Below are 55,391 nucleotides of genomic sequence, written 5' to 3'. Positions count from 1 at the left end.
CCGCGCCCGATGCGGCGACCGTCGCGCGCGCACTGGCCGCGATCGACCCGCTGAACGCGACGCTCGGCCTGCCGCCGGGCACGGCGCCGGCCCGCTACGCGCCCGACTTCCGCGTGCAGCTCGATGCGCTCGTCGCGCTGCGCGTGCCGGTCGCGAGCTTCACGTTCGGCGTGCTCGACGCGGCCGACGTCGCGCGCCTGAAGGCGGCCGGCACCTACGTGATCGGCACCGCGACGCACGTGGCCGAAGGGCTCGCGTGGCAGGCAGCCGGCGCCGATGCGCTGTCCGCGCAGGGTGCCGAGGCGGGCGGCCATCGCGGCACGTTCATCGGTTCCGCCGACGATGCGCTGATCGGCACGCTCGCGCTCGTGCCGCAGCTCGTCGACGCGACCGGCCTGCCCGTGCTCGCCGCGGGCGGCATCATGGATGGCCGCGGGGTCGCGGCCGCGCTCGCGCTCGGCGCACAGGGCGCGCAGCTCGGCACCGCGTTCCTCACCTGTACGGAAAGCGCGATCGCGGCGGACTGGAAGGCGCGCCTGCTCGCGAGCACCGATACGTCGACGCAAGTCACGCGCGCGATCACCGGCCGCCACGCGCGCGGGTTGCGCAACACGCTGATGGCGCGGCTCGGCGAACACGAGGCCGACGTCGCGCCGTACCCGGTGCAGAACGCGCTGACGCAGCCGCTGCGCCAGGCCGCCGCGCGTGCGAACGACGGCGACTACCTGTCGCTGTGGGCCGGGCAGGGCGCGCCGCTCGCGCGGCGGCGCGGCGAGGCGCTGACGACGTCGCAGCTCGTCGCGGCGCTCGACGCGGAATGGCGTGCGTCGTTCGCCTGAACGCTGCTTCGACCGTCCGAACCATTGATATCGGACGACGAAACGCGCGTGTTGTCACGCGCGTTTCATTCAACGATGCCGGGCACAAAATACTGAATCGAAATGCCCCGGGAATGCTTTGAAACGACCTTTCAGCAGATCGCCCGGAATTAGCGGAAACCCTTATCCGGCGGGGCTTGCGACGATATTCGAGTCTTCATTCCAAAGCGTGCATATCAGTAGTGTTACCACTAGCCCAAAAAAGTCCCACAAATTAATTTGATCACCTACACTTGCGCGCAAGTACGGGGGGCGGTTGCTAAAAGCGGCTGTTTCCCCACGTGCTTGAGGCCAAGTGCATGAAGGATGCAACCGGCGAATCGTCCAGTGATTGCAAACACAGGGATGGCAGCGGGGCACCGGGCGATGGCGTTTATTGGGACCGAACTGGAGACTTACATGAATATCAAGATGCAAAAGCTGTTGCCGATCACCGCAGCGGCGATGCTGTGTGCTGCAGCTGCAAGCAACGCGTCCGCCGATCAAGTCGTCAAGATCGGCCACGTCGCGCCGTTGACGGGCGGCATTGCACACCTGGGCAAGGACAACGAAAACGGCGCACGTCTCGCAGTCGAAGAGATCAACGCGAAGGGCCTCACGGTCGGCGGCCAGAAAATCACGCTGCAACTGGACCCGCAGGATGACGCGGCCGACCCGCGGCAGGCCACGCAGGTTGCGCAGAAGCTCGTCGACGACAAGGTCGTCGCCGTGGTCGGCCACCTGAACTCGGGCACGTCGATCCCGGCCTCGAAGATCTACAGCGATGCGGGCATCGTGCAGATCTCGCCGTCGGCGACCAACCCGGCCTACACGCAGCAAGGCTTCAAGACCACGTATCGCGTGGTCGCGACCGATGCGCAGCAAGGTCCGGCACTGGCGAACTACGCGCACTCCAAGGGTGTCAAGAGCGTGGCGGTGGTCGACGATTCGACCGCATACGGCCAGGGTCTCGCGAACGAGTTCGAGAAGAAGGCGAAGGCGCTCGGCCTGAAGGTGCTGTCGCACGACGCGACGAACGACAAGGCAGTCGACTTCCGCGCGATTCTGACCAAGATCAAGGGCGAGAACCCGGACGCGATCATGTACGGCGGCATGGACGCCACCGGCGGCCCGTTCGCGAAGCAGGCGAAGCAGCTCGGCCTGCGCGCGAAGATCTTCGCGGGCGACGGCGTGTGCACGGAAAAGCTGGCCGACCTGGCCGGCGACGCGACCGACAACATCGTGTGCTCGGAAGCCGGTGCTTCGCTCGAGAAGATGCCGGGCGGCGGCGCGTTCAAGGCGAAGTACGAGAAGCGCTTCGGCCAGCCGATCCAGATCTACGCACCGTTCACGTATGACGCCGTGTACATCATCGCCGACGCGATGAAGCGCGCGGACTCGACGGATCCGGCGAAGATCCTCGCGGCAATGCCGGCGACGAAGTACACGGGCGTGATCGGCACGACGACCTTCGACTCGAAGGGCGACCTGCAGCACGGCGTGATCTCGCTGTACAACTACAAGAGCGGCAAGAAGTCGCTGCTCGACGAAGTGAAGATGTAACGCGACGAGCGGTCAACAGAAGGGGTGAAAGCGCGCATGCGGCAACGCATGCGCGCTTTCTTTTTGGCCGTTCGGCCCGGCGGGTGCCGTGCCGTCAGATCTTCAGGTGCGCGAGCACCTTCGGCGCGATGATCGCGACGAGCGCCGCGCACAGCGCGACGACCGACAGGCCGATCGTCAGGTTCGCGGCCTGTGCGACCGCACCGATCACGACCGGACCGAACAGCAGTCCGAAATACGCGAGCCCGGCCACGTGCGCGAGCCCTTCGGCCGCGTGGATGCCCTTCACGCGCGCGGCGGCGGCGAACAGCACGGGCATCATGTTCGCGAGGCCGAGGCCCATCAGCGTGAAACCGGTCAGCACCACGACCGGATTCGGCAGCAGCAGCGCGCCGATCATCCCCGCGCACGCGAGCGACGCGCTCGCGAACACGAGCTGCGGCGCGCCGAAGCGCGCACGCACGGCGTCGCCCGCGAAGCGGGCGATGGCCATCCCGCCCGAGAACGCCGCATACGCGGCACTCGCGAGCGCGGGGCTCGCGGCGACCACGTCACGCATGTAGACCGTCGCCCAGTCGTACATCGCGCCTTCGGCGACCAGTGCGATCAGCGCGATGCCGCCGAGCATCCACAACGCGGCCGAGCGCCAGCGATTGCCGCCGCCGTGCGCGTGTTCGTGGTGCGGCACCTGCGGCAGCACGGCCGGGCTGGCGGCCACGAGCACCGCGGCGCTCACGGCCGCCGCGAGCGCGAGATGCACGGCCGGCGCCATGCCGGCCGACAGCAGCGCGCCGCCGGCGGCCGCGCCGGACATCCCGCCGATGCTGAACATCCCGTGCAGCGACGACATGATCGGCTTGCCGAGCGCGATCTCGACCGCGCTGGCCTCGGCGTTCATCGCGACGTCGAGCGTGGCCATCGAGAAGCCGAACAGCGCGAGCACCGCGAGCAGCATCCCGTAGTCGGGCACGACGAGAATCAGCGCCGCGCACGCGGACATCACGAGCCCGCCGGCGAGGCACGCGGTGCGCGAGCCGACGCGGGTGATCCAGCGTGCGACGGTCAGCATCGCGGCGATCGAGCCGCCGGCGACCGCGAACAGCGCGATCGACAGCAGGCCGGGGCTCAGCGCGAACTTGTCGCGCACGGTCGGCACGTGCACGCCCCATGACGCGTACATCATGCCGGCGACGAAGAACAGCGCCATCGACGCCGTGCGCGCGCGCTGGCGGGCCGCCAGCGGCAGCACGCGATGCGCGTCGGGCGGCGCGGCGAACGGGGACGACGACTGCGGAGAAGAGGATTCGGACACGGGAAGGCTCGTCGGGAAATGTACGGACGCACGTGGCGTCCGTCGGAATTGTCCGATTCTATCGAACCGCTTACGATCCTGCCGGGCGCTGCCCGTTCCGCCGACGATCGGCTGAACGGGCTGCATCGGCCGTCTGGCCGACGCGCGGCGCGCCGCATCGGCGGGTAACATCGAAGTGCATGCGGCATGAACGATGCGCCGCCCTTCGACCGCAGGAGTCCTCTTGAACATCGATCCCGCCCTCGCGTTGCATTTGCTGCACCGTTGCGCGCTCGGCACGCTCGCCACCCATACGCGCGAACCGCAGGGTTTCCCGTATCCGACGGTCGTCCCGTTTGCGCCCGATGCAAGCCATCGGCCCGTGATCCTCGTCAGCGGCCTGGCCGAGCACACGCGCAATCTCGCCGCCGATCCGCGGTCGGGCTTCCTGGTCGTCGACGCGCCGGATGGCGACGTGCTGAATGCCGAGCGCGCGACGCTGCTCGGCCGGTTCGTGCCGCTCGGCGACGATCCGCATGCCGCTGCGCGCTACCTGCGCTACGAGCCGGACGCCGCGCGCTATCTCGCACTCGGCGATTTCTCGTTCTGGGCGCTCGATATCGAGCGGCTGCGCTATATCGGCGGGTTCGGGCGGATGGGCTGGGTCGAGGGCACGCATCTCGGCGCATCGCCGCCGCTCGCGTTCGACGACGAGCAGGCGCTGTGGAACGCCTACGACGCCGGCGACGCACGGCGCGACGGGCTCGACCTGCTCGGCGTCGATCGTCACGGTGCCGACTGGCGATACGACGGCCGCCGCGTGCGCACGCCATTCGATGCGCCGTCGGCCGATATCGGCGCGCTGCGCGACCGGCTGATTGCATGCGCGCGCGATGTGACGTGACGTCGCGGGTCAGTGACTTGTCCGTTTAGCAAACCACGTCATGTGATTTTTAGCAAAACTGTCGTCCGATGAAAGCTTCTATTTTTCCGAATACAGGGTAATTGCGTATGTTGATAGACCTAATAGACAATCGCTAATGTCCTAATCTCTGTACACGGACGTAAAAATTTGAGAAAAGGCCGCGGCCGGTCAAATTGACATGTGCGAATTACAATTGGTCTCGGGATTTTCGTGAATCTCGCTTCTATCAAATCTTTTTTGTGCTAATCTCTGCCTTCGAAAATCCGAGGCACATATATTTCATGAATGGTGAGCTGGCTGCAGACCGGCGCCATTAGTCAGATAGAAAGGGAAACTATGTCTTCTTACAAGGACCTGCTGGCCCAGCGGGAGAAGCTGGAGAAGCAAATCGAAGAAGCGAAGTCGCGTGAATACGCTGAAGTGCTGAATGACGTGAAGCAGAAAATTGCCGACTACGGCTTTTCGCTCGCCGAACTCGGTCTCAGCCGCGCGAAGGCAGGCAAGGTTGGCCGTCCGCGCGCAGGCGTGGCCGCGAAGTACCGCGATCCGGAAACGGGCGCGACGTGGTCGGGCCGTGGCAAGCCGCCGCGCTGGATTGCCGGCAAGAACCGCGAGCAGTTTGCGATTTAAGCGTTTGTTTAAGTCGCCTGCGCTTCAAAAGAGCCGCGTGTCCGTTCAGGAGCGCGGCTTTTTTGTTTCCGGGCACCGCCGGTGTGCAAGCAGTGTCATGAAAATGTAATGATTCAATGTGAATGAAAATGCGACACGTTCGCATAAGCGATTGATTTAAATAAGAAATTTGTGGGTATTGGGCGGGTTCGCGAGGCGCGTTTGATAGAATTGCGCATCGCTCACCGATATCTCATATTTCATGTCCACGTTTTCCGGCGACGCGCAGAGCGCAGATAAGCACGCCGTTGCGCGCAAGAGCACGCTCGTCAGTATTGTGCTGAATGTCGTGCTTGCGACATTTCAGATCGTCGTCGGTACGATTGCGCATTCGCAGGCATTGATTGCCGACGGCGTGCATTCGATATCCGATTTGATCTCGGATTTTGTCGTGCTGGTTGCGAATCGCCACAGCGGTGCATCGCCGGATGCCGACCACAATTACGGCCATAGCCGCTACGAGACGGTCGCGTCGCTGTTTCTCGGCGCGATCCTGATTGCAGTCGGGATCGGCATGCTCTGGCGCGCCGGCGATCGCCTCGTTAATCTCGAAAACATTCCGGCCGTCCATTTCTCCGCGCTGATCGTCGCGCTGACGGTGCTCGTGTCGAAAGAGGCGCTGTTTCGCTACATGCTGCGCGAGGCGCGGCGCGTGCGTTCGGCGATGCTCGTCGCGAACGCGTGGCATGCACGTTCGGATGCCGCGTCGTCGCTGGTCGTCGCCATCGGCATCGTCGGCAGCCTGGCCGGCGTGAAACTGCTCGACCCGATCGCGGCCGCGATCGTCGGCTTCATGGTCGCGCGGATGGGCTGGACGTTCGGCTATGACGCGCTGCAGGACCTGTCCGACCGCGCGCTCGACACGGCCGACACGGCCGAGATCCGCGCGCTGCTCGCGGCGACGCCGGGCGTGCGCGACGTGCACGACCTGCGTACGCGCAAGATGGGCGATGCCGCGCTCGTCGACGCGCACATCCTCGTCGATCCGAAGATCTCCGTCTCCGAAGGGCACTACATTGCCGAAACCGCGCGTGCGCGCGTGCTGACCGACCCGCGCGTGCTCGATGCGCTGATTCACGTCGACCCGGAGAACGACGCGGCGCGCCGCCCGGCGCTCGCGCTGCCGCCGCGCGGCGAGATCGCGGCACGGCTCGAGGCCGCGCTCGCGCAGCGCGGCCTGCAGGCGACGGCGATCAACCTGCATTACCTGAGTACGGGGCTCGAGATCGACGTGACGCTCGCCAGCGATCCGCGCGAACCCGATGCGGCGCTGGCCGGCCGGATCGACGTCGGCGCGCTGGAGCGCGAGTTCGGTGCGCGCCGGATCGGCTTCACGCGCGCGATGCCCGTGCAGGCGTGACCGGCGGCCGGCAATCGCGCTCGCCGAGCGCCAGCCGGGCCGGCCTGCGCGTTACAGCGGCAGTTGCGTGTCGAACTTGATTTCGCGCAGCACGACGCTCGTGCGCACCTGCGACACGGCCGGGATCTTGAAGATGCGTTCGTGCAGGAACACGTCGTAGGCCTTGATGTCCGGCGCGACGATCTTGAGGATGTAATCGGCTTCGCCCGTCGTGCTGTAGCACTCGGTGACTTCCGGGCAGGTTGCGATCTCGCGCTCGAACTGCTCGACGCCGCCTTCGTTGTGGCGCGTGAGGTGCACGTGCGCGAGCGCGCAGACGTGCAGGCCGAGCTTCTCGCGATCGAGCAGCGCCGTGTAGCGCTGGATCACGCCTGATTGTTCCATGTCCTTGATGCGGCGCCAGCACGGCGTGCTCGACAGGCCGACCTGGTCGGAAATTTCCTGTACGGAACGGCGCGCGTCGAGCTGCAACAGGCGAAGGATTTTTTGCGAAAAGGAATCGAGCGTCACCTGCGCCTCCATGCGGCAGCAACAACATGCTGAATGTTAGAGGGCCGGAAAAGGAAAGGCAATCTGGTGTGGCGCTGGTGAGCGAGATTCGCTAATTTGCTCGCGGATCCGTGGGGTTTTGTCCCGCCCCCGCCTTGTCCGACCGATCGGTGTCCGACACGGCGAGGCCTGCCAGCGCGGCCTGCTGCCGGCGCAGGTCGGCGAGCATGTTGCAGAACAGCGCGCCTTGCTCGATCGCGTCGTCGAGCGCGACGTGCGTATGCGGATGGTCGTCGAACCAGTGCTTCGGAAAGCGCGGCTTGATCGCCTTGCGGTACGGCAGGCCCGTCATCGCGAACGCGAGCGTCTTGATGTCGAGCGCGGACCACGAGAACGGGCAGCGCCCCGCGAAGCGCATCATGTACCAGAACATGAACGTGAAATCGAAGCCGGCCGGCATCGCGACGAACACGGGCTTGCCGGGCAGCGCCTCGACCCAGTCGACGTACGCGACCAGCGCCGCCTCGGGCGCCTGCAGGTCGCGCCGGCACGCGGCCCACGCGTCGGGTTCGGTCTTCCACCACGCTTCCTGCACCGGGTGCGCCTGCGCGCCGGGCAGCGTCTCGAGGTTGGCCGAGAATGTCGCGATCAGCTGCTTGTCCTCGGTGTAGGCGGCCGACGCGAAGCTGAGCATCGAGTGCGGGCCGGGAATCGGGCCGTCGGCCTCGACGTCGGTGCTGACGTAGATTTCCGGGATGGCGGTCTGGTTCATCCGAATACCTTGTCGGACACGAACGGGTTCGTGCGGCGCTCGTCGCCGAACGTCGACACCGGGCCGTGGCCCGGCACGAACGTGACGTCGTCGCCGAGCGGCCACAGCTTTTCCTTGATCGAACGGACGAGATCCTCGTGGTTGCCGCGCGGAAAATCGGTCCGGCCGATCGAGCCGGCGAACAGCACGTCGCCGACGATCGCGACGCGATGCGCGCGGCTGAAGAACACGACATGGCCGGGCGTGTGGCCCGGGCAGTGATAGACCTCGAGCGTCTCGTCGCCGAACTGCACGGTGTCGCCGTCGTTCAGCCAATGGTCGGGCTCGAAGATGTCGGCGGCCGGGAAGCCGAAGCGTTCGCTCTGCATCGGCAACTTCTCGATCCAGAAGCGTTCTTCTTCCTGCGGCCCTTCGATCGGTACGCCGTAGTGCGTCGCGAGCGTCTTCGCGCCCGCGCAGTGATCGATGTGCCCGTGCGTGAGCAGCACTTTCTCGACCTGAACGTTTTGCCGCGCGACTTCCTGCTGGATCCGATCGAGATCGCCGCCCGGATCGACGACGGCGGCACGGCCCGTTTTCTCGCAGACGAGCAGCGAGCAGTTCTGCTGGAACGGCGTGACCGGAATGAGCGTGACTTTCATGGAGGCACCGGCGGCTAAAAGGAGCGATTGTACCGGTCGCACGCGCCGCCTGCCGTTCGTGCGGCGCATGTAGCGACGCGCGGATACGGGCATTCCCTGAGCATGTCGATTGTTACACCCATAGTGAGAATCAATGGTCCGCCGGGGGTGCATTTCGAGACAAGGTTTTGATTTATGTATAATGCGCTCCATTGCGCGTGAATTTCATGCCATTCGCTGGTGTTTCGGCCCCGTTAAAAGAGGCGTCCGATTCACCGTCAAGCATCAGCCGCCGGGGAGTCCGGCGGTGTATCCAGCACCGATATTCGGTGCTCACGTCTTGTCCGGCCGGGTGCTGCGCGCCCGCCTTGCGGCCCAGCTGCCGCGCCGCCGGATGAGGCCTGTGCCGCCGTTCCCGTGCGTTGGTCGTATCGACGCGCGCGAACGTGAAACCATGTTCGATGGCGGCATGTGGGGTCTGGTCAGGCTGTTGGGGACAGGTTGCGCCAGACGTGAAAACTAATCAGGACGGTTGCGGCCTAGACGAAAGCCGCGCCCATGCTAGCCGCCTGCTCGCATCCGAGCGGGGCGTGCACGCATTTGCCGTCCGGGCCGCGCGCCTGCGTCGTGACGCAGCGTCGTGAAGGAGCGGCCCGAACCAGAAGGCGACACGTCGATGAATTTACGTTTTCCGAGTCGATTCGGGACCATTGCATTATTTTTTGCGCTGACGGGCTGCGCGGTGCCACCCAGCCAGACCACCAGCAGCGCGAACCAGAAGAACGCAGTCGACAAGACGGCCGCTGCCGCGAAGGCGGATGCCGACAAGCAACTCAATTTCGATTCCGCGCTGGCATCGATGCCGGCTACAGACAGCAAGGACGCGAAGAAGTCGTCGCTGGCCGACGCCGAGCCGATCGACGGCAAGGATGTGTCCGACTTCCGCCAGACGGGCCGCGCTTCGTGGTACGGGCGGGATTTCCACGGCCGCCGCACCGCGAACGGCGAGCGCTTCAACATGAACGCGTTCACCGCCGCCCACCGCACGCTGCCGCTGTCGTCGTACATCAAGGTGACGAACTCGTCGACCGGCAAGTGGGTCGTCGTGAAGGTCAACGATCGCGGGCCGTTCAAGCGCGGCCGTGTGCTCGACCTGTCGTATGCCGCTGCCAAGGTGATCGGCCTCGTGCACGCCGGCACGGGCCGCGTGAAGATCGAAGGACTGTCGCCGCAGGAAGCGCGCGAGGCACGCGACGAAATGTTGGCGTCGATCTCGGCGAAGTAACGCGGCGGATCGTCCGCTCACGCATTCAGGGATCACGCATCAAGTACAAAGGGCTGCCTTCCGGCAGCCCTTTGTCGTTTCGGCGCGGCAATGTCGCGCGTCAGCCTTCCTTCAGCGCGAGCGCACGCGCATACAGCGTGTTGCGCGACGCGCCCGTCAGCGCGGCCGCGAGCTTGGCCGCGCTCTTCACCGGCACTTCTTCCAGCAGCAGTTTGAGCAGCGCATCGTGCGCGGTGTCGTCGGCTTCGCCGCTCGCCGCCGGCGCGCCTTCGACGACCAGCACGAACTCGCCGCGCTGCCGGTTCGCATCGCCGGCAAGCCAGGTCTGTCCTTCGGCCAGGGTGCCCTGGAACAGCTGCTCGTGTAGCTTGGTGAGTTCGCGCGCAATCAGCAGCCGGCGCGCGGGGCCGAACGCATCGGCGAGCGCGGCGACGGTTTCGGCGATCCGGTGCGGCGCTTCGTAGAACACCAGCGCATACGGGTGCGACACCAGCGCCTGCAGCGCGGTTGCGCGCTGCCTGGCCTTCGGCGGCAGGAAGCCCGCGAACGTGAACGCGCCGGCCCAGTCGCCGGCCACGCTCAGCGCGGTCACGGCCGCGCTCGCGCCCGGCAGCGGGATTACCGCGAAGCCGGCCGCGCGCACCGCGTCGACGAGCCGCGCGCCGGGGTCCGAGATGCCGGGCGTGCCGGCGTCCGATACGTAGGCCACGCGTTCACCGCCGCGCAGCAGTTCGATCACGCGCTGTGCGGCTTCGCGTTCGTTGTGCTCGTGCACGGCCAGGAGCGGCTTCGAGATCCCGTAGCGGGCGAGCAGCTGGCCCGTGTTGCGGGTGTCTTCGGCCGCGATGCGGTCGGCGAGGCCGAGCACGTGCAGCGCGCGCAGCGTGATGTCGGCCGTATTGCCGATCGGCGTGGCGACAACGTAAAGCGCGGCGTCCGGGTAGTGCTGCGTATGCGCGAGTTCGAGGAGGGCAGTCATGGCAGGCAATGCACGCAATCGCGGCGCAAGCGGAACAAGGTCGGCATTGTGCCACGCGGCGCCGGCCGGCCCGGGCGACGGGCGCGGTTTGGCGCGCGCGGGCGACAACTTTTCCGGTGCGGTGCGATCCAAACCGGTCGGCGCCGCGTTCGAGCAGCGCGCGCGGCAGTTTCTCGAGCGGCGCGGCCTCGGGTTCGTCGCGGCGAACGTGACGCTGCGCGGCGGCGAGCTCGATCTCGTGATGCGTGAGCCCGACGGCATGCTGGTGTTCGTCGAGGTGCGCGCGCGGCGCAGTGTCCGGCACGGCGGCGCGGCCGCGAGCGTCGGCTGGCGCAAGCGGCGGCGTCTCGTCGCGGCGGCGCTGCAGTTCTGGGCGCGGCACGGTGCCGGTGCCGCGTGCCGGTTCGACGTCGTCGCGTTCGAGGCCGGCCGGCTTGCGTGGCTGCGCGACGCATTTCGTACCGACGATGCGTAGCCGCGACGTGTGACGAGATGTAAAGAGTTCTTGCCGGACCGCCGGAGAGGGTGCCGGAGTACGGTAAACTCGCCGCACCCACGATGTCGCGCGATATGTGCCACGCGCCCAGTTCACCAGGAATCGATGTCAGTCGAACGTATTCAGCAACAATTCCACGACAGCGCCGCGCTTCACGCCGAAGCGGCCGACGCGCTGTCGTTGCCGATCGCGGCCGCGGTCGACGCGATGTTCGCCGCGCTGGCGAACGGCAACAAGATCGTCGCATGCGGTGACGGCCCGTCGGCCGCCGCCGCGCAGTATCTCGCCGCGTCGCTCGTCGGCGGCTTCGAGCGCGAGCGTCCGGGCCTGCCCGCGATCGCGCTGGCCACCGATGCGTCGCAGGCCGGCCTCATGGGTGCGGTGGCCGCCGAGCAGCTGTTCGCGCAGCAGGTGCGCGTGCTCGGCCAGACCGGCGACATCCTGCTGGTGCTCGATTCGGGCGGCGCGTCGCCGCGCGTGCTGGCGGCGATCGACGAGGCGCACGAGCGCGAGATGACCGTCGTCGCGCTGACGGGCGGCAACGGCCACGCAGTCGCGGCCGCGCTGTCCGATACCGATATTCCGATCAGCGTGCACGCCGTTCGCGCGGCACGCATCCAAGAAGTCCATCTGCTGACCATCCACTGCCTGTGCGACGGCATCGACGCGATGCTGCTGGGTGAGGATTGAACGAAGGAGAGCCGTCGATGAATCAAAGCCGCGTCAAACAGACGCTCGTCAGAACCACGCTGCTCGCCGCAATGACGGCGGGCCTTGCCGTGTCGCTGCAGGGTTGTGTGCTCGGAGTCGTGGGCGCAGCGGCCGGCGGCGGCGCGCTGATCGCGACCGATCGCCGGACGCTCGGCGCGCAGACGGAAGACCGCGAGATCCAGGTCAAGTCGCTCTCGCAGATCAACAACGGGCTGCCGGACCAGTCGCACGTGAACGTGACGGTGTTCAACCGCCGCGTGCTGCTGACGGGTGAAGTGCCGAACGACGCGTCGAAGCAGCGCGCCGAGGAAATCGTGCGCGGCATCAACAACGTGAACGGCATCGTCAACGAGCTGTCGGTCGAGCCGGCGTCGTCGCTGTCGTCGCGCGCGAACGACTCGTATCTCGAAGGGCGCGTGAAGTCCGAGCTGATCGCGACGAAGGGTATCTCGGCGAACTACTACAAGGTCGTCAGCGAACGCGGCAACCTTTACCTGATGGGCCTCGTGACGGTGGACGAAGGCAATCGCGGCGCGGAAGCCGCGAGCCAGGTGCCGGGTGTCGAGAAGGTCGTGAAGGTGTTCCAGTACGTGAAGCCGCAGGACGCGCAGGCGCTGCAGGATGCGTCGCCGGCGAGCGGCGCGTCCGGCGTGCCGGCTGCTGCCGCGCCGGCGGACGCCGCGACGGTCGGCGCCGTGCCCGACGCGTCGGTGCAGTCCGCGCCGCTGCAGTCGCCGGCCCCGATCTCGAATTCGTCGAACGTGCATCCGGGCAACCCGAAGGCGCCGAAGCAATGACGAGCGTGCCGATGAAGCAGATGAAGCGCTGGATGGTGCAGGGTGCCGCGGCCGCTGCACTCGTGGCCGGTACGCTCGGCGCCGCGCACGCGGACGTCGGCGACGGCCTGAAGGTGGCGCGCAGCAACGCCTGCATGGGCTGCCACGCGGTGGACCGCAAGCTCGTCGGCCCGTCGTTCAAGGATATCGCCGCGCGCTACAAGTCCGATCCGCAAGCCGTCGCGAAGCTGTCGAAGAAGGTGAAGGACGGCGGTTCGGGCGTCTGGGGCGCGATTCCGATGCCTGCGCATCCGCGCATGAGCGATGCGGACGTCCGTTCGGTGGTCGAATGGGTGCTGGCCGGCGCGCCGTCAAAGTGACGTTTCAGGGGTGACGTAACCCCTATTGCCAAGCGCAGAAATGCGTGTGTATGATGATTGACTGTTGGGGCGGTAGCTCAGCTGGGAGAGCGTCGCGTTCGCAATGCGAAGGTCGGGAGTTCGATCCTCCTCCGCTCCACCAACGAATCTGAAAGGCCTGATCGCAAGATCAGGCCTTTTTGTTTTTGGAATCTGCCGGCGTGCGCGGCGTTCGCAAACGCGTGGCCCGCTAGTTCAGCAGGTCATGGATTTCCTTGACCGTCGGCACTGCCAACACGGCGAACGCCACGGTGATGGCCGCGAGAATCACGATCCTCTTCCGCAGCAGCGCGCAGAGGGCGATCGACAGCCCGTAGAACACGCAGGTCAGAATGACGATCCACCACAGCGCCGCGTAGCCTGCACCGCCTTCGAAATTCGATACGTTCTGCGTGATCCGGGTCGCGGCATAACCGGCGACGGTCATGCTCGCGGGCAGACACAGCACCGAATACAGGACGAAGACGATGATCTGTCGCGGTGTCGGATCGGGAGACGTCATGACGAGCGCTTTTCCTTCGGGTGGACGGAGCCGCCGAGCCGCCCGCCACGCGGGCCGGTCTAGGCAGCCGGCAGGATGCGGCCGTTTCCCGCGTTTGGCAACCACGCCCGCCGCCAGCCGCTCGCTCACCCCCGCCCGAAACTCGGCCGTTTCGGATCGTACGTCCACCCCGGCACCAGATACCGCATCGCCACTGCATCATCGCGCGCAGTACCGCCCACCGCGTTGTACAGCGCATGCGCAGCCTCGACCTGCGCCATGTCGATCTCGATCCCCAGCCCCGGCCGCTCCGGCACGGCCACCTTGCCGCCGACGATCGCGAGTGGTTCGCGTGTGAGCCGCGCATCGCCTTCCTGCCAGATCCAGTGCGTGTCGATCGCGGTGATCGTGCCGGGCGCGGCGGCCGCCGCATGCGTGAACATCGCGAGCGACACGTCGAAGTGGTTGTTCGAGTGCGAGCCCCACGTGAGCCCCCAGTCGCGGCACAGCTGCGCGAGCCGCACCGAGCCCTGCATCGTCCAGAAATGCGGATCGGCAAGCGGGATGTCGACCGCCTGCAGCCGCACCGCGTGATCCATCTGCCGCCAGTCGGTCGCGATCATGTTGGTCGCCGTCGGGATCCCCGTCGCGCGGCGGAATTCGGCCATCACCTCGCGGCCCGAGTAGCCGCCTTCCGGCCCGCACGGATCTTCCGCATAGGCGAGCAGGTGGCCTTGCCCGCGGCACAGCGCGACGGCTTCGTCGAGCGACCACGCGCCGTTCGGGTCGAGCGTCGTGCGCGAATCGGGGAACCGTGCCTTGATCGCCGCGATCGCTTCCATCTCGTCGGCGCCGGCCATCACGCCGCCCTTCAGCTTGAAATCGGCGAAGCCGTAGCGCTCGACCGCGGCTTCGGCCTGCCGCGCGATCTCGGCCGGCGTGAGCGCTGCCTCGTTGCGCAACCGGAACCACGGGGCGCGCGCCTGCGTCTCGTCGCGATACGGCAGGTCGGTGCGGCGCCGGTCGCCGATGTAGAACAGGTACGCGAGCATCGGCACCGCGTCGCGCTGCTGGCCTTCACCGAGCAGCGCCGCGACCGGCACGTCGAGATGCTGGCCGAGCAGGTCGAGCAGCGCGGCCTCGATCGCGGTGATCACGTTGTCGAGCCGCAGGTTGATCTCGTGCGGCTGCCGCAGCACCGCCGCTTCGCCGGCCGACGTCACCTCGTGGCGGATCGTGCGGCCCGCACCGGCACCCGCACCGGACAGCGCCGCGCGTACCGCATTGAGCGTCGCCTGGTAGCGCCCGATCGGCTGGCCGACCACGAGATCGGTCATGCGCTCGAGCGCGTGGCGGATGCCTTCGCCGCCCGGCACTTCGCCGACACCCGTATGCCCGCTGCTGTCGTCGAGGATCACGAGGTTGCGAGTGAAGTAGGGCGCGTGCGCGCCGCACAGGTTGAGCAGCATGCCGTCGCGGCCGGCGACGGGGATCACCTGCATGCGCGTGACGCGCGGCGTGCCGGCACGGCTGGGTTCGGACATCGGTTCGCTCCTGGTTCCGGTGGCGCGCGGGCCGCCGGACAGGCCGGCGCGGCCCGCGCCGTTCATTGAAGCTCGACGCGGCGGATCTCGCCGACGACGAACAGGTAGCAGATCACGGCGACGAGCGCGTGCGCGACGACATAGACGAGCGCGCCGTTGAACGAGCCGCTGCGGTCGACGATATAGCCGATCGCGATCGGCGTCGTGATGCTGGAAAGGTTGCCGCACGTGTTGAGCAGCGCGCCGCTCAGCCCCGCGATCTGGCGCGGCGCGGTGTCGGCGTTGACGGCCCAGCCGAGCGCGCCGAGCCCCTTGCCGAAGAACGACAGCGCCATGAACAGCACGACGAGCACGTGCGAATCGGTGTAGTTGCAGACGATCATCGACATCGACAGCAGCATGCCGAACACGATCGGCACCTTGCGCGCGACGGACAGCGACCGGCCCTGCTTGAGCAGTGCGTCGGACACGACGCCGCCGAGGATCCCGCCGAGGAACCCGCATACGGCCGGGATCGACGCGACGAGCCCCGCGTTGAGGATCGACATCCCGCGTGCCTGCACGAGATAGACGGGAAACCACGTGATGAAGAAATAGGTGAGCGCGTTGATGCAGTACTGCGCGACGTACACGCCGATCAGCATCCGGCTCTTCAGCAGCGCTTTCACGTGACGCATCGACGGGCCGCCGTCGCGCCCGCCCGTCGCCTGGTCGATGTTGACGAGCGCGCCGCCCTCGGCGAGGTAGTCGAGTTCCGCGCGGTTGATGTTCGGGTGGTCCTTCGGGTCGTACATCGTGCGGTTCCACACGAGGACGAACGCGAAGCCGAGCACGCCCATCACCGCGAACACCGACTGCCAGCCGAACGCGTGCACGAGCCAGCCCATCAGCGGCGCGAACACGACGGTCGCCGCGTATTGCGCGGCGTTGAAGATCGCCGATGCGGTGCCGCGTTCGGCGGCGGGGAACCACGCGGACACGATCCGGCTGTTGGCCGGGAACGACGGCGCCTCGGCCGCACCGACCAGGAAGCGCAGCCCGAACAGCAGCGCGAACGCGGCCGCGCCGCCGAAGAAGCCGATCGAGCCCTGCAGCAGCGTGAACAGCGACCAGAAGAAGATGCTGAATGCGTAGACGATGCGCGATCCGTAGCGGTCGAGCAGCCAGCCGCCGGGCAGTTGCGCGGCCACGTAAGACCAGCCGAACGCGGAGAAGATGAAGCCGATCTGCACGTGGCTCAGGTGCAGCGCGCGGGCGAGGCTCGGGCCCGCGATCGCGATCGCCGCGCGGTCCGCGTAGTTGATCGTCGTGACCGCGAACAGGACGGTCAGCACGAGCCAGCGCACGCGCGTGCGCCGGGCCGTCGCCGACGCGGACGCCGGCAGCGCGTGAAGCGGATTCATGACTTGTCTCCTCCGAAGGGCGGAAGGTGCCGTCGTGCGGCGGCGCGTCGATGCGCGCGTGATGTGTGCGGATGCCGCCGGTTCGAGGGCAGGCACCGGACGCCGAAGCAGGCAGGGCGTCCGGGCCATTCTGTCATGTCGTCATTTGCGCTTTCATGCCAATTGCTGACTTGATCGATTCAGCATTTGAATCGATCGGATCCGCGATCGCTCAGGGGCGCGCGTCGTCCGCGCCGGTACCGTGATGGCGCGCCACATGCTGCGCGAGAAACTCGACGGCGGCGCGCACGCCGGGCAACTGGCCGCGGCGGTGCGGCATCAGCAGCGTCGTCGTGACGGTGCCCGTGCGCCAGCCCGGCAGCACGCGCACGAGTGCGCCGGACGCGAGCGCGGTGCCCGCGATCCAGTCGGGCAGGCACGCGATGCCGAGGCCGGCCGTCGCCGCCTGCAGCAGCAGCGTCGATTCGTCGGCCTGCAGGCGGATGCGCGGCGCCACGTCGACGGTGTCGCTGCCACGCTGCAGCCGCCAAGGCTGCTGGCCGGGGTGGAGGCCGTCGTGCCGCGCGAGATCGGCGGGCTCGTCCGGGATCCCGGCACGCGCGAGGTAGGCCGGCGATGCCACGGCGATGATCGGCGAGGCCGCGAGCGGACGCTGCACGAGCGCGGAATCGGGCAGCGGCGCGAAATGGCTGCGCACCGCGATGTCGAAGCCTTCCTGCGCGATGTCGACGAGGCGGTCGCTCGCGTGAACCTGCAACAGCAGCTTCGGGTGCGCGATCGCCAGCGCCGGCAGGCACGGCGCGAGGATGTGCTGCGCGACCGGCACCGAACTCGTGAGCCGCACGATGCCGGCCGGCTCGGCGGCCTGCCGCAGCACCGCGTCGCGCGCGCTGTCGGCCTCGATCACGGCCGCGCGTGCATGCTCGAAGAATTCGGTGCCGACCGGCGTCAGCCGGAAGCTGCGCGACGTGCGATGCACGAGCCGCGCGCCGAGCGTGCGCTCGAGTTCGGCCACGCGCTTGCTGACGGTCGATTTCGGCAGGTCGAGCCGGCGCGCCGCTGCCGACATGCTGCCCGCATCGACCGCCTGCACGAACAGGTAGAGATCGTTCAGATTCACTTTCAGCGTCCACGTGAAGAAACGATGGGTTTCAATTTTAGCGGCTACTGCGTCATCGTTCGCCGTGGGAGCATGATTGCTCGTTCAACTTCTGCGGAATCCTCCGATGTCTCCCATCCTTCTCTACGGCATTCCCGCCGGCTGCTCGTTCGGCTCGATCGTCGCGCTCGAATGGATCGGCCACCCGTACCGGCTGTCGCGCATCACGATGCCCGGCGCCGTGACGAGCGACGCGTACCTCGCGCTGAACCCCGTCGCCGAGACGCCGGCGTTCGTCACCGCGAACGGCGACGTGCTGACCGAAAGCCTCGCGATCCTCGGCCACATCGGCGCGCAGGCGCTCGACAGCGGCCTCGCGTTTCGCCAGGGCAGCGCGGATTTCGACCGGCTGAACCGGATGCTCGCATGGCTGAACACGACGTTCTTCAACGCGTTCGGCGCGCTCTGGTACGTATACGAACACGACACCGAGGGCGCGGAGAAAGCGGCGCTGCAGGCATACGGCCGCGGCAAGGTGCTGAAGGCGCACCGGCAGCTCGAAGCGCTGCTCGAACGCGGCGAGGGCCCGTGGCTGCTGGGCGCGCGGCGTACGCTGGCCGACGCTTACTTCGCCGGGATCGCGCGCTGGGCCGACTATCACGCGGTGTTCGAGCGCGATGCGTTCCCGCGTGTCGCCGCACTGCGCGCACGGCTCGCCGACGATGCAGGCGTGCAGTTCGCGCACGCAATCGAGGAAAACCTGCCGCTGCCGGCATCGCTGGCGTTCGAAGGGCATGTGTCGCTCGACGACGCGCTGGCAAGCGCACGCGGCGTCGCGGCTCCTGCTCGCGCGACCTGACCCGTACCGTGGCCGCCCGAATGAATCGAATGCGCGGTCGTCAATTTTTACCCGGGCAATATTGACATCCAATTAATACCCGGATAAAAATAGCGTCATTCTGATTCCTGCCCGCGGGCGACCACGATGACCACCTCCACGCTCCTTCCTTCGTACACGGCCTTCGACGGCCACCGGCGGCTCGCGTCGGGCCCGCTCGCGACGGTCGCGCTCGCGGTCCGGCAGGCTGCCGGCGCGGCGACGCCGGGCACGATCCTGATCTTCGACGATGCGACGGGCCGCTCGATCGACCTCGACCTGCGCGGCACCGACGACGACATCCGCGCGCGCTATGCACCGCCGTCAGGCGACCCGTCCGGCGCTGCCGGCGAGCTGTCCGGCGCCGGCGAACCGCGCGGCCGCGGCCGGCCGAAGCTCGGCGTCGTGTCGCGCGAGGTCACGCTGCTGCCGCGTCACTGGGAATGGCTCGGCGCGCAGCCGGGCGGCGCGTCGGTTGCACTGCGCAAGCTCGTCGAGGACGCGCGGCGCACGCATGCGGCGGCCGACCGGCACCGCGATGCGCAGGCGCGCGCCTACCACTTCATGTCGGCGATGGCGGGCGACCTGCCCGGTTTCGAGGAGGCCGCGCGGGCGCTGTATGCGAACGATCCGGCGCGTCTGGCGGAATTGGTTGCCGACTGGCCGGACGACGTGCGCGACCATGCGCTCGCCTTGGCGCGCGGCGACCTGCCGCCGTCCGCCGAAGATTGCTGACGGAGCGCCGACGCAATGACCGTATTCGACCTGAACCGCGGCGCGATCGCGCCGGTCGCCGACGAAGCCGATATCGTCGACCTGCGCGTGACGGGCGCCATTCCGCGCGAACTCGACGGCACGTTGCTGCGCAACGGCCCGAATCCGCCGGACGGCCGCTTCGAAGGCAGCGACATGCTGTCGTGGTGGCCGGAAGCCGCGATGCTGCACGCGATCGCGTTCGACGACGGCCGCGCGACCGGCTACCGGAACCGCTGGGCGCGCACGCAGCGCTGGGCGGCCGTGCATGCGCCCGCGCAGGCGCCGCAGCTGCCCGACACGAATCCGAACGTGAACGTGCTGCAGCATGCGGGCGAGCTGCTCGCGCTGGCCGAGGGCGGCGCGCCGCTCGCGATCACGGTCGCGCTCGATTCGCTCGGCGTGCCGGCGCGGCATGCGGTCTTCGGCGGCGGGATGACCGCGCATCCGAAGGTCGACCCGGTGACCGGCGAGCTGATGACGTTCCGTGCGGACTGGCGCGCGCCGTGGCTGCGCTACGGCGTGATCGATGCGCACGGCGTGCAGCGTGTCGACGTCGAGATCGACCTGGATGCGCCGTCGATGATGCACGACCTCGCGATCACCGAAACCCGCAGCCTGCTGCTCGACCTGAACGTCGGCTACGACTTCTCGCTGCTGAAACAGGGCCACCGGATGCCGCTGCGCTGGCACGACGACCGGCCCGCGCGCATCGGCGTGATGCCGCGCCACGGCGGCGCGGTGCGCTGGTTCGAGGTCGAGCCGTGCTTCATCCAGCACGTCGTGAACGCGTACGACTGCGACGCGTCGTGCATCGTGCTCGACGCGGTGCGCTATCCGTCGTTCCTGCGGCTCGACCCGCGCACGGGCCGCTTCGCCGACAACCCGGTCGGCGAGCTGTGGCGCTACGTGATCGATACGGCGAACGGGCTGGTCGACGAAGGGCCGCTCGCCGACGGCGGCATCGAGCTGCCGCGCATCAACGAAAGCCTGACGGGGCGCCGCTACCGCTACCTGTATGCGGTCGAGCAGCCGAACAACGCGGAAATGCGCGGCGTGATGCGCTTCGATCACCTGCGCGGCACGACGACGCACTACGCGGTGCCGGCCGGCGACCAGAACGGCGAGCCGGTGTTCGTGCCGCGCGCGGGCGGCACCGGCGAGGACGACGGCTGGCTGCTGGTGATGGTCTACCGCGCGGCGACCGATACGAGCGACGTCGTGATCCTCGATGCACGCGCGATCGACGCGGGGCCGGTCGCGACCGTGCACCTGCCGCGCCGCGTGCCGGCCGGGTTCCACGGCGCGTGGGTGCCGCGCTCAAGCTGATGAACGGCTGCGCGCGTCATTGCGTTACTGCGCGCGCAGCGCGTCGACGATCTTCAGCCGCGCGGCGCGCATCGCCGGCAGGAACCCGCCGACGAGCCCCATCACGAGCGAGAACAGCAGCGTCTTCACGACGATCGCGGGCGTCAGCACGAAGCGGAACGACAGGTCGGAGAAGGTCTGGAAGTTGGTGGTCGAGAACGACGCGAACTGCATCAGCGACGCGCACGCGAGCCCCGCGACGCCGCCGACGAAGCCGAGCAGCAGCGCTTCCAGCAGGAACGCGGCGAGCACGTTCCTGCGCTTGAAGCCGAGCGCGCGCAGCGTGCCGATCTCGGCCACGCGGTTCGCGACCGACGCGTACATCGTGATCATCGCGCCGATCATCGCGGCGATCGAGAAGATCGTCGACAGCGTGATGCCGAGGATGTTGATGAACGTCGACAGCGACTTCGACTGGTCGCCGTAGAACGTCTGCTCGCGCTTCGCCTCGTCGGTCAGCCGCGGGTCGACGTCGATGTCGGCCTTGAAGCGCGCGAAGCCGTCGGCGCTCGGGATGCGCAGCACCATCGACGAATAGCTGGTGCGCCGGAACGACTGCATCAACTGGTCGACGTCGCCCCAGATCTCCGAGTCGAAGCCGCTGCCGCCCGCGTCGAAGAGGCCGACGATGGTCCAGTCGCGCTGCGCGAAATGCAGGCGGTCGCCGAGCTGCGTGCCGCTGAAGCCTTTCGCGATCGCGCTGCCGACGATGATCTCCGACGAGCCGGGCGCGAACATCCGGCCGGCCGCGAGCGTCACGTGCGGGCGCAGCGCGAGCCCGGCCGGCGACACGCCGCGGATCACGACGTTCGACGGCTTGCCGGTCGACGTCTTCACGAGCGAGATCAGTACGACGGCTTCCTTCGACACGCGCGGCCGGCCGTCGGGGCCGAGCGCGACGGCCGGGTGCATCTCGAGCGCGTTGGCCTGCGCGTGGTCGATCGAACTCTGGATCTCGGTCTCGGCGCCCTTGCGGATCACCACCGCGTTGTCGGGTTCGCCGGTCGACACGAGCGTCTGCGTGAGCCCCGCGTCGAGCATCTGCACGGTCGCGAACACGAAGATCACGAGCGCCATCCCGCCCGCCGTGAGCGCGGTGGTGAGGCGCCGGGTCCACAGGTTGCGCGCGATGTAGCTGAGCGGGATCGCCATGCGCGTCGTTACCCGATCGCCCGCAGGCCTTCGACGACACGCACGCGTGCGGCCTGCCACGCCGGCACGATCGCGGCCGCGAAGCCGACCGCGACCGAGCATGCGGCCTGCAGCGCGACCGTCTCGGCCGACACCTTGAACACCGGGAAGATGCCGCCGGCCGCCTGCTTGAACAGGCTCGCGGCGGGCGGTGTCGCGAGGATCCCGAGCGCGCCGCCGGCCACGGCGATCACGACCGATTCGCCGAACACGATCAGCGCGAGAAAGCCGGGGCCGAAGCCGAGCGCCTTCAGCGTCGCGTACTCGGCCGTGCGTTCGCGCGCGCTCATCGCCATCGCGTTCGCCATCACGGCCATGATGATCAGGATCACCACATACGACACCAGGCGGATCGCCGCGATGATCTGGTTCGACATCGCGACGAAGCCGAGCTGGAACGCCTGCTCGGTCTCGGTCAGCGTCTCGGCGAGCGAGTTCTTGAACACGGTGTCGACGTTGCGCGCGATCGATGCGCCGTCGTCGGGGTTCGCGACGCCGAGCACGAACACGCCGACCTGGTCGGCCTGCTTCGGCGTGCGCTTGCGCACCGTCTCGTTCAGGTAGTCCCAGTGGAACACCAGCTGGCGCGTGATCGTCGAGTCGTCGCGCCCGTCGAGGATCCCGCGCACGACGAAATCCCACGTGCCCGGGTAGATCGTGCCCTTCAACGGGATCACGTCGCCGACCTTGAAGCCGAACTGCGCCGCGAGCTGGCGGCCGACGAGGCAGCCGCGGCGGTCGCGGTCGTAGTCGGCGCGCTGCTGCGCCGGGATGATGAATTCCGGATACAGGTCGAGATAGTTCTCCGACACCGCGAAGCTCGCGAAGAAGTTCTTCGGGTCGCGGTAGATGCCGCCGAACCAGTTCGAGCGGACGACGGCCGTCACGCCGTCGACGCCGCGGATCCGGTTCTCGTAGCTGACGGGCAGCGGAAACACGAGCGAGATCGCGTTGCGCGTGACGAGCCGCCCGCTGGACGCGGCGGCCGCACCCGCGTACCACGCGTCGACCACGGTATGCAGCAGCCCGAACGCGAGCACGGCGATGGTCAGCCCGAGCACGGTCAGCAGCGTGCGCAGCCGGTGGCGCAGCGCGTTGCGCGCGATCAGCTTCAGCACATGCATCGCGCGCGCTCCCGCCGCCGCTCAGCCGGCGTGCCCATCGATCAGCTCCCCTTTTTCCAGATGCACGAGCGAGCGCGCGGCGCCGGCCGCGTGCGCGTCGTGCGTCACCATGATGATCGTCTTGCCGAGCTCGGCGTTCATCCGCTGCAGCATCGCGAGCACGTCGGTGGCCGACGCGCGGTCGAGGTCGCCGGTCGGCTCGTCGGCGACGATCACCACGGGGTCGGTGATCAGCGCGCGTGCGATCGCGACGCGCTGCTGCTGGCCGCCCGACAGCTCGGACGGGTAGTGGCTGGTGCGGTCGCCGAGGTTCACCATGTCGAGCACGAGCTCGACGCGTTCGCGCCGCTCGCGGCGCGACAGGTGCGTGAGCATCAGCGGCAGCTCGACGTTCTCGAACGCGGTGAGCACGGGCATCAGGTTGTAGAACTGGAAGATGAAGCCGACGTTCGCCGCGCGCCATTCGGCCAGCTGCGCCTCCGCGAGCCGCGAGATGTCGAGGCCGCCCACGCGCAGCTCGCCGCTGTCGGGCCGGTCGATGCCGGCCACCAGGTTCAGCAGCGTGCTCTTGCCGGAGCCCGACGGCCCCATCAGCGCGACGAAGTCGCCTTCGCCGATGTCGAGCGTGATGTCGGTCAGCACGGGCACGATCTGGTTGCCGCGCCGGTACGACTTCGCGACGTGGCTGATCTCGACGAGGGGCGGCGGTGCGTCGTTCACGCGCGCGCTACTTCTTCGCGACGGTCACTTTCGCGCCGTCCTTCAGCTTCACGCCCGGCGCGAGCACGACCGTGTCGCCGGGTTTCACGCCGCGGATCGCCACCAGTTCGCCGATCCGCATGCCGCGCGTCACGGCTGCCGCGCGCACGGTGTCGTCCTTCACGACGAACACGACCGGCCGGCCGTCGCGCTCGACCACCGCGCTCGCCTGCACGGCCGTCACGGGCTGGCGGTCCTGCGCCGACACGGGTTTCGACAGGAACGCGATCTTCGCGCTCATGTCGGGCAGCACGCGCTCGTCACGGTCGACGAAGCGCACCTTCACGAGCACGGTGGCCTTCGAGCGGTCGACGGTCGGCACGATGCGCGACACGCGGCCCGCGAAGCGCAGGTCCGGCAGCGCGTCGAGCTGGATCTCGCACGGCTGCTCGGCGCGGATCTTCGCGATGTTCGATTCGGCGACGTCGGCCTCGACTTCGAGCGTGTCCATGTCGGCGATCGTCACGACCGCGCCCTTGCTGTCCGACGCGGACGAGAACGGCGTGATGTTGTCGCCGACGTTCGCATGCTTCGCGAGCACGATGCCGTCGAACGGCGCACGGATCACCGTCTGGTCGACCGCGACCTGGGCGGCTTGCGCGTTCGCTTCGGCCGACGCGATCGCGGCCTGGTCGCTGCCGACCGACGCGCGCGCCTTGTTCACGCGGGCCGTGTCGATGTCGAGCTGCGCGGCCGGCACGGCGCCCTTCGGCGCGAGCGCGGCGGTGCGGCGCAGCGCGATTTCGGCGTCCTTCTGCTCGGCCAGCGCCACGCCGAGGTTGGCGCGGGAGACCTGCACCTGCGCGCGCGCCTGCGCGAGCGACGCTTCCACGTCGCGGCTTTCGAGGCGCGCGATGATGTCGTCCTTCTTCACGCGCGTGCCTTCGAGCACGCCGAGCCATTCGACGCGCCCCTGGCCCTTCGACGCGACCGCGGCCTTGCGCTGCGGCACGACGTAACCGGTCGCGTTGAGCTGCGTGTCGTTCTGGTACGGATAGGCGGACGTGACGGACGTGGTTTCGACGGTCGGCCGGCCGGTGAGCGCGATGCCGGCGCCGATCGCGATCACGATGGTCGCGGCGGCGGCCGCATAGCGGACCCACCGGCGCCGGCGGGGCGGCGGCGCGATCGGACGCCGGTCGATTTTCAGTTTGTCCAGATTGTGATCGGCCAATTTGAGCGCCTCGAGACGGCGGCGGTCTGGCGACCGGCCGCGATCCGGTTTCCCGGGAAGGGACGGATGGACGCCAGTATAAGCGTCGCCCCGATGGCGCGCGAGCGGGTTTGCCGCGCCGCTGTCGCGGCCGCCGGACGGGGCGCCGGGACCGGAGCGCACGCGCGCCTCCGGGGAAACCCGAGGGACGCAAGCAACGTGTCAACTTGCCGCGAACACGAGGCGTTATGGAACCAGTGCGTCAGGTTTTGTCGCGACGGAACGGCGAAAGCCGGCCTCGCGGCCTGGGGCTCCGATGCGAATGCCTCGCATCTTTACTTACCGGTACGTTTGATTTTTTCTCCGCTAAAGGAAGAACAATGAAGAAGACGCTCGCTTCGATCATCGCCGCAGCATTCGCACTCGCATCGGTTTCGGCATTCGCACAGGCGTCCGCGCCGGCAGCCGACACGTCGGCAGCTGCCCCGGCACCGGCCAAGAAGGATCACAGCAAGCCGAAGCACCAGCTGAAGCACCACGGTTCGAAGAAGGGCCAGGCGAAGGCTGCTGCCGCATCGGCCGCCGGCACGAACGACGCAGGCGCGCAAAACTAAGCGGCTCGCCGCCACGGCCGGCGTTGCCGGTCATCGGTCGGCCAACCCCGCATGCTCCGGCATGCGGGGTTTTGTTTTTTCAGGCGCCGAGTTCGTCCGGTTCGCCCGGCTCGTCGAGCCGGACGGGCTGCGGCGCGCGCATCGCGTCGACCACCGCGCGCATGCGCCGCCAGTGCGAGCCCTCCCAGAACACGCGCCGGCACACGTCGCACGCGGCGAAGCGCCGGTGCCGCTGCCGGACGCCGTCCGGCACACGCGGTGCGGCGGCAGCCGCCTCGAGCGGGTGCAGCGGCGCATTGCAGCGCAGGCACAGCCGGAACGGCCGCATGTGCGGCGCGAGGTCGAGCCGCGCGAACAGTTCGCGCAACTGGTCGGCCGGCTGCACGGCGTGCAGGTAGCAGCCGCGCACGACCGCGCGCCGCTTGAGCAGTTCGCGGTCGCGGGTCAGCACGATCCGGCCCTCCCGCTCGGCCAGCGCCGCGAGTTCGTCGTCGCGGTAGTGGTTGTCGTAACAGGTGTCGAAGCCCGCGAGGCGCAGCAGTTGCGCGAGGCCGCCGAGATGCGCATCGGCGACGAAGCGCCACGGCGCCGGTTGCGGCGCGGTGGTGCCGTTCGCCGCCGGCCGCGCGCGTTCCGGAAAGGCTTCGACGCGGTCGCCGTCGCCGAGCGGCCGGTCGAGCGCGGCCGGTACGCCGTTCACGCAAAGCCGACCGATTTCGGTATGCGGGACACCCAGCGCCTCGATCGCATGCTTCACGGTCGCGTCGCGCGCACACGCGTGCCCGAACGCGCGCTCGCGCTGCGCGCGCGGGAGAAAGGCGTTCAGTTCGCCGTGGAAGCGGAAGGTCGCGGTCGCCATCCGTCCAGTATCGCACCGCGCCCGGCCGGCGGCAGGCGCTGCAGGCAGCCGGCATCTGTGTTTAACTCGCGGCTTCACGGAGCGAAGGAGCGGGCAATGGATCTCGGGTTTATCGGGCTGGGCGAAATGGGGCAGGCGATCGCGACGAACCTGCTGAAGGCGGGCCACACGGTGCGGGTCTGGAACCGCTCGCGCGAGCGTGCCGAGCCGCTCGCGGCGTTCGGCGCGCAGATCGTCGACACGCCGGCCGACGCGTTTCGCGGCGACGCGGTGTTCTCGATGCTCGGCGACGATGCCGCCGCACGCGCCGTGTTCGACGAGGCACTGCTCGCGCAGGCGCCGCGCGGGCTGATTCACGTGAACATGGCGACGGTATCGGTCGCGCTCGCCGAATCGCTCGCGCACGCGCATGCGTCGCGCGGCATCCACTATGTCGCCGCACCGGTGATGGGGCGGCCCGACGTGGCGGCCGCCGCGCGCCTGACGATCATGGCGGGCGGCCCGGCCGAGGCGATCGACCGCGTGCAGCCGCTGTTCGACGCGATCGGCCAGAAGACCTGGCGGTTCGGTTCGCTGCCGCAGCATGCGAACGTCGCGAAGATCGCCGCGAACTTCACGCTCGCGTCGGCGATCGAGACGCTCGGCGAGGCGTCGGCGCTGCTGGGCGCGCACGGCGTCGCGATGCGCGACTTCCTCGACGTGATCACCGGCAGCGTGTTTCCGGGGCCCGTCTACGAAGGCTACGGCTCGATGATCGCCGAGCGGCGTTACGAGCCCGCGCGCTTCAAGGCGCGGCTCGGGCTGAAGGATGTGCGCCTCGCGCTGGAAGCCGGCGACGCGACGTCGGTGCCGTTGCCGGTGGCGAGCGTCGTGCGCGACAGCCTGCTCGATGCGCTCGCGCACGGCGGCGGCGACCAGGATTTCGCGGTGCTCGGCGAGGTCGCGCTGCGCCGCGCCGGCCGCTGACGCGCGACAGGCGCGCGCTGCTCACGGCATAATCGACGTTTCATTTCCCCGACATTCAGGCAGAGGCAGTCATGAACTTGCATACGTGGTGGCTTTTCGTGGCGACGGTGTTCGTCGTGTCGGCGATTCCGGGTCCGAACATGCTGCTCGTGATGACGCACGGTGCGCGGCACGGGCTGCGCCGCTCGGCCGCGACGATGGCCGGCTGCCTGAGCGCGCTGGTGCTGATGCTCGCGGTATCCGCGGCGGGGCTCGGCGCGGTGCTCGAGGCATGGCCGGCGATGTTCAATGCGTTGCGCTTCGCGGGCGCGGCCTACCTGATCTATCTCGGCGTGAAGGCGTGGCGCGCACGCGTGGACGACACGCCGGCGGCCGACGTCGATGCCGTGTCGCAAGGCGCATCAGTGTCGCGCATGGTGCTGTTCCGCAATGGCTTCCTGGTCGCGGGCAGCAACCCGAAGGCGATCCTGTTCGCGGCCGCGCTGCTGCCGCAGTTCATCAACGCGGCCGAGCCGACGCTGCCGCAGTTCGGCATCCTCGTCGTCACGTTCGCGGCGATCGAGGTGAGCTGGTATCTCGTCTACGCATCGTTCGGCACGCGCATCGGCGCGACGCTGAAGAGCCAGAGCGTCGCGAAGGTGTTCAACCGGCTGACGGGCGGGCTGTTCGTCGGCTTCGGCGCGATGATGGCGCTGGTCCGTCACTGATTTCGGCCTGGCCGGATCCCGGCGTATCGAACGCCCCGTCCCTCGCAAGAGGGCGGGGCGTTCGGTTTTTCGGCGTCGCGTCGTCGCTGCCCGCTTACGCTCGCGGGCGAGTCAACGCCGCCGTGCCGGCCCCGCGTCCGGCCGCGAGCCCGAACAGGGCGGCTGCGCCGGCGAACGCGAAGCCGACGCCGCACACCGCGCTCCATCCGCCCCATGCCCACGCGCTGCCCGCGAGCGCCGCGCCGAGCGCGCCGCCGACGAAGAACAGGCCGACGAACAGCCCGTTCAGGCGGCCGCGCGCGGCCGGATTCAGCAGGTTGATCGCGCGGCGGCCGATCGTCTGGTCGACGATGACGCCCGCGTCCAGCAGCGCCGCGCCGCCGGCCAGCAGCGCGAGTGCGACGCCGCGATGCGCAGGCGCGTCGAAGCCGAACCAGCCGGCCCCGGCGATGCCGAGCACGACGAGCGCCGCGAGCATCGTGCCGTGCGCGATCCGCTGCGCGGCCGGGCCGTGGCCACGGTCGCCGGCGCGGCCGGCGAGCGGCGTGACGATCGCGCCGCTGGCGCCGGCGAACGCGAACAGCGCGATCCCGTGCAGGTCGAGCGCGAACGGCGGCTGCGCGAGCCGCAGCCCGACGGCCGTCCAGAACGCGCTGAACGCGGCCATCGCGAGCGCGGCCGACAGCGCATGGCGGCGCAGCACGCGTTCGTCGGCAAGCAGGCGCCCCAGCGACGCGAGCAGCGCGCGGTAGCCGGCCGTGGCCGTCGGCGTGCGCGACGGCAGGCGCAGCGCGAGCACGACGGCGATCGCCGCGTTCGCGAGCGCGGCCAGCAAGTAGAACGCGCGCCAGCCGGCCGAGCCCGCGATCAGGCTCGCGAGCGGCCGCGACAGCAGGATGCCGAGCATCAGCCCGCTCATCACGTTGCCGACCGCGCGGCCACGCTGCGCTTCGGGCGCCATCGATGCGGCCATCGGCACCAGCATCTGGATCACGCTCGACGCAGCGCCCGCCGCCAGCGTCGCCAGCAGGAAGACGGTGCCGGACCGCGTGAACGCGGGCAGCGCGAGCGCGGCCGCACACGCGGCGAGCGTCGCGACGATCAGGCGGCGGTTTTCGAGCAGGTCGACCAGCGGCACGAGCAGCACGAGTCCGGCCGCGTAGCCGAGCTGCGGCAGCATCGCGACGAGGCCGGCGAGGCCGGGCGGCAGGTGCAGGTCGGCGCTGATCGGGCCCGTCAGCGGCTGCGCGGCGAACAGGTCCATCACGATCACGCCGACCGTCGCGGCGAAGAACAGCGTCATCCCGGCGCTCAGCGCGGGCGGCGCGGTGACGGACGGCGGAACGGAGGCGGGGCAACGGTTGGCAGGACAGTTCATCGGAAGCCTGGGACAAGGGGCGAAGGAATCCCCATCGTAGGCGCTCGATGTTTATGCGACAATTGAAATATCTCTAACATGATTATGCGAGTTTGTTTTGAATACGCGTGATCTCCAGGCATTCGTCGCGGTGGTCGACAGCGGGTCGATGGTTGCCGCGGCCGCGAAGCTCCACCTGACGCAGCCGGGCCTGACGCGGCGCGTGCAGAACCTCGAAACGCTGCTCGGCATGCCGCTGCTCGAACGGCAAAGCAAGCCGCTGAAGCCGACGGCCGCCGGGCGCGACGTCTATGCGCTCGCGCGCAACGTGCTGCTCGCGGTGGACGAGCTGATGGCGGCGGGCGCGCCGGAGAGCGAGCCGTCGGGCGAGCTGCGCATCGGCGTGCCGCCGTTCCTGTCCGAGCTCGCGCTGGAGCGGCCGATCGACCGGCTGCGCGACGCGTTCCCGCGCCTCACGCTGCGCGTGACGGCCGGCTGGTCGCCGGCGCTGTTGCAGGGCATCGAGCGCGGCACGCTCGACGTGGCGGCCGTGATGGTGCCCGCCAGTGCGGTGCTGCCCGACACGATCACAGCGACGCTGCTCGGCACGCAGCCGACGGTGCTCGTCGCCGCGCGCAACTACCCGTTGCCGGACGGTCCGCTGTCGATCGACACGCTGTCGGGTTTTCCGTGGGTGCTGAGCCAGGACGGCTGCGGGATGCGTTCGGCGCTGAGCCGCTCGCTCGGCGCGGCCGGGCTGCCGTTCGATGTCGCGGTCGAGGCATTCGGTTCGGAGCTGCAGCTGTCGCTCGTCGCGCGCGGTGCCGGCATCGGCATCGCGGCACCGAATGCGCTGGCGCGCAGTGCGCATCGCGATGCGCTGAGAGTGGTGGAAACGACGGGGCTGGAGACGCGGATCAACGTGTGGATCGCGCACGGCACGCTGCCGGGCCGGCTGGCGCGGCCTGTCGCGCTGCTGCGCGACGCACTGGGCGAGGTGCTCGACCGGGAAAACGGGAAGGGGTCAGATGCGACAATGGCGAACTAGAGGCAGCGTTCGAGGGAAAATCCTTATTTTCTCTACGGAAATGTTGCAATGCGGAAACTGATTCGATATAGTGGCACCTGTCTCCTCCATGTCTCCTCTGATATGGATTCAGCCCGCCTCTTAGGCGGGCTTTTTTTTGCCTGCGATTTTGCCGCGGCAATCCATTCGTCGGCGCTCGCCGGCGTCAGAACTTGTACGTCATGCCGACATAGCTGATGATCGGGTCGGCCTTCAGGTCCGATTTCGACTCGGCGAGCACCGAACCGTCGGCCGCCTTGATCGTCACCGTCGACGTCGTCTTCAGCGGGATGTACGTCACCGACGCGATCAGCCCGAAATGCTCCGTCATGTTGTACTGCAGGCCCGCGTTGAACACCGGCTGCCATGACGACGACGCCTTCGCTTCCACCGATGTCGTACCCGGCTTGCCCGCGCCCGCCGCGAGGATCGCGCCGAGGTTGTCCTGCGTCTGCTTGATGAAGTTCGTGTTGAGCTGCAGGTCGCTGAACCAGTTGTACGACACGCCGAGGCCGAGGAACGGCCGGAACTTCGCGGTCGCCTGCCCGAAGTAGTACTGCAGGATCACCGCCGGGCTCCACTGCCGCACGCTCTTCACGATCGGGTTGACCGAGGCCAGCCCGATGTTCTGCGTGCCGAGCGCGCCGGCCGGTCCGGGCGGCTTGATCGTGCCCTGGCCCGACACCTTGAACACCGGCGGCACGCCGGCCACCGACGTGACCGCGATGTGGTCGGTCAGGAAGTGGCTGACCGTCAGGCCGACGGTGTCGGCGCCGCTCGTGTGCAGCCCGGTGCCCGGCGACGTGAACGACGGCGGCAGCCGCAGCGGCGTGTTGATCGGCGTCGGCGCGACGTTGGTCGTCATCGGCGTACTGCTCTGCTGCGGCATGATATGGAACCAGCCGAGCGTGACGACGTTGCTGCCGGCGCTCTGCGCGTGCGCCGCGAGCGGCGCCAGCACGGCGGCGCCGGCCGCCGCGCGGAGAAGGGTTTTCTTCATCACGGCTTCCGCCTCCGCTTACTGGACGAACGCGCCGATCGTGAAATACGGCGTCGATCCCGCGTTATCGAGGAAACCGAACACGCCACCCGTGAAGATGAACTTGCCGGTCGGCGACGTGCTGCCCGAACCCGTGTGAATCGTCGTGACGGTGCCCGGCACCTTCTGCGTGTAGTCGAGGTCGAGCGCGGTCGCGAGCGATGCCTGCGACGGCTGGAACGGATCGAGCAGCGTGGCCTGCTTGTCGATCAGCGCGGTGGTCCGGTAATCGAACTGGCTGTCGACGCCGATGTACTCGCCGTTCTGCGAGCCGGCCGCGACGGCCGTCTGCGGCGCGAGGATCGAGATGCTCGATTCGTCGTCGGCGGTGAGGCCCGGCACGCCGTTGCTGTCGGGCGTCGGGTTCGGGTTCGCGACGCCCGTGCGCACGAGGATCGGCACGAGCTGGTTACGCAGCTTGCCGACGATCATGAAGCCCTTGCCCTGCGGCGTCGCCGACAGCGTCGGCTTCAACTGGCTCGCGTAGTTGTTCGACTGGAACGCGCCGCTGCCGTCGGCCGACGGCACGAAGTTCGTGCCCTGCTGCGCGCACGCGCCGCCGGCGAACTGGCCGGTCGTGTCGCACTTGGTCCACGTGCCGTCCGCGTTGATCGTCACCTTCGCGTCGATCGACGCCGGCGCGAATTTCTGCGACGGCACTTCGCCGAAGCCGACGTGGCTGTACGTGCCCGCGACCTTCGTGATGTCGGTTTCGATCGACGAGAAGCCGATGAACGGGTAGTACGGGAATTTCGTGTCGGGCACCGCGGCCTGGCCGAGCACGCCGTCGAACTGGATCTCCTTGCCGGGAATCGTGCCGCCCGCGACACCGAAGCCGACGAAGATGCGCGCCGGACGCGACGCATCGAGGCTCGCGCCGTTCAGGCGGAACGCGCACTGGTTCAGCTTGTTGGTCGGCAGCATCGTTTCCTGCGTGAGCGTGCCGCTGTCGACGGTGCCCGCGCGGGTCGGCGTGACGGTGCCGGTCTTTTGCGGCACGGCCGATTCCACGTACGTCACCTGCCAGGTCATCTTGGTCGTGTCGAGCTGGACCTTCGCGAGCTCGCCGCTGCCCGCGCCGCCCGTGAACACGGTGTTGTAGTCGAGCGTGGCGGGGCAGAGCCGGTCTTCGACGAGCGGGGGCGGGTTGTCGCCGCCGCTGCCGCTGCCGCCGCAGGCGGAAAGAAGGGGGGCGGCAAGGGCCGCCGCCAGAATGAGGTTGCGCTTCATGTTGCTCCTCCAGATTTGTCTTGTGCGGCGGCCAGCTCCCTGTCGGCCGCTTCTGTTGGGGGTACTCGTCCTGCCCGCGCCGTGCCGCGCGCGTCGTGCGTAACGCGGCGGCGGGCCAGCCGCCGCCGCGTCCTCGTCCGCTACTTGCTGATCTGCGCGCCCACGCCGAAGTACGGTGTCGACGACGTCGTCGCGTTCGCCGACGTCGACGTGACGCCGCCGTTCACCGTGCCCTGGACCAGTGCCGCGTACAGCCCGCCCGTCGCGATCACCACGCCCGATGCGGACGGGTAGCTCGCACCGCTCGGCGGTGTCGTCTTCGCGTTCAGCAGGCCCGGCGTCGCCTGGCCGTAGTCGAGCGTGAAGCCGTCTTCCTCGGCCTGCGTGGACGGGTTGATGAACGACGCGTTGCTGCCGCGGATCAGCGCAGCCGTGTACTTGAAGTTCGAGTCCGCGCCCGCGTAGCCGCCGTCGATCGCGCCCGACGTGATCGCCGTCGCCGCGCCGAGCACCGCGATGCCCGATTCGTCGTCGACCTGCGCGTCGAGGTGCAGCGGCGGCGTGCCGAGGTTCACGTTGCCCGTGCGGACGATCACCGGCACCGTCGCACCGTTGAGCTGGCCGATCACCATGTGGGCGGTTGCCGACTTGCCGGTCGCGCCGACGATCGGCAGTTGCGTCTGCGGCAGCGTCTGCGGCGCCTTCGTACTGTCGAAGTAGCCGCCGTTCGCGGTGTTCGCGGTCCACGGGTTGCCGGTCGTCTGGCAGCCGCCGGTGCTCGTCGACGTACACGCGCCGTTCGCATCGAACGTCTCGCTCGAGTTCGTGCCTTTCGTCGCGTAGTTGCCCGACGGCACGAGGTGGTAGATCAGCGCGTTGTACGTGCCCGGCAGCTTCGACAGGTCGGTCGTCGTATTCGCGAAGCCGAGGAACGGGTAGAAATCGAAGTGGCGGTTCGGCACCTGGCCGACGTTCTGCACGACGCCCGGGATGATCGTCAGCCCGTCGTACTGGATCGTTGCGCCGGGAATGCCGCCGCCCGCGACCCCCATGCCGACCAGCAGCATCGGCGGGTTCGCCTGGTTGAAGTCGGCGGCCGTCGAATAGGTCGAGCCGTCCGCCGCGGGGCCCGTGCCCGGCGTGAGGATGAACGCACAACGTGTCTGCTCGGCGGTCGGCAGCGTGCCGGTCGGCGGATGGATGACCTTGCCGGTGATCGTCGTGCCGACACGGCTCGGCGTGACGGTGCCCGTCTTCAACGGAATCGGCGATTCGAGCCACTTGAGCGTGTACGTCATCGCGACCGCGTCGATGTTGACGCTGACGATCTCGCCGCTACCTGCGCCGCCGAGATACGTGCTCTTCACGATGTCGGCGTTGGCCGGACACAGTGCGCCGTTGATGGGCTGCGACGGCGGCTGCCCTTGCGTGCCGCAGCTCGCTCCGGAACATTGGGGCGCGTTGATCGGCGCAGGTGCGCCGCCGTCCCCCCCACCACAGGCAACCAGGAAAGGGGCAATGGCAAAGGCCGTTGCCACCCCCTTCGATAAGGTGTGCGACATGCCGCTGTCTCCAATCGTTTAATTGTGCGAGCTAATGTCGCTGCCTTGATTTTTGCTGTCAATTGATGAACCCGTCTAAAAAAGGCGATTTAAACGGGTATCGGGTATTGATTCCTTTCTCCATGCGGCATTCGGTAAGAATTTAAACGCGCAAGGGGCTGCCGAAAGCTGCCGGAGTGGGGGATGTGCCACGCTTGGCAGGCTGTCGGAGGGCCTTCCTGCGTATAACGGCAGCGTTTAAAGCGGCGGTATCCGGTTTATCCCTATTCGGGATTGACTGGAGAGGGAAGGGGGAAGTTAATTCGCTGGTAATCGCGCAATTGAAAGCTTGTAAATATTTGTAAATGCGCGATCCGGAGTTCTTTATTTATTGCCTGATACGGGTAAATAAAAAGCCGGCCAGTGGCCGGCTTTGCATGGCATGCGATGCTGAATCAGCGTTTGAGACCTGCATCCTCGGCCGCGCCGATGCTCAGGTTCATGCACTGGATCGCGGCGCCCGATGCGCCCTTGCCGAGGTTGTCGAGGCGCGCGACCGTGACGAAGCGCTCGGCGTTGCCGAACACGAACAGGTCGACACGGTTCGTATCGTTGTTCGCCTGCACGTCGAAGAAGCCGCCGTCGAGATTCGCGTCCGCGTCGAACGGCGCGACGCGCACGAACGCTTCGTCCGCGTAGTACTCGGCGAACACGCGCTGCACGTCCTGCGGCGTCGCGCGCTTCGCGAGCTGCTCGGGCGTGAAGTAGGTCGTCACCGCGAGACCCTTCAGGAACGGGCCGACGATCGGCGTGAAGATCGGTGCGTTCGCGAGGCCCGTGTGCGCGGCCATTTCCGGCAGGTGCTTGTGCGTGAGGCCGAGCGCGTACGGACGCGGGCTCGCGAGCTTGCCGCCCGGCGCCGCATTCTCGTAGTCGGCGATCATCGACTTGCCGCCGCCGCTGTAGCCGGTGATCGAGTAGCTGTGCGCGGCGAACGTCGGGGCGACGATGCCGGCCTCGACGAGCGGGCGCATCGCGAGCACGAATGCCGATGCGTGGCAGCCGGGCACGGCGATGCGCTTCGACGTGCGAATCTTCTCGCGCTGGGCGCGGGTCAGTTCCGGCAGGCCGTAGGCCCAGTCGGCGCTGGTGCGGAACGCGGTGCTCGCGTCGATCAGGATCGTGTTCGGGTTCTCGACGAGCGAGGCCGATTCGCGCGACGCGACATCCGGCAGGCACAGGAACGTGACGTCCGACGCGTTGATCAGGCGGCGGCGCTCTTCGACGTCCTTGCGCTTCGCTTCATCGATACGCAGGATCTCGATGTCGCTGCGTGCCGACAGGTATTCGAAGATCTTGAGGCCGGTCGTGCCTTCCTGGCCGTCGACAAAAACTTTGGTGCTCATCTCGCTCTCACTGAATGAAACGCGGGCCCGCGCCCGGAAACCGCCATTTTAAGACGTCAACCGGCGGGGCTGCGCCGCGCGGGGCGAAAAAAGACGGCCGGCGGGCCGTCTTGTGTCCCTTTGGCGCCCGCCGGTGCGGGCGCGCGGGCGTCGGCGCAGGCTCAGCGGCCGCCGGCCACCCAGCGGGCGGTCGCTTCGGCGACGCGCCGCCCGAACGCCTTCGCGGTCTCGAGGTCGCCGGGCAGCGGGCCCTCGTCGGGCGTCGCGTCCGCGGGCGACTGCGCGAGCAGGCCGGTGAAGCCGCCGACGTAGTTGATGTCGTTGCGGGTGGCCGCCTTCGAGTTGGCCGGCATCATGCCCGTGCCGACCCACACCATCCCATGCTGCATCGCCAGCGTGACGAAATACTGAATCGTCGAGAACTTGTCGCCGTTCATCGTCGCGGAGTTCGTGAAGCCCGCGGCGATCTTGTCCTTCCATTTCTGCGTGAACCACGGTTTCGACGTGGCATCGGCGAATTGCTTGAACTGCGCCGACGGGCCGCCCATGTAGGTCGGCGCGCCGAAGACGATCGCGTCGGCCGCGTCGAGGGCGGCCCAGCCCGCGTCGTCGATCTCGCCGACCGCGATCAGGCGTGCGGTGGCGCCGGCGTCCTGCGCGCCTGCATGGACGGCGTCGGCCAGTTTCTGCGTGTGACCGTAGCCGCTGTGATAGACGATGACGATGTTCGACATGAAGCGTTCTCCGGAAAGGGACGGGAACGGCGGACCGCAGGTTCGCCGCGTCACGCGTCGCCGGCGGGCGACGCGACGGATGCGCGGCATGGCGCCGCGACCGGTGACAATGAGTCTAGCAAGCCGAAATGACGGGAAAACGCGCGCGGGCGGCGCACTGAAATTCGCGGCGGCCGGCAATCGCGGCGCACGTTATTGCCCGTAGTTGACCGTCAGTTGCGCGGTGCCGATCGTCAGCGTGCCGATCTCGTGCTCGAACATCGGCGCGGGACGGCCCTGCGACACGCGCAGGTCGGTGCCTTTCAGCGCATGGACGGTGATCACGTAGCGGTGCGGCTTGCCGGGCGGCGGGCACGGGCCGCCGTAGCCGTCGATGCCGAAGTCGTTGCGCGCTTCGCTCGCGCCGATGCGCCGCAGGAAGCCGGACGCGCTCGCGTCGGCGGGCAGGCTCGTGACGGTGGCCGGGATACCCGCGACGGCCCAGTGCCACCAGCCGTGCCCCGGTGCGTCGGGATCGAAGATCGTGACCGCGTAGCCGCGCGTGCCGGGCGGCGGGTTGTGCCAGGTGAGCTGCGGCGAGCGGTTCGCGCCCTTGCAGTCGCCGCGGTCGAACACGTTCGCGGCACGAACGCGCCCACCGGGCGTCAGGTCGTCGCTCGTCACGGTGAACGGGCTTTCCGCGTGCGCGGGCAGCGCCGCGAACACGGCGGCGCAGATGAAGACGAAGAGGATGGACGGAGACGGGCGGCCCGATGGCGCAGGCGGAGTGATCCGGCGATCCACACGCATAGGGTGCCTCTCCGTCACGTGGGCCGGGCCGATGCTCCCGGCGTTGTTGGCGTTGTGCGTTGCCCGCGCTGCTGATGGCGGCGATGGTTCCAGTCTAGCATTAGGGTTCGATGAGCGACGTACAGCGCAACCCGCGATTGCGATCGGTCATCGGGCGGATCGATGGACAAAAAAAACCGCCCGCGATCGAGCGGGCGGTTTCTTCGGCCGGGACGCCGGCATGCATGCCGGCGCGGCGTCATTCCTTCGGGGCCGTCGCGCCGCCGTGCGCAGCCGACCACTCGGCCGGCGCGTGCAGGAATTTCTCGACTTCGTCGAGCGTCTTCGTCTCGAAGTAGCCCGATGCCTTCGCGACGCGCAGCACGTCCCACCACGTCGCCAGCGCGTGCAGGTCGACGTCGATGTCCTTCAGGACCGACACGCTTTCCTTGAAGATGTTGTAGTGGAACAGCACGAAGCAGTGGTTCACCGTCGCGCCCGCGGTGCGCAGCGCGTTGACGAAGTTGATCTTGCTGCGGCTGTCGGTCGTCAGGTCTTCCACCAGCAGCACGCGCGAGCCTTCTTCCAGATGGCCTTCGATCTGCGCATTGCGGCCGAAACCCTTCGGCTTCTTGCGCACGTACTGCATCGGCACCATCATCCGGTCCGCGATCCAGGCCGCGAACGGGATGCCGGCCGTCTCGCCGCCCGCCACCGCGTCGATCTGCTCGAAGCCGATGTCACGCGTGATCGTCGTTTCCGCCATTTCCATCAGCGCCCGGCGCACACGCGGGTACGAGATCAGCTTGCGGCAGTCGATATAGACGGGGCTTGCCCAGCCGGACGTGAAGATGAACGGTTTTTCGGCGTTGAAGTGCACCGCCTGCACTTCGAGCAGGATTTTGGCGGTCGTATCCGAGATCGACTGACGATCGTAGCCTGTCATGGGCATTCCTTGGGTGTTGAGCGAGGAGCGGGCGCGGGCCCGGTGGCGCAGCAAGGGGAACCTGCCCAGGGGGCCGGGGCGCGATCGGAGGGCCAATCGCATCGCTGCGCGCGTAGCCGGCTATTTTACCCGATTCAGGCCGGTTTTCGGCGGAATTCGCGCGGGTTCGCCGTGCCGCTCACCACCGGCGAAACAAACGGGGCCCGACCACCTCGGCGCTGATGCCCGGGATGCGGCGCTGCACCAACGGAGGTCATTTAGGGGGTGTACACTAGGCGACCCTTAGAAATCGTTCAGTACTTTGTACTTTCCTCTTGCCACCCGCCAAGGTTCGATGGCGTGCCGACCCGGCGCGTCGCGTGCCGTCTCGCAGTCGACCATCCCCTCGATTCAAGCAGACGCGGCCGAAGGTGCTGTGTACTGAGCCGTCAATATTTCGCATGTCTCTCGCAGGTCAATCATGGACGAACAACTGAAGCAGGCCGCACTCGCCTATCACCAGAACCCGAAACCCGGCAAGATTTCGGTCACCCCGACCAAGCCGCTGTCGAACCAGCTCGATCTGTCGCTCGCATATTCGCCCGGCGTCGCCGCGGCGTGCATGGCGATCTTCGACGAGCCGCTCGATGCGCAGAAGTACACGTCGCGCGGCAACCTCGTCGGCGTCGTGACGAACGGCACGGCGGTGCTCGGCCTCGGCAACATCGGCCCGCTCGCGTCGAAGCCGGTGATGGAAGGCAAGGGCTGCCTGTTCAAGAAATTCGCGGGCATCGACGTGTTCGACATCGAACTGTCGGAAACCGACCCGGACAAGCTCGTCGAGGCGATCGCGATGCTCGAGCCGACGCTCGGCGGCATCAACCTCGAGGACATCAAGGCGCCGGAGTGCTTCTACATCGAGCAGAAGCTGCGCGAGCGCATGAAGATCCCCGTCTTCCACGACGACCAGCACGGCACCGCGATCATCGCGTCGGCCGCGATCCTGAACGGCCTGAAGGTCGTCGGCAAGAAGCTGTCCGAAGTGAAGCTCGTGTGCTCGGGCGCCGGCGCCGCGGCCATCGCGTGCCTGGACCTGCTGGTGAACCTCGGCCTGACGAAGTCGAACGTCCTCGTCACCGATTCGAAGGGCGTGATCTACGAAGGGCGCGGCAACCTCGATCCGTCGAAGCAGCGCTATGCGGCGACCACCGACGCGCGCACGCTCGCCGACGCGATCGTCGGCGCGGACGTGTTCCTCGGCTGCTCGAGCGCGGGCGTGCTGAAGCAGGACATGGTCAAGACGATGGGCGACAAGCCGCTGATCCTGGCGCTCGCGAACCCGGAACCGGAAATCCGCCCGGAAGACGCGAAGGCCGTGCGCCCGGACGCGATCGTCGCGACCGGCCGCTCGGACTACCCGAACCAGGTCAACAACGTGCTGTGCTTCCCGTTCATCTTCCGCGGCGCGCTCGACGTCGGCGCGACGACGATCACGGAAGAAATGAAGCTCGCGTGCGTGCGCGCGATCGCCGAACTGGCCCAGGAAACCGACCAGAGCGAGGAAGTCGCGAAGGCGTATGAAGGCCACTCGCTCGAATTCGGGCCGGATTACCTGATTCCGAAGCCGTTCGACCCGCGCCTGATCATCAAGATCGCGCCGGCCGTCGCGCAAGCCGCGATGGATTCGGGCGTCGCCACGCGTCCGATCCAGGACATGGACGCGTACCGCGAGCAGCTCGGCGCGACCGTCTACCGCACCGGCATGGTGATGCGCCCGGTGTTCGCGACCGCGAAGCAGAAGGAGGCCCGCATCGTGTTCGCCGAGGGCGAGGACGAGCGCGTGCTGCGCGCCGCGCAGTTCGTGCTGCAGGAAAAGATCGCGAAGCCGATCATCATCGGCCGTCCGTCGGTCGTCGACATGCGCCTCGCGAAGATCGGCTCGAAGCTGAAGGCCGGCGTTGATTTCGAGATCGTCGATCCGGAAGACGATGCGCGCTACCACCGCTACTGGCAGGCGTATCAGGAGATTGGCGCGCGTGACGGCGTGACGCCGGAAGTCGCGAAGGCCGCGATGCGCAAGTTCAACACGCTGATCGGCGCGATGCTCGTGCACCTGGGCGACGCCGACGGGATGATCTGCGGGATGATCGACACGTTCCACAGCCACCTGAAGTTCATCGAGCAGGTGCTGGGCCGTGCGAAGGGCGCCGAGCATTTCGCCGCGATGAACCTGCTGATGCTGCCGGGCCGCAACCTGTTCGTGTGCGACACGTACGTGAACGAGCTGCCGAGCGCCGAACAGCTCGCCGACATGACGATCCAGGCCGCGGCCGAGATCGAGCGCTTCGGCATCGCGCCGAAGGCCGCGCTGCTGTCGAACTCGAACTTCGGCAGCGCGCCGTCGGCGTCGTCGCGCCGGATGGCCGAGGCCCGCAAGCTGATCGTCGAGCGTGCGCCGAACCTGGAAGTCGACGGTGAAATGCACGGCGACGCGGCGCTGTCGGAAGTGATCCGCAAGCAGGCGTTCCCGGGCACGACGCTGTCGGGCGAAGCGAACCTGCTGATCATGCCGAACGTCGAGGCGGCGAACATCGCATACAACCTGCTGAAGATGGTCGGCGGCGAAGGCGTGACGGTCGGCCCGTTCCTGCTCGGCGCAGCGAAGCCGGTCCACATCCTGACGCCGGCCGCGACCGTGCGCCGGATCATCAACATGACGGCCGTTGCCGCCGCGAACGTGAACACGAAGTAAGTCCACGCCCGCGTGTGCCGCGCTTCATGCGCGGCGCAATGAAAAACGCCACGGAACCTGCGTTCTGTGGCGTTTTTTTGCGTGAACCGCAACCGGCGGCGGCGCGGGCGGGCGTTCCGGCTTCGAACGCCTTACCGCGTACCGCGCGTTACGCGACCTGCTGGTGCGACTGGCCGCCTGCCGGCGAACGCCACTTCGCGAGCAGCGCGTCCCACTTCACGCGTACCGCGCGCAGGTTGTTCTCCTTCACGTGGCCGTAGCCGCGAATGCCGTCCGGCAGTGCCGCGAGCTCGAGCGCGAGCGGGCGGTTGGCCGCGTTCAGCTTGGCCGTCACCTCGCTGATCAGCGCTTCGTACTCGCCGATCAGCGCGCGCTCGGTGCGACGCTCCTCGGTACGGCCGAACGGGTCGAGCGCCGTGCCGCGCAGGAACTTCGCCTTCGCGAGCAGCCGGAACGCCGACATCATCCACGGGCCGTACGCCTTCTTCACGAGATGGCCATGGGCGTCCGTCTTCGCGAACAGCGGCGGCGCGAGGTGGAATTTCAGCTTCCAGTCGCCTTCGAACTGCGCGGTCAGTCGGGCGAGGAACGCGGGGTCGGACTGCAGCCGCGCGACCTCGTATTCGTCCTTGTACGCCATCAGCTTGAACAGGTTGCGCGCCACCGCTTCGGTCAGCGGCTCCTGCACCGTGTCGCCGTCCGCCAGCGCGCGCTCGGCGGCGCGCACCTTGTCGACGAAGGCCGCATAGCGCGATGCATAGGCGGCGTTCTGGTATGCGGTGAGGAATTCCACGCGCTTTGCGATCAATGCGTCGACCGCCTTCTTCGTGTGCAGCGCGATCACCGCGGCGCCTTGCGCGGGGCGTGCGTCGCCTGCCGCGGCCTGCTTCACGCTGGCCAGGTCGTACGCGGCGCGGCGGCCCCAGTCGAACGCCGCGCGGTTCTTCTCGACCGACACCGCATTCAGCTCGATCGCGCGTTCGAGCGACGCGAGCGTGAGCGGCAGCCAGCCTTTCTGCCACGCGTAGCCGAGCACGAACGGGTTCGTGTAGATCGCATCGCCGAGCAGCGCGACCGCGAAGCGGTTCGCATCGATGAAGTCGACCGCGTCACCTGCCGCCGCGCGGATGTCGTTCTCGGCAGACACGCCCGGGAACGCCCAGTTCGGGTTCTTGATGAACTCGGCGGTCGGCGTCTGCGCGCTGTTGACGACCACGCGCGTCGCGTCGTGCCGCATCCGCGACGTGCACTCGTCGCCGGCCGTGACGATCGCATCGCAGCCGATCACGAGGTCGGCTTCGCCCATCGCGATCCGCGTGGCGTGAATGTCGGTCGGCGCGTGCGAGATCTGCACGTGGCTCATCACGGCGCCGCCTTTCTGCGCGAGGCCCGTGACGTCGAGCACGGTCACGCCCTTGTTTTCCAGGTGCGCGGCCATCCCGAGCAGCGCGCCGATCGTGACGACGCCCGTGCCGCCGACGCCGGTGACGAGCACGCCGTACGCGCGGTCGATGTCCGGCAAGGTCGGTTCCGGAATCGGCGGCAGTGCGCTGCCGTCGACCGACACGGCCTTCGGCTTCTTCAACTGGCCGCCCTCGACGGTGACGAAGCTCGGGCAGAAGCCCTTCACGCACGAGAAGTCCTTGTTGCAGCTCGACTGGTTGATCTGGCGCTTCGTGCCGAATTCGGTTTCCAGCGGCTCGACCGACAGGCAGTTCGATTGCACCGAGCAGTCGCCGCAGCCTTCGCACACCGCTTCGTTGATCACGACGCGTTTCGCCGGGTCCGGATACGTGCCGCGTTTGCGGCGGCGGCGTTTCTCGGTCGCGCAGGTCTGGTCGTAGATCAGGATCGTCGTGCCTTCGATCTCGCGCAGCTCGCGCTGCACGTCGTCGAGCTGGTCGCGGTGATGGATCGTCACGCCCGGCGCGAGCAGCGCCTTCTGGCTGTCGTACTTCTCCGGCTCGTCGGTGACGATCACGATCTTCTTCGCGCCTTCGGACGCGAGCTGGTGCGTGATCTGCGGCACCGTCAGCACGCCGTCGACCGGCTGGCCGCCCGTCATCGCGACCGCGTCGTTGTAGAGGATCTTGTAGGTGATGTTCGCCTTCGACGAAATCGCCGCGCGCACGGCCAGCAGGCCCGAGTGGAAGTAGGTGCCGTCGCCGAGGTTCGCGAACACGTGCTTCTCGTCCGTGAACGGCGCCTGGCCGATCCACGGCACGCCTTCGCCGCCCATCTGGCTGAAGGTGCTCGTGCTGCGGTCCATCCATACGGTCATGTAGTGGCAGCCGATGCCGGCGATCGCGCGCGAGCCTTCCGGCACGTTGGTCGACGTGTTGTGCGGGCAGCCCGAGCAGAACCACGGCTTGCGCTCGGTCTGCACGTGCGGCTTCGCGAGCGCCATTTCCTTCGCGTTGATCACCGCGAGCCGCGCGGCGATGCGCGCGCGCACGTCGGACGGCAGCTCGAACTTCTCGAGGCGCGTCGCGATCGCCTTCGCGATGATCGCGGGCGACAATTCATAGTGCGCGGGCAGCAGCCAGTTGCCCATCGGCACTGACCATTCGCCGCCGGCGCCGTCCTTCTCGTCGAACTTGCCGAACACGCGCGGCCGCTGGCCGTCCGGCCAGTTGTACAGCTCTTCCTTGATCGCGTATTCGAGGATCTGGCGCTTTTCCTCGACGACCAGGATTTCGTCGAGGCCGCGCGCGAACGCCTGCGCGCCTTGCGCTTCGAGCGGCCACACGCAGCCGACCTTGTAGAGCCGGATGCCGATCCGCGCGCAGGTTTCGTCGTCGAGGCCGAGGTCGGTCAGCGCCTGGCGCACGTCGAGGTACGCCTTGCCGCCTGTCATGATCCCGAAGCGCGCGCTCGGCGAATCGATCTCGATCCGGTCGAGCTTGTTCGCGCGCACGTAGGCGAGCGCCGCGTACCACTTGTAGTCGAGCAGCCGCGCTTCCTGCACGAGCGGCGGGTCGGGCCAGCGGATGTTCAGCCCGCCTTCCGGCACGATGAAGTCGGTCGGCAGCACGATCTCGGTGCGATGCGGGTCGATGTCGACCGACGCTGACGATTCGACGACGTCCGTCACGCACTTGAGCGCGACCCACAGGCCCGAATAACGGCTCATCGCCCAGCCGTGCAGGCCGAAGTCGAGATATTCCTGCACGTTGGACGGGAACAGCACCGGCAGCCCGCAGGCCTTGAAGATGTGCTCGGACTGGTGCGCGAGCGTCGACGATTTCGCCGCGTGGTCGTCGCCGGCCAGTACCAGCACGCCGCCGTGCCGCGACGAGCCGGCCGAGTTCGCGTGCTTGAAGACGTCGCCGGTGCGGTCGACGCCCGGACCCTTGCCGTACCACATGCCGAACACGCCGTCGTGCTTCGCGCCGGGGTACAGGTTCACCTGCTGCGAGCCCCACACGGCGGTGGCGGCGAGATCTTCGTTGAGGCCGGGCTGGAACACGATCTGGTGGGCCGCCAGGTGCTGCTTGGCTTTCCAGAGCGACAGATCGAGGCCGCCGAGCGGCGAGCCGCGGTAGCCCGAGATGAAGCCGGCCGTGTTGAGACCGGCGGCGCGGTCGCGTTCCTGCTGGAGCATCGGCAGGCGCACGAGGGCCTGGATGCCGCTCATGTACGCGCGACCGCGCTCCAGTGTGTATTTGTCATCTAGCGTGACGGACTTCAGCGCGGCTTCCAGCGACGCGCGTTGGTCTGCGTCTAGCGGGGCATTCATTAACTGTCTCCTCCACCCAGTTTGGGATCACCAAAACTCGACCGCTTCAGGCATCTTGTGGATGCATCGGCGTGGCCGGCATGTTCGCCGGTTTTAAGCGATGGTAGCACTGGGGCAAACCCGCCGCCCATCGGTTGGAATCCGGGTGAAATGGCGGCGGCGCACCAGAAAAAAGGGCGGGATGATGCGTTACATCATGTAAAGGCATGTAAAGCCGCGTTCATCCGCGGGCAAATGCCGTTAATCTTGTCGGCCTGCCGGAGGTGCCCGGTCGCGCTGGTTCGTTTCGACGCAATCGGGGAGGCGCCGGCAGTTTTACAGGAGGTGCAATGAACACACGTCATATCCAGAGTTTCCTGATCGTGTCCACCGCGTTTTTCGCGATGACCGGCCCGGTGCACGCGCGCGGCGCGAGCGCACTGGCGGCAGCCGGCGCGCAGATGCGTCAGATCGTGCCGGCCCAGGACGCCGCCGCACAGCCGTCGGCCGAGCGCGCCGTCGTGTCGAGGGCGAACGCGCGTTGATCCGGTCGCGCGGCCGGCAGGCCGCGCCGGAATGAAAAAAGGGCGGGAATCCGAGGATTCCCGCCCTTTTTCTTTGTGCCGCCGGATCGTGCGGCCGGCCCGGTTGCCCGCGACGGCCGCCTGCCGAGTGCTTTAGGCCTTGTCCTGCACGACGCCGCGGCGGATCTGGTCGAGTTCGATCGATTCGAACAGCGCCTTGAAGTTGCCTTCGCCGAAGCCCTGGTTGCCCTTGCGCTGGATGATCTCGAAGAAGATCGGCCCGATCTGGTTCTCGGTGAAGATCTGCAGCAGCAGGTCGTCTTGCGCGCCGTCGATCAGGATCTTGCGCTTGCGCAGCTCGTCCAGCGATTCGCCGTGGTTCGGCACGCGGCGGTCGACCAGCTCGTAATACGTGTCGATCGTGTCGAGCAGCTTCACTTCCTTGCTGCGCAGGCCGTCGACTGCCTGGTAGATGTCGCTCGCGCCGAGCGCGATGTGCTGGATCCCTTCGCCGTGGTACGCGTCGAGGTATTCCTGGATCTGGCCGGCCGTTTCCGAGCCTTCCTCGTTGATCGGAATGCGGATCTTGCCGCACGGCGACGTCATCGCCTTCGACTTCACGCCTGTCACCTTGCCTTCGATGTCGAAGTAGCGCACTTCGCGGAAGTTGAACAGGCGCTCGTAGAACTCGGCCCATTCCTGCATGCGGCCGCGGTGCACGTTGTGCGTCAGGTGGTCGATGTACGTGAGGCCGTGGCCGACCGGGTTCGGGTTCGCGCCGGGAATCGGTTCGAAGTCGACGTCATAGATGCTGATGTCGCCGATCGCGCCCGGCTGTGCGCCGTTCTTGCCGCGCCAGCGGTCGACGAAGTAGATCAGCGAATCGCCGATGCCCTTGATCGCCGGGATGTTCAGCTCCATCGGGCCCGTCTTGTTGTCGAAGCCCCACGCGCCGAGGTCGAGCGCGTGCCGGTACGCCTTCGCGGCGTCCTGCACGCGGAACGCGATCGCGCAGATCGACGGGCCGTGCAGGCGTGCGAAGCGTTGCGCGAACGAATCGGGTTCGGCGTTGATGATGAAGTTGATGTCGCCCTGGCGGTAGACCGTCACGTCCTTGTGGCGGTGGCGCGCGATTGCAGTGAAACCCATCCGTTCGAACAGTTGTCCGAGCGCTTTCGGGTCCGGTGCCGTGTATTCGATGAATTCGAAGCCGTCGGTGCCGACGGGGTTGTCCCAGTTGGGGATCTGCATGTCGTGTCTCCTGTGCGGGGCGATCGGCCAGGCGACGTGCGCCTGCCTGGCCTGGTTCGATGTCGAGGGTTGCGCGTGCGATGAGCGTGCGCAGCGCGTCGATACATGCGACAGAGTGTAGCGGGCGGCCGCGAGCGGAAACTTGCGAACTTAATCGCAGGCCCCTACGATGGCGCAATTTCCAGTCTCGAAATAATCATTGGAGGGCAGAAGATGGCGCAAGCCGAATTGGATGCCATCGACCGGCGGATTCTCGCGATTCTCCAGGAGAACGGGCGCCTGTCGAACCAGGAGATCGCCGAGCGCGTGAACCTGTCGCCGAGCCCGTGCCTGCGGCGGATCCGGCGGCTCGAGGAGATCGGCGTGATCACCGGCTATGTCGCGCTGCTGAATCCGCAGAAACTCGGGCTCGACCTGCTCGCATACGTGAGCGTGCGGCTCGAGAAGCGCGGCGGCCTTGCGCCGGTGCGGGTCGACGAGACGTCGGCGCGCGCGGGGGCGACCCATGCGGAGCTGTTCCGCGCGGCCGTGCAGACCTGGCCGGAAGTGGTCGCGTGCCACGCGATGACGGGGGACATGGATTACCTGCTGCGCGTGCAGGTCGAGGACATGGCGCATTTCTCCCGCTTCGTGCAGGAGCACTTGCTGCATCACCCGTCGGTGATTGACGTGAAGACGAGCTTCTCGCTCGAGTGCTTCAAGGAGACGACGGCGTTGCCGATCCGTTCGGTGCGCTAGAGCGCAGGGGAAGGTGGGGGCCGGGCGCGCGGCAGGCGCGGCCCGGCTGGCTGAGGTTACGCCGTCAGTGCGGCGGGCATCAGCGATTCGATGAACTTCGTCGTGCGGTGCGCCTGGCGCTTCATCGCGTAGTCGAACACCGCGGCCTGTTCCTGCAGCATCTCGGCGATGATCGTCGAGTGGTCGGCCGGCGGCAGCGACAGGTACGCATCGGCTTCGCCGTATGCGTACTCGATCCGCATGCCGGACTTCTTCGCAATGTGCATCATCGTCGCGTTACGTGACAGGCAATGCATGTACAGCATCGTCACGCGCGTGTTGCGGCTGCGGATCGCCGCGCGCTCGAACAGCTTCGAGCCGACGCCGCGGCCGCGTGCGCTTTCGAGCACCGACACGCCGAACTCGGCCGTGCGCTTGTCGCCCTCGGCCGGCAGATAGGCCAGGTGGCCGACGCCGATCAGTTCGAGGTCGTGGTCGAACACGCCGAACACGGTGTCGCGACCGAAGTCGATCGTGCGGACGTAGTTCTCGATCACGTGGTCGGGCACCATCTGGCCGAAGCGCAGCAGGCGGTCCTCTTCGTCGAGCGAGAGAAAGTGGGTGAGCATCTGCTCACGGTCTTTGGAAGCCAGTTCCCTGACGAGAACCGGCGCACTGCCGACCGTGCCGACGACTTCGGCAGGGCCGTTGAATTGCGTGTTCATCGTGGGTTCCTCAGTGTGTGGCTGCACAAGCGGCTTGTGCAATGCAACAGCATTTTACCCGACGAGGGTTGGGGAAAACCCGTATTTAACGTTGTTTGTGCCGAGGAGAAATTCTAAAACCGCTTAGTTAATTTTGTATCTATTTGATTTTGAACGGATTTAAAATTCATCATATGAAATGCGCGGCAGGCCGTCACAGTGTACCCATCGCGCAACGCATGCTGCTGCGCGGCAATCAGGCTGCCGTCGACAGCCCGCGTTCGATCAGGTCGATCACCTGCTCGGCGAAGTCGCGGTAGCCGAGGCGGCCGCCCGGCTTCAGCCACGTGAACGTCCAGTTGATCATCCCGAACACCATCATCGTCACCGATGTCTGGTTTTCCTTCGAGATGCGGTCCGGGTACGCGCGCGCAAGCTGGCGCGTGAATGCCGCAACGATGTCGCGCTGGCGGTCGAGCACGATTTCGCGCTGCGCGTCCTCGAGATACTTCACGTCGTTGAGCAGCGCGACGTGCCGGCTGTGCGACGTCTCGTATTCCGCGAGGAACGCGCGCACGAGCTCGGCGAACGCGTCGCGCTCGCTGAGGCCGCGCCGCTGGCTCGCGCCTTCGACCTCGGCGATGATCAGCATCAGCCGTTTGGTGTAGCGGTCGAGCAGGTCGAACAGGATCGCTTCCTTGCTCTCGTAATAGTGATAGAGGCGTGCCTTCGACGTGCCGCTCGCGGTCGCGAGATCGGACATCGACGTGCTCGGGTAGCTCGTCTGCGCGAATTTCTCGGCGGCCAGATCGAGGATCTGCTCGCGCTGGGATTCGTGGTCGGGCGCTCGGGTACGGGCCATGGTCGAATGCGAAAGATTAGCGGTGCGCGAGCGCCGTGCGGGCCGCGCGCACCTGCGTGGAAGAGAGGGCGTCGGGCGCGTCGTCCTGCAGCTCGAGCCGGCCGGCTGCCGCGAGCTCGCGGCAGCGCCACCAGGCGATCGAATCGCTGACGAACAGCCCGCCGCGGTCGGCGGCGGCCATGATGCTGCCGACGAGGCGTCGCGCGGGCAGCCAGTCGGCTTCCGCGCGCGAGACGATCAGCGCGTCGAGATCGGCGTAGTGGCCGCTCTTGATCGTGTTGCTGATCCAGTAGCGCAGTTCGGCGTTCAGGTGTTTCGCCTCCTGCCATTCGAGTGCCAGGCGGCCGATCCGCAGCACCGAGATCGGCGCGGCCACCGGGCGTTTGCGTGCCAGCTCCGCCGGCGAGAACATCCCGGTCGAGCAGGCCTGGTCGGCACGCGACAGCGCCGTGCGCTGCGCCGAGTCGAAATCGGCGGCCGACAGCCGCACCTCGTTCAGGCGCTGCGGCACGTTGCGCAGGTGGTAGGCGACGCGGCGCAGCAACAGCTTGTCGCCGACGCTCGGCGCGTGCCACACGACCACCTGGCCCGTATCCATTGCGAGCTGGTCGAGACGCGCGAACTCGCCCTCGATTTCCGCGTTCCAGTCGGGGATCTGGTCGCCGAGCACGTGGTGCCAGAAGGCGGCGCGCGTGTCGGGCGTCTCGTCGGCGCCCTTGAGCGGTCCGACGCCGAGATCGTCGAGCAATCCGACGACGCGCTCGTCGCGCCCGGCTTGCGCGAGTGCCTCGCGCAGCGACGCGGCGGCGGTGCCGCCCTGAATCACATGAATGGTACTCATCGGCCTGTCGTCAACAAAAGAAAACCGCCGGCCGGGCGGACGTTGCGATGTCCAGCCGGCCGGCGGCCCCTAGTGTAAGCGAGATGTGTGACGGCGAGAAACCGTCCGGCGCCGCGACGCAACGCCGCTCAGCGCTCGTCGTAGCTCACGACGACCTTGTCGCTGATCGGGTGGCACTGGCACGTGAGCACGAATCCGTCCTTCACTTCGTGTTCCTCGAGCGTGTAGTTCTTCTCCATCCGCACCTCGCCCTCGATCACCTTCGCGCGGCACGTGCAGCACACGCCGCCCTTGCACGCATACGGCAGCGCGAGGCCCGCGCGCAGGCCGACGTCGAGCAGGCTCACGCCCTGGTACGGCAGGCGCAGCTTGCGCTTCTTGCCGTCGAGCACGATTTCGAGGTCGGCGGCCGGCGTCTGGTCGGTAATTTCGACGACCGGCGTGCCCGCTTGCGGCAGCGGCGTGCCGAAGCGCTCGACATGCACCTTCGCCTGCGGCACGCCGGCCGCCTTCAGCGCGGCTTCGGCCGCGTCCATCATCGGCGCCGGGCCGCAAATGAACGCTTCGTCGATCGCGTCGGCCGGCGTCAGCGTGTCGAGGAATTCCGCGCATTTCGCCTGGTCGAGCACGCCGTTGAACAGTTCGACGTCCTGGATGTCGTCCGACAGCACGTGATACAGGACGAAGCGGTTCATGTAGCGGTTCTTCAGGTCCTCGAGCTCCTCGGCGAACATGATCGCGTCGACGCTGCGGTTCCCGTAGATCAGCGTGAACGTGCTGCGCGGCTCGAGTTCGAGCGTCGTCTTCACGATCGCGAGCACCGGCGTGATCCCCGAGCCGCCGGAAAACGCGACGTACTGCTTGCCGTGGTCGGCGTTCAGGTGCGTGAAGAAGCGGCCGTCCGGCGTCATCACGTCGATCGTGTGGCCGGGCTTCAGCGTGTCGAACGCGAAGTTCGAGAAGCGGCCGCCGCGCACGCGCTTGATGCCGATGCGCAGTTCGCCGTCACGGTCGTAGTCCGTCGTGCCGACGCAGATCGAATACGAGCGGCGCGTTTCCTCGCCGTCGATGTGGGTCTTCAGCGTGACGAACTGGCCCTGCGTGAAGCGGTACGCGTCGCGCAGCTCGGGCGGCACGTCGAAGGAGACCGTTACGGCGTCGGCGGTCTCGGGCCGCACGTCGCGGATACGCAGCGGATGAAATTGCGGGGTCGCCATATTCAGTAGGGTTTGAAGTAGTCGAAGGGTTCGCGGCAGTCGACGCAGCGATACAGCGCCTTGCAGGCCGTGGACGCGAATTGCGCGAGACGCTCGGTGCGGGCGGAGCCGCAGCGCGGGCAGGTGGGCGCCGCGACCGGCCGCGGCACGAAGCGCACGACGTTCTCCCGCGGCGCGCTGCTGCCGCACTGGCCGACCGGCGGCGCGATGCCGTACGCCCGCAGCTTGTCGCGCGCTTCCTGCGTGATCCAGTCGGTCGTCCAGGCGGGCGCGAGCACCGTCTCGATCCGGTGCGGCGGCAGGTCGGCGGCCTGCAGCGCGGCGGCGATGTCCTCGGCGATCTGCGACATGGCCGGGCAGCCCGAGTAGGTTGGCGTGATGACGACTTCGAGCTGGCCGTCGTCCGCGCGGCGGACGTCGCGCAGGATGCCGAGCTCGCGGATCGACACGACCGGGATCTCGGGATCGGGCACGGCTTCCAGCACGTCCCACGCGCGAGCGAGCAGCGGATCGTCGTAGTGCGCGGCGGGTGCGGCGGGTATGGCGTGGGCAGGGGTAGCGGTCTGGACGGACATCGTCGGGCTCCGTGGCGTGGGCCGGTTACCAGGTCGCGCCGGGATGCTGGCGCGCGAGGCTCTGCATTTCGGCAAGCAGGTAGCCCATGTGCTCCGAGTGCTCGCCCTGCTTGCCGGTCGTCACGTGCTTCACGGGCGCGGGCAGCGTGAGCGTCGCCTCGGCGAGCGCATCGTCCACGTCCGCGCGCCACGCGGCTTCGAGCGCGGCCGGCGCCGGGCCGATGCCCGGGGCGGCGATTGCGTCGTCGATCGCATCGGCCGCGAAGAATTCACGCGTATACGGCATCAGGTAGTCGAGCGCATCCTGCGCGCGGCGGTGCGACGCGTCGGTGCCGTCGCCCAGGCGCACGAGCCACTCGCGCGCGTGCTGGACGTGATAGCGGGTTTCCTTCACCGATTTCGCGGCGATCGCGGCGAGCTGCGTGTCGGCCGACGTTTCCAGCGCGCTCCAGACGTGCAGCATCAGCGTCGCGTACAGGAAGTTGCGCACGATCGTCACCGCATAGTCCTTGTCGGCGTGTGCGGTGCCGGAGACCGGGCCGTAATGCGGCAGCTCGGCGAGCGTGAAGTTCGCGAATTCGCGCTCGGTCCGGAAGTACGCGTAATCGTCCTCGGTCTTCGTCGCGCCGTTGAGCTGGCGCTCGAGCTCGGCCGCGTGCGTATACAGCATGCGTGCCTGGCCGATGAGGTCGAGGCTCATGTTGGTGAGCGCGATGTCTTCCTCGAGGATCGGGCCGTGGCCGCACCATTCGGCGTTGCGCTGACCGAGGATCAGCGCGTTGTCGGCGAGGCGCAGCACGTAGGAGAGGTGTTCGGGCGTGATCGTCATGGCGCGGGCGTTACATGTGGTTGACTTCGTCGGGCAGCGTGTAGAACGTCGGGTGACGGTAGATCTTGTCGCCTGCCGGTTCGAACAGCTCGGCCTTCTCGCTCGGGTCCGACGCGGTGATCGCCGACGACGGCACCACCCAGATGCTCACGCCTTCCTGGCGGCGCGTGTAGACGTCGCGCGCCATGCGCAGCGCCATCGTCGCGTCGGCGGCGTGCAGGCTGCCGCAATGCTTGTGGTCGAGGCCCTGCTTGCTGCGCACGAACACTTCCCAGATCGGCCATTCCTTGTTCATCGCTTTCTCCTGATTCCTGAATTCGAGTGTTGCCGCTCAGGCGGCGTGCTGTTCGGCGCGGGCGCGGCGCTTTGCTTCGTGCGCGAGCGCAGCTTCGCGCACCCAGGCGCCGTCGTCGTGCGCTTTCACGCGGGTCGCGAGGCGCTCCTTGTTGCACGGGCCGTCGCCGTTAACCACGCGCCAGAATTCGTCCCAGTCGATCGTGCCGTAGTCGTGATGGCCGCGCGCTTCGTTCCATTTCAGGTCGGGGTCGGGCAGCGTCACGCCGAGCACCTTCGCCTGGTCGACCGTCGCGTCGACGAATTTCTGGCGCAGGTCGTCGTTCGAGATCCGCTTGATGCCCCATTTCGCGGACTGGCTGCTGTGGACCGAATCGGCGTCGCTCGGGCCGAACATCATCAGCACCGGCCACCACCAGCGGTCGACGGCCTGCTGGACCATTGCGCGCTGCGCGTCGGTGCCCTTCATCATCGACAGCAGCGCATCGAAACCCTGGCGCTGGTGGAACGACTCTTCCTTGCACACGCGGATCATCGCGCGTGCATACGGGCCGTACGTGCAGCGGCACAGCGGGATCTGGTTCATGATCGCGGCGCCGTCGACGAGCCAGCCGATCACGCCGACGTCGGCCCAGGTCGGCGTCGGATAGTTGAAGATGCTCGAATATTTCGCCTTGCCGGCGTGCAGTGCGTCGATCAGCGAATCGCGCGACACGCCGAGCGTTTCGGCCGCGCTGTACAGATAGAGGCCGTGGCCGGCTTCGTCCTGGACCTTCGCGAGCAGGATCGCCTTGCGCTTCAGGCTCGGCGCGCGCGAGATCCAGTTGCCTTCCGGCAGCATGCCGACGACTTCCGAGTGCGCGTGCTGCGAAATCTGGCGCACCAGCGTCTTGCGATAGGCGTCGGGCATCCAGTCCTGCGGTTCGATCTTGCCGTCGGCCGCCATCACCGCATCGAACCGCGCCTGCTCGGGCGACTCGGCTGCGGCGTCGAGCGGCGCGACGTTGCCGGGGATGTCGAGGGATTGCGTGTACATGGCGAGGCTCTCGTCCGGTTGAATGTGTGCGAAGTATAAACCAACCGACCGGTCGGTTAATAAATTTCTTGCGCATTTGCGGCGAGACTCGGGTAAACGAGGGACGTCGGGGCGTGATCCGATGGTGCGAGCGCGGTCCCGCACGTGAGTCGCGTGCCTTCTGCGGCACAATGCCCGCTTTCCGATGAGGATTTTGCCGATGTCATTCCGAAGCAGTTTCGCCGCGGCCATGCTGGGTGCGGCCGTTTTCGTGTCGCCGCTCGCGGCGTCGGCCGCGCCGGCCGGATGGGTTGCCGCGTGGGCAACGGCGCTGCAGCCGATTCCCGACCTTGCCGCGCCGCCGCCGCTTTACCGCGCGCCCGACGTGGCCGGGCGGACCGTGCGCCAGATCGTGTATCCGACGGTGTCGGGGCGTGCCGCAAGGATTCACGTGAGCAATGCCTACGGCAGCGCGCCGCTGGTCGTCGAGGCCGCGAGCCTCGCGCGCGCCGGTGAGGGCGCGGCGCTCGCCGGCGGCGCGGCCGTGCCGGTCCGGTTCGGCGGCAAGCCGTCGGTGACGCTCGCGCCGGGCCAGGAACTGGAAAGCGATCCGGTGGCCATCGACGTGATGTCCGCGCAGCCCTATGCGATCAGCCTCCAGATGGGGGCGAACCAGCGAATGACTGTCTGGCACCGCGTATCGAACCAGTTCAACTATGTGTCGGCGCCGGGCGATCACGTGAATGATCCGGGCGCTGCCGCGTTCCGCACCCGTTTTACCCAATATGCATGGGTGACCGAGCTGGCTGTCGAGGCCGGCACGGCGCGCGCCAGCGTCGCGGCGATCGGCGATTCGATCACCGACGGGCTGCGCTCCAGCGTGAACCGGAACCGCCGCTGGCCCGATGCGCTCGCGCGCCGGCTGGCGGCGTCGGGTGCCGATTCGGTGGGCGTCGTGAATCTGGGTATCAGCGGGAACCGGCTGCTCAGCGATTCGGCGTGCTACGGCACGTCGCTGGCCTCGCGGTTCGAGCGCGATGCGCTGTCGCGTGCGGGCGTGAAGGCGGTGGTGGTGCTGATCGGGATCAACGACATCAACTTCGCGGCGATGCCGCCGCGTGCGGGGCTCGATTGCGACCACCCGCACACGCAGGTCACGGCTGCATCGCTGATCGACGGCTATCGCCGGCTGATCGAGGCCGCGCATCGCCGGGGCGTGAAGGTCTACGGCGCGACGCTCACGCCGGCCGCGTTGCCGGCCGGGCGCGAGGCGATCCGGCTCGAAGTGAACCGGTGGATCCGGAGCGGTGGCGGGTTCGACGGCGTGGTCGACTTCGACGCGGTGCTGCGCGATCCGGCGCGCCCGAGCGTGCTGCAGCGCCGATACGATAGCGGCGACGGTATCCACCCGAGCGACGCGGGCTACACGGCAATGGCCGACGCGGTGCCGTTCGAGCAGCTGCAGGCTGCCGTGGGCGGCAAGTGATGCGCCTCTATATATAGAAGGCAGCGTTGCCGGCGGCGTCGAAGTCTGCGGCGTGACGTGGTCCGTCGAGCCCCAAGCCCCGTGCGCGGCAGCGCACGGGGCTTTTTCAAATTTCTTCACAAAAGGGCTTGCGGGAATGGCGCGAGGTGCATAGAATCACGCCTCTTTCGCGCTAACGGAAACGCGGCGCGGGAGGAAGGGAAGCAGTGCTGTTGGGGCTCGGTAATAGCAGCCTCGGCGGTACGGAAGTTGAGCCCCGCAGTCGCAACGATGTGATGTAAAAAGTTGTTGACGAGCAGCGAAACACGGTTCATAATCTCGCTTCTCTGCTGCTGAAAACGCAGCGCTGCTGGGAAACACGGAGTTTCTCGCAGAAATGCTCTTTAAAAATTAACAGCCGATAAGTGTGGGCGCTTGATGGAAGCGAGCT

Annotated in this window: 53 protein-coding genes and 1 tRNA gene (1 of these 54 running past the window's edge); 22 read left to right on the top strand and 32 right to left on the bottom strand. The window is 67.7% G+C overall.

Going from position 1 to position 55,391, the window contains the following annotated elements; all coding sequences use genetic code 11:
• Together DIE03_RS34555 and DIE03_RS34550 are read left to right on the top strand one after the other, a co-directional pair.
• Positions 1-839, top strand: partial view of a nitronate monooxygenase family protein gene (locus DIE03_RS34555; protein ID WP_124456589.1) — the 3' portion only. Its footprint begins 244 nt before the window's first position; only the last 839 of its 1,083 coding nucleotides appear in the window; its start codon lies beyond the left edge, outside the window; its stop codon occupies positions 837-839.
• 438 nt (positions 840-1,277) lie between these two features.
• Entirely contained in the window at positions 1,278-2,420 is a 1,143-nt protein-coding gene (locus DIE03_RS34550; RefSeq protein ID WP_124456588.1) for a branched-chain amino acid ABC transporter substrate-binding protein, read from the top strand.
• Positions 2,421-2,514: 94 nt separating this feature from the next.
• Here DIE03_RS34550 and DIE03_RS34545 read toward each other — a convergent pair whose 3' ends face one another.
• The gene (locus DIE03_RS34545; RefSeq protein WP_124456587.1) at positions 2,515-3,732 is read right to left on the bottom strand and encodes an MFS transporter; all 1,218 of its coding nucleotides are present in this window, start codon (positions 3,730-3,732) and stop codon (positions 2,515-2,517) included.
• A gap of 223 nt (positions 3,733-3,955) precedes the next feature.
• Between DIE03_RS34545 and DIE03_RS34540 the strand changes: the two genes are divergently transcribed.
• From DIE03_RS34540 to DIE03_RS34530, 3 genes are all read left to right on the top strand, one after another.
• Positions 3,956-4,615 (top strand): HugZ family protein, encoded by a 660-nt coding sequence (locus tag DIE03_RS34540; RefSeq protein WP_124456586.1) that lies wholly within the window; start codon positions 3,956-3,958, stop codon positions 4,613-4,615.
• Positions 4,616-4,972: 357 nt separating this feature from the next.
• Positions 4,973-5,266, top strand: a complete 294-nt coding sequence (locus DIE03_RS34535; RefSeq protein ID WP_006491875.1) for an H-NS family nucleoid-associated regulatory protein — start codon at positions 4,973-4,975, stop codon at positions 5,264-5,266.
• A gap of 241 nt (positions 5,267-5,507) precedes the next feature.
• A complete protein-coding gene (locus DIE03_RS34530) occupies positions 5,508-6,665 on the top strand; it encodes a cation diffusion facilitator family transporter (RefSeq protein WP_124456585.1) in 1,158 nt (385 codons plus the stop codon).
• Between the two features lie 51 nt (positions 6,666-6,716).
• Here the strand turns inward: DIE03_RS34530 and DIE03_RS34525 are convergent, their stop codons facing one another.
• The 3 genes from DIE03_RS34525 to DIE03_RS34515 all read right to left on the bottom strand — a co-directional run bounded on the left by DIE03_RS34525 (position 6,717) and on the right by DIE03_RS34515 (position 8,567).
• The gene (locus tag DIE03_RS34525) at positions 6,717-7,187 is read right to left on the bottom strand and encodes an Lrp/AsnC family transcriptional regulator (protein WP_006477376.1); all 471 of its coding nucleotides are present in this window, start codon (positions 7,185-7,187) and stop codon (positions 6,717-6,719) included.
• 79 nt (positions 7,188-7,266) lie between these two features.
• Positions 7,267-7,926, bottom strand: a complete 660-nt coding sequence (locus tag DIE03_RS34520; protein ID WP_124456584.1) for an exonuclease — start codon at positions 7,924-7,926, stop codon at positions 7,267-7,269.
• Positions 7,923-8,567: an MBL fold metallo-hydrolase gene (locus tag DIE03_RS34515; protein WP_124456583.1), complete on the bottom strand. Its 645-nt coding sequence runs from the start codon at positions 8,565-8,567 to the stop codon at positions 7,923-7,925. Before DIE03_RS34515 ends, DIE03_RS34520 begins: the two co-directional genes overlap by 4 nt.
• A 655-nt stretch (positions 8,568-9,222) precedes the next feature.
• On the opposite strand from DIE03_RS34515, the gene DIE03_RS34505 reads away from it, so the two are divergent.
• Complete coding sequence (locus DIE03_RS34505) at positions 9,223-9,831, top strand: septal ring lytic transglycosylase RlpA family protein (RefSeq protein ID WP_124456581.1); 609 nt, start codon at positions 9,223-9,225, stop codon at positions 9,829-9,831.
• Between the two features lie 100 nt (positions 9,832-9,931).
• Here the strand turns inward: DIE03_RS34505 and rsmI are convergent, their stop codons facing one another.
• Complete coding sequence (rsmI, locus tag DIE03_RS34500; RefSeq protein ID WP_124456580.1) at positions 9,932-10,810, bottom strand: 16S rRNA (cytidine(1402)-2'-O)-methyltransferase; 879 nt, start codon at positions 10,808-10,810, stop codon at positions 9,932-9,934.
• Positions 10,811-10,856: 46 nt separating this feature from the next.
• Between rsmI and DIE03_RS34495 the strand changes: the two genes are divergently transcribed.
• The 5 genes from DIE03_RS34495 to DIE03_RS34475 all read left to right on the top strand — a co-directional run bounded on the left by DIE03_RS34495 (position 10,857) and on the right by DIE03_RS34475 (position 13,315).
• A complete protein-coding gene (locus tag DIE03_RS34495) occupies positions 10,857-11,285 on the top strand; it encodes a YraN family protein (RefSeq protein WP_185658284.1) in 429 nt (142 codons plus the stop codon).
• 126 nt (positions 11,286-11,411) lie between these two features.
• Positions 11,412-11,996 (top strand): SIS domain-containing protein, encoded by a 585-nt coding sequence (locus DIE03_RS34490; RefSeq protein WP_124456578.1) that lies wholly within the window; start codon positions 11,412-11,414, stop codon positions 11,994-11,996.
• A 17-nt stretch (positions 11,997-12,013) separates the two neighbouring features.
• On the top strand, positions 12,014-12,814 hold the full coding sequence (locus DIE03_RS34485) for a BON domain-containing protein (protein ID WP_124456577.1): 801 nt from the start codon (positions 12,014-12,016) through the stop codon (positions 12,812-12,814).
• An 11-nt stretch (positions 12,815-12,825) separates the two neighbouring features.
• Complete coding sequence (locus DIE03_RS34480) at positions 12,826-13,173, top strand: c-type cytochrome (protein WP_409364442.1); 348 nt, start codon at positions 12,826-12,828, stop codon at positions 13,171-13,173.
• Positions 13,174-13,239: 66 nt separating this feature from the next.
• A tRNA-Ala gene (locus tag DIE03_RS34475) sits at positions 13,240-13,315 on the top strand.
• An 87-nt stretch (positions 13,316-13,402) separates the two neighbouring features.
• Here DIE03_RS34475 and DIE03_RS34470 read toward each other — a convergent pair.
• From DIE03_RS34470 to DIE03_RS34455, 4 genes are all read right to left on the bottom strand, one after another.
• Positions 13,403-13,843: a hypothetical protein gene (locus DIE03_RS34470; RefSeq protein ID WP_260434995.1), complete on the bottom strand. Its 441-nt coding sequence runs from the start codon at positions 13,841-13,843 to the stop codon at positions 13,403-13,405.
• A complete protein-coding gene (locus tag DIE03_RS34465; RefSeq protein ID WP_124456575.1) occupies positions 13,840-15,237 on the bottom strand; it encodes an enolase C-terminal domain-like protein in 1,398 nt (465 codons plus the stop codon). The genes DIE03_RS34470 and DIE03_RS34465 overlap by 4 nt, the downstream gene beginning before the upstream one ends.
• 62 nt (positions 15,238-15,299) lie before the next feature.
• Entirely contained in the window at positions 15,300-16,640 is a 1,341-nt protein-coding gene (locus tag DIE03_RS34460; protein ID WP_124456574.1) for an MFS transporter, read from the bottom strand.
• Positions 16,641-16,851: 211 nt separating this feature from the next.
• A complete protein-coding gene (locus DIE03_RS34455; RefSeq protein WP_221623709.1) occupies positions 16,852-17,766 on the bottom strand; it encodes a LysR family transcriptional regulator in 915 nt (304 codons plus the stop codon).
• 100 nt (positions 17,767-17,866) lie between these two features.
• Here DIE03_RS34455 and DIE03_RS34450 point away from each other — a divergent pair, with 100 nt between their 5' ends.
• The 3 genes from DIE03_RS34450 (at position 17,867) to DIE03_RS34440 (ending at position 20,698) form a co-directional block, all read left to right on the top strand.
• On the top strand, positions 17,867-18,598 hold the full coding sequence (locus tag DIE03_RS34450; RefSeq protein ID WP_124456572.1) for a glutathione S-transferase family protein: 732 nt from the start codon (positions 17,867-17,869) through the stop codon (positions 18,596-18,598).
• 126 nt (positions 18,599-18,724) lie between these two features.
• Entirely contained in the window at positions 18,725-19,351 is a 627-nt protein-coding gene (locus tag DIE03_RS34445) for a DUF2239 family protein (protein ID WP_124456571.1), read from the top strand.
• A gap of 15 nt (positions 19,352-19,366) precedes the next feature.
• Entirely contained in the window at positions 19,367-20,698 is a 1,332-nt protein-coding gene (locus DIE03_RS34440; protein WP_124456570.1) for a carotenoid oxygenase family protein, read from the top strand.
• Between the two features lie 24 nt (positions 20,699-20,722).
• Here the strand turns inward: DIE03_RS34440 and DIE03_RS34435 are convergent, their stop codons facing one another.
• The 4 genes from DIE03_RS34435 to DIE03_RS34420 are packed head-to-tail and all read right to left on the bottom strand — an operon-like array spanning position 20,723 to position 24,985.
• Positions 20,723-21,889, bottom strand: coding sequence for an FtsX-like permease family protein (locus DIE03_RS34435; protein ID WP_124456569.1), 1,167 nt, complete (start codon positions 21,887-21,889; stop codon positions 20,723-20,725).
• Between the two features lie 8 nt (positions 21,890-21,897).
• Complete coding sequence (locus DIE03_RS34430) at positions 21,898-23,052, bottom strand: ABC transporter permease (RefSeq protein WP_124456568.1); 1,155 nt, start codon at positions 23,050-23,052, stop codon at positions 21,898-21,900.
• 21 nt (positions 23,053-23,073) lie between these two features.
• Positions 23,074-23,772 carry an ABC transporter ATP-binding protein gene (locus DIE03_RS34425; RefSeq protein WP_124456567.1) on the bottom strand — a complete coding sequence of 233 codons (699 nt, stop codon included), beginning with the start codon at positions 23,770-23,772 and terminating at the stop codon, positions 23,074-23,076.
• 7 nt (positions 23,773-23,779) lie between these two features.
• Entirely contained in the window at positions 23,780-24,985 is a 1,206-nt protein-coding gene (locus DIE03_RS34420) for an efflux RND transporter periplasmic adaptor subunit (RefSeq protein WP_124456566.1), read from the bottom strand.
• A gap of 359 nt (positions 24,986-25,344) precedes the next feature.
• On the opposite strand from DIE03_RS34420, the gene DIE03_RS34415 reads away from it, so the two are divergent.
• Positions 25,345-25,578, top strand: coding sequence for a hypothetical protein (locus DIE03_RS34415; RefSeq protein WP_122944170.1), 234 nt, complete (start codon positions 25,345-25,347; stop codon positions 25,576-25,578).
• Between the two features lie 79 nt (positions 25,579-25,657).
• On the opposite strand, the gene DIE03_RS34410 is transcribed toward DIE03_RS34415, so the two are convergent.
• Positions 25,658-26,437 (bottom strand): Mut7-C RNAse domain-containing protein, encoded by a 780-nt coding sequence (locus DIE03_RS34410; RefSeq protein WP_124456565.1) that lies wholly within the window; start codon positions 26,435-26,437, stop codon positions 25,658-25,660.
• On the opposite strand from DIE03_RS34410, the gene DIE03_RS34405 reads away from it, so the two are divergent.
• On the top strand, positions 26,327-27,403 hold the full coding sequence (locus tag DIE03_RS34405) for an NAD(P)-dependent oxidoreductase (RefSeq protein WP_260434994.1): 1,077 nt from the start codon (positions 26,327-26,329) through the stop codon (positions 27,401-27,403). The genes DIE03_RS34410 and DIE03_RS34405 overlap by 111 nt on opposite strands.
• Before the next feature lie 71 nt (positions 27,404-27,474).
• On the top strand, positions 27,475-28,110 hold the full coding sequence (locus DIE03_RS34400) for a LysE family translocator (protein ID WP_124456563.1): 636 nt from the start codon (positions 27,475-27,477) through the stop codon (positions 28,108-28,110).
• Positions 28,111-28,204: 94 nt separating this feature from the next.
• Here the strand turns inward: DIE03_RS34400 and DIE03_RS34395 are convergent, their stop codons facing one another.
• Positions 28,205-29,488: an MFS transporter gene (locus DIE03_RS34395; protein WP_124456562.1), complete on the bottom strand. Its 1,284-nt coding sequence runs from the start codon at positions 29,486-29,488 to the stop codon at positions 28,205-28,207.
• A gap of 97 nt (positions 29,489-29,585) precedes the next feature.
• On the opposite strand from DIE03_RS34395, the gene DIE03_RS34390 reads away from it, so the two are divergent.
• Complete coding sequence (locus DIE03_RS34390) at positions 29,586-30,515, top strand: LysR family transcriptional regulator (protein WP_124456561.1); 930 nt, start codon at positions 29,586-29,588, stop codon at positions 30,513-30,515.
• Positions 30,516-30,699: 184 nt separating this feature from the next.
• Here the strand turns inward: DIE03_RS34390 and DIE03_RS34385 are convergent, their stop codons facing one another.
• The 7 genes from DIE03_RS34385 to DIE03_RS34355 all read right to left on the bottom strand — a co-directional run bounded on the left by DIE03_RS34385 (position 30,700) and on the right by DIE03_RS34355 (position 38,197).
• Positions 30,700-31,533, bottom strand: coding sequence for an OmpW family protein (locus DIE03_RS34385; RefSeq protein WP_124456560.1), 834 nt, complete (start codon positions 31,531-31,533; stop codon positions 30,700-30,702).
• An 18-nt stretch (positions 31,534-31,551) separates the two neighbouring features.
• A complete protein-coding gene (locus tag DIE03_RS34380) occupies positions 31,552-32,802 on the bottom strand; it encodes a DUF2957 domain-containing protein (RefSeq protein ID WP_124456559.1) in 1,251 nt (416 codons plus the stop codon).
• Positions 32,803-32,942: 140 nt separating this feature from the next.
• Positions 32,943-34,364 carry a DUF2957 domain-containing protein gene (locus DIE03_RS34375; protein WP_124456558.1) on the bottom strand — a complete coding sequence of 474 codons (1,422 nt, stop codon included), beginning with the start codon at positions 34,362-34,364 and terminating at the stop codon, positions 32,943-32,945.
• A 434-nt stretch (positions 34,365-34,798) separates the two neighbouring features.
• A complete protein-coding gene (argC, locus tag DIE03_RS34370; RefSeq protein ID WP_124456557.1) occupies positions 34,799-35,749 on the bottom strand; it encodes an N-acetyl-gamma-glutamyl-phosphate reductase in 951 nt (316 codons plus the stop codon).
• Positions 35,750-35,910: 161 nt separating this feature from the next.
• Positions 35,911-36,483 (bottom strand): flavodoxin family protein, encoded by a 573-nt coding sequence (locus tag DIE03_RS34365; protein ID WP_124456556.1) that lies wholly within the window; start codon positions 36,481-36,483, stop codon positions 35,911-35,913.
• 192 nt (positions 36,484-36,675) lie between these two features.
• Positions 36,676-37,272: a YbhB/YbcL family Raf kinase inhibitor-like protein gene (locus DIE03_RS34360; RefSeq protein WP_124456555.1), complete on the bottom strand. Its 597-nt coding sequence runs from the start codon at positions 37,270-37,272 to the stop codon at positions 36,676-36,678.
• A 238-nt stretch (positions 37,273-37,510) separates the two neighbouring features.
• The gene (locus DIE03_RS34355) at positions 37,511-38,197 is read right to left on the bottom strand and encodes an orotate phosphoribosyltransferase (protein WP_006482887.1); all 687 of its coding nucleotides are present in this window, start codon (positions 38,195-38,197) and stop codon (positions 37,511-37,513) included.
• 460 nt (positions 38,198-38,657) lie between these two features.
• Between DIE03_RS34355 and DIE03_RS34350 the strand changes: the two genes are divergently transcribed.
• Complete coding sequence (locus DIE03_RS34350) at positions 38,658-40,928, top strand: NADP-dependent malic enzyme (protein ID WP_124456554.1); 2,271 nt, start codon at positions 38,658-38,660, stop codon at positions 40,926-40,928.
• A gap of 148 nt (positions 40,929-41,076) precedes the next feature.
• Here the strand turns inward: DIE03_RS34350 and DIE03_RS34345 are convergent, their stop codons facing one another.
• Positions 41,077-44,667 (bottom strand): indolepyruvate ferredoxin oxidoreductase family protein, encoded by a 3,591-nt coding sequence (locus DIE03_RS34345; RefSeq protein WP_124456553.1) that lies wholly within the window; start codon positions 44,665-44,667, stop codon positions 41,077-41,079.
• Positions 44,668-44,996: 329 nt separating this feature from the next.
• Between DIE03_RS34345 and DIE03_RS34340 the strand changes: the two genes are divergently transcribed.
• On the top strand, positions 44,997-45,191 hold the full coding sequence (locus DIE03_RS34340; RefSeq protein ID WP_124456552.1) for a hypothetical protein: 195 nt from the start codon (positions 44,997-44,999) through the stop codon (positions 45,189-45,191).
• Between the two features lie 132 nt (positions 45,192-45,323).
• On the opposite strand, the gene hppD is transcribed toward DIE03_RS34340, so the two are convergent.
• Positions 45,324-46,421: a 4-hydroxyphenylpyruvate dioxygenase gene (hppD, locus tag DIE03_RS34335; RefSeq protein ID WP_124456551.1), complete on the bottom strand. Its 1,098-nt coding sequence runs from the start codon at positions 46,419-46,421 to the stop codon at positions 45,324-45,326.
• Between the two features lie 213 nt (positions 46,422-46,634).
• Between hppD and DIE03_RS34330 the strand changes: the two genes are divergently transcribed.
• On the top strand, positions 46,635-47,159 hold the full coding sequence (locus DIE03_RS34330) for an Lrp/AsnC family transcriptional regulator (RefSeq protein ID WP_059528294.1): 525 nt from the start codon (positions 46,635-46,637) through the stop codon (positions 47,157-47,159).
• A gap of 56 nt (positions 47,160-47,215) precedes the next feature.
• Here the strand turns inward: DIE03_RS34330 and DIE03_RS34325 are convergent, their stop codons facing one another.
• The 8 genes from DIE03_RS34325 to paaA all read right to left on the bottom strand — a co-directional run bounded on the left by DIE03_RS34325 (position 47,216) and on the right by paaA (position 53,496).
• Positions 47,216-47,863: a GNAT family N-acetyltransferase gene (locus tag DIE03_RS34325; protein WP_176048849.1), complete on the bottom strand. Its 648-nt coding sequence runs from the start codon at positions 47,861-47,863 to the stop codon at positions 47,216-47,218.
• 235 nt (positions 47,864-48,098) lie between these two features.
• Positions 48,099-48,704, bottom strand: a complete 606-nt coding sequence (locus DIE03_RS34320; protein ID WP_006482923.1) for a TetR/AcrR family transcriptional regulator — start codon at positions 48,702-48,704, stop codon at positions 48,099-48,101.
• Positions 48,705-48,720: 16 nt separating this feature from the next.
• Complete coding sequence (locus tag DIE03_RS34315) at positions 48,721-49,545, bottom strand: DUF1835 domain-containing protein (protein ID WP_124456549.1); 825 nt, start codon at positions 49,543-49,545, stop codon at positions 48,721-48,723.
• Between the two features lie 128 nt (positions 49,546-49,673).
• Positions 49,674-50,762, bottom strand: a complete 1,089-nt coding sequence (paaE, locus tag DIE03_RS34310; RefSeq protein WP_124456548.1) for a 1,2-phenylacetyl-CoA epoxidase subunit PaaE — start codon at positions 50,760-50,762, stop codon at positions 49,674-49,676.
• Positions 50,763-50,764: 2 nt separating this feature from the next.
• The gene (gene paaD / locus DIE03_RS34305) at positions 50,765-51,337 is read right to left on the bottom strand and encodes a 1,2-phenylacetyl-CoA epoxidase subunit PaaD (RefSeq protein ID WP_124456547.1); all 573 of its coding nucleotides are present in this window, start codon (positions 51,335-51,337) and stop codon (positions 50,765-50,767) included.
• Positions 51,338-51,362: 25 nt separating this feature from the next.
• Positions 51,363-52,166, bottom strand: coding sequence for a 1,2-phenylacetyl-CoA epoxidase subunit PaaC (paaC, locus tag DIE03_RS34300; protein WP_124456546.1), 804 nt, complete (start codon positions 52,164-52,166; stop codon positions 51,363-51,365).
• Between the two features lie 10 nt (positions 52,167-52,176).
• Positions 52,177-52,461: a 1,2-phenylacetyl-CoA epoxidase subunit PaaB gene (paaB, locus tag DIE03_RS34295; RefSeq protein ID WP_006482881.1), complete on the bottom strand. Its 285-nt coding sequence runs from the start codon at positions 52,459-52,461 to the stop codon at positions 52,177-52,179.
• A 36-nt stretch (positions 52,462-52,497) separates the two neighbouring features.
• Positions 52,498-53,496, bottom strand: coding sequence for a 1,2-phenylacetyl-CoA epoxidase subunit PaaA (gene paaA, locus DIE03_RS34290; protein WP_124456545.1), 999 nt, complete (start codon positions 53,494-53,496; stop codon positions 52,498-52,500).
• Positions 53,497-53,695: 199 nt separating this feature from the next.
• Between paaA and DIE03_RS34285 the strand changes: the two genes are divergently transcribed.
• Positions 53,696-54,961, top strand: coding sequence for an SGNH/GDSL hydrolase family protein (locus DIE03_RS34285; protein WP_124456544.1), 1,266 nt, complete (start codon positions 53,696-53,698; stop codon positions 54,959-54,961).
• Positions 54,962-55,391 lie beyond the last annotated feature (430 nt).

Origin of the sequence: Burkholderia sp. Bp8992 (assembly GCF_003853705.1) — a bacterium.
Taxonomy (GTDB): domain Bacteria; phylum Pseudomonadota; class Gammaproteobacteria; order Burkholderiales; family Burkholderiaceae; genus Burkholderia.
The sequence above is the reverse complement of the archived record's forward strand: the minus strand, read 5'-3'. Positions and strand labels throughout refer to the sequence as shown.

What these genes read in the sequence shown, in the direction of transcription:
- DIE03_RS34550 (WP_124456588.1), top strand. Translation starts at nt 1,278, where the DNA reads ATGAATATCAAGATGCAAAAGCTGTTGCCGATCACCGCAGCGGCGATG.
- DIE03_RS34535 (WP_006491875.1), top strand. Translation starts at nt 4,973, where the DNA reads ATGTCTTCTTACAAGGACCTGCTGGCCCAGCGGGAGAAGCTGGAGAAG.
- DIE03_RS34530 (WP_124456585.1), top strand. Translation starts at nt 5,508, where the DNA reads ATGTCCACGTTTTCCGGCGACGCGCAGAGCGCAGATAAGCACGCCGTT.
- DIE03_RS34525 (WP_006477376.1), bottom strand. Translation starts at nt 7,187, where the DNA reads ATGGAGGCGCAGGTGACGCTCGATTCCTTTTCGCAAAAAATCCTTCGC.
- DIE03_RS34520 (WP_124456584.1), bottom strand. Translation starts at nt 7,926, where the DNA reads ATGAACCAGACCGCCATCCCGGAAATCTACGTCAGCACCGACGTCGAG.
- DIE03_RS34515 (WP_124456583.1), bottom strand. Translation starts at nt 8,567, where the DNA reads ATGAAAGTCACGCTCATTCCGGTCACGCCGTTCCAGCAGAACTGCTCG.
- DIE03_RS34505 (WP_124456581.1), top strand. Translation starts at nt 9,223, where the DNA reads ATGAATTTACGTTTTCCGAGTCGATTCGGGACCATTGCATTATTTTTT.
- rsmI (WP_124456580.1), bottom strand. Translation starts at nt 10,810, where the DNA reads ATGACTGCCCTCCTCGAACTCGCGCATACGCAGCACTACCCGGACGCC.
- DIE03_RS34490 (WP_124456578.1), top strand. Translation starts at nt 11,412, where the DNA reads ATGTCAGTCGAACGTATTCAGCAACAATTCCACGACAGCGCCGCGCTT.
- DIE03_RS34485 (WP_124456577.1), top strand. Translation starts at nt 12,014, where the DNA reads ATGAATCAAAGCCGCGTCAAACAGACGCTCGTCAGAACCACGCTGCTC.
- DIE03_RS34480 (WP_409364442.1), top strand. Translation starts at nt 12,826, where the DNA reads ATGAAGCAGATGAAGCGCTGGATGGTGCAGGGTGCCGCGGCCGCTGCA.
- DIE03_RS34465 (WP_124456575.1), bottom strand. Translation starts at nt 15,237, where the DNA reads ATGTCCGAACCCAGCCGTGCCGGCACGCCGCGCGTCACGCGCATGCAG.
- DIE03_RS34460 (WP_124456574.1), bottom strand. Translation starts at nt 16,640, where the DNA reads ATGAATCCGCTTCACGCGCTGCCGGCGTCCGCGTCGGCGACGGCCCGG.
- DIE03_RS34450 (WP_124456572.1), top strand. Translation starts at nt 17,867, where the DNA reads ATGTCTCCCATCCTTCTCTACGGCATTCCCGCCGGCTGCTCGTTCGGC.
- DIE03_RS34445 (WP_124456571.1), top strand. Translation starts at nt 18,725, where the DNA reads ATGACCACCTCCACGCTCCTTCCTTCGTACACGGCCTTCGACGGCCAC.
- DIE03_RS34440 (WP_124456570.1), top strand. Translation starts at nt 19,367, where the DNA reads ATGACCGTATTCGACCTGAACCGCGGCGCGATCGCGCCGGTCGCCGAC.
- DIE03_RS34435 (WP_124456569.1), bottom strand. Translation starts at nt 21,889, where the DNA reads ATGGCGATCCCGCTCAGCTACATCGCGCGCAACCTGTGGACCCGGCGC.
- DIE03_RS34430 (WP_124456568.1), bottom strand. Translation starts at nt 23,052, where the DNA reads ATGCATGTGCTGAAGCTGATCGCGCGCAACGCGCTGCGCCACCGGCTG.
- DIE03_RS34415 (WP_122944170.1), top strand. Translation starts at nt 25,345, where the DNA reads ATGAAGAAGACGCTCGCTTCGATCATCGCCGCAGCATTCGCACTCGCA.
- DIE03_RS34405 (WP_260434994.1), top strand. Translation starts at nt 26,327, where the DNA reads ATGCTTCACGGTCGCGTCGCGCGCACACGCGTGCCCGAACGCGCGCTC.
- DIE03_RS34410 (WP_124456565.1), bottom strand. Translation starts at nt 26,437, where the DNA reads ATGGCGACCGCGACCTTCCGCTTCCACGGCGAACTGAACGCCTTTCTC.
- DIE03_RS34400 (WP_124456563.1), top strand. Translation starts at nt 27,475, where the DNA reads ATGAACTTGCATACGTGGTGGCTTTTCGTGGCGACGGTGTTCGTCGTG.
- DIE03_RS34395 (WP_124456562.1), bottom strand. Translation starts at nt 29,488, where the DNA reads ATGAACTGTCCTGCCAACCGTTGCCCCGCCTCCGTTCCGCCGTCCGTC.
- DIE03_RS34385 (WP_124456560.1), bottom strand. Translation starts at nt 31,533, where the DNA reads ATGAAGAAAACCCTTCTCCGCGCGGCGGCCGGCGCCGCCGTGCTGGCG.
- DIE03_RS34380 (WP_124456559.1), bottom strand. Translation starts at nt 32,802, where the DNA reads ATGAAGCGCAACCTCATTCTGGCGGCGGCCCTTGCCGCCCCCCTTCTT.
- DIE03_RS34375 (WP_124456558.1), bottom strand. Translation starts at nt 34,364, where the DNA reads ATGTCGCACACCTTATCGAAGGGGGTGGCAACGGCCTTTGCCATTGCC.
- argC (WP_124456557.1), bottom strand. Translation starts at nt 35,749, where the DNA reads ATGAGCACCAAAGTTTTTGTCGACGGCCAGGAAGGCACGACCGGCCTC.
- DIE03_RS34365 (WP_124456556.1), bottom strand. Translation starts at nt 36,483, where the DNA reads ATGTCGAACATCGTCATCGTCTATCACAGCGGCTACGGTCACACGCAG.
- DIE03_RS34360 (WP_124456555.1), bottom strand. Translation starts at nt 37,272, where the DNA reads ATGCGTGTGGATCGCCGGATCACTCCGCCTGCGCCATCGGGCCGCCCG.
- DIE03_RS34355 (WP_006482887.1), bottom strand. Translation starts at nt 38,197, where the DNA reads ATGACAGGCTACGATCGTCAGTCGATCTCGGATACGACCGCCAAAATC.
- DIE03_RS34350 (WP_124456554.1), top strand. Translation starts at nt 38,658, where the DNA reads ATGGACGAACAACTGAAGCAGGCCGCACTCGCCTATCACCAGAACCCG.
- DIE03_RS34345 (WP_124456553.1), bottom strand. Translation starts at nt 44,667, where the DNA reads ATGAATGCCCCGCTAGACGCAGACCAACGCGCGTCGCTGGAAGCCGCG.
- DIE03_RS34340 (WP_124456552.1), top strand. Translation starts at nt 44,997, where the DNA reads ATGAACACACGTCATATCCAGAGTTTCCTGATCGTGTCCACCGCGTTT.
- hppD (WP_124456551.1), bottom strand. Translation starts at nt 46,421, where the DNA reads ATGCAGATCCCCAACTGGGACAACCCCGTCGGCACCGACGGCTTCGAA.
- DIE03_RS34330 (WP_059528294.1), top strand. Translation starts at nt 46,635, where the DNA reads ATGGCGCAAGCCGAATTGGATGCCATCGACCGGCGGATTCTCGCGATT.
- DIE03_RS34325 (WP_176048849.1), bottom strand. Translation starts at nt 47,863, where the DNA reads ATGAACACGCAATTCAACGGCCCTGCCGAAGTCGTCGGCACGGTCGGC.
- DIE03_RS34320 (WP_006482923.1), bottom strand. Translation starts at nt 48,704, where the DNA reads ATGGCCCGTACCCGAGCGCCCGACCACGAATCCCAGCGCGAGCAGATC.
- DIE03_RS34315 (WP_124456549.1), bottom strand. Translation starts at nt 49,545, where the DNA reads ATGAGTACCATTCATGTGATTCAGGGCGGCACCGCCGCCGCGTCGCTG.
- paaE (WP_124456548.1), bottom strand. Translation starts at nt 50,762, where the DNA reads ATGGCGACCCCGCAATTTCATCCGCTGCGTATCCGCGACGTGCGGCCC.
- paaD (WP_124456547.1), bottom strand. Translation starts at nt 51,337, where the DNA reads ATGTCCGTCCAGACCGCTACCCCTGCCCACGCCATACCCGCCGCACCC.
- paaC (WP_124456546.1), bottom strand. Translation starts at nt 52,166, where the DNA reads ATGACGATCACGCCCGAACACCTCTCCTACGTGCTGCGCCTCGCCGAC.
- paaB (WP_006482881.1), bottom strand. Translation starts at nt 52,461, where the DNA reads ATGAACAAGGAATGGCCGATCTGGGAAGTGTTCGTGCGCAGCAAGCAG.
- paaA (WP_124456545.1), bottom strand. Translation starts at nt 53,496, where the DNA reads ATGTACACGCAATCCCTCGACATCCCCGGCAACGTCGCGCCGCTCGAC.
- DIE03_RS34285 (WP_124456544.1), top strand. Translation starts at nt 53,696, where the DNA reads ATGTCATTCCGAAGCAGTTTCGCCGCGGCCATGCTGGGTGCGGCCGTT.